The organism is Sphingobacterium sp. E70 (assembly GCF_019285695.1).
GTDB lineage: Bacteria > Bacteroidota > Bacteroidia > Sphingobacteriales > Sphingobacteriaceae > Sphingobacterium > Sphingobacterium detergens.
Genome location: NZ_CP079104.1, coordinates 1,163,908 through 1,217,961, shown reverse-complemented (window position 1 = coordinate 1,217,961; position 54,054 = coordinate 1,163,908). Strand labels below are relative to the sequence as shown.

The 54,054-nt window shown below is 44.1% G+C and carries 81 protein-coding genes and 5 pseudogenes (2 of these 86 cut by a window edge); 52 read left to right on the top strand and 34 right to left on the bottom strand.

Features of this window, described 5'->3' with window-relative positions; translation table 11 throughout:
- The 12 genes from KUH03_RS08900 to KUH03_RS08845 all read left to right on the top strand — a co-directional run.
- Positions 1 to 172, top strand: partial view of a hypothetical protein gene (locus tag KUH03_RS08900; protein ID WP_257092629.1) — the 3' portion only. The gene continues 110 nt to the left of window position 1, outside the view; 172 of the gene's 282 nt are visible here — the last part of the coding sequence; the start codon falls outside the window, past its left edge; it ends in the stop codon at positions 170 to 172.
- Between the two features lie 214 nt (positions 173 to 386).
- On the top strand, positions 387 to 569 hold the full coding sequence (locus tag KUH03_RS48385) for a FecR domain-containing protein (protein WP_373564799.1): 183 nt from the start codon (positions 387 to 389) through the stop codon (positions 567 to 569).
- Between the two features lie 88 nt (positions 570 to 657).
- Positions 658 to 1,020, top strand: coding sequence for a FecR family protein (locus KUH03_RS08890; protein ID WP_306429519.1), 363 nt, complete (start codon positions 658 to 660; stop codon positions 1,018 to 1,020).
- Between the two features lie 199 nt (positions 1,021 to 1,219).
- On the top strand, positions 1,220 to 1,453 hold the full coding sequence (locus tag KUH03_RS08885) for a hypothetical protein (protein WP_257092617.1): 234 nt from the start codon (positions 1,220 to 1,222) through the stop codon (positions 1,451 to 1,453).
- Between the two features lie 148 nt (positions 1,454 to 1,601).
- Positions 1,602 to 2,387, top strand: coding sequence for a TonB-dependent receptor plug domain-containing protein (locus KUH03_RS08880; RefSeq protein WP_257092615.1), 786 nt, complete (start codon positions 1,602 to 1,604; stop codon positions 2,385 to 2,387).
- A complete protein-coding gene (locus KUH03_RS08875; RefSeq protein ID WP_257092613.1) occupies positions 2,384 to 2,746 on the top strand; it encodes a hypothetical protein in 363 nt (120 codons plus the stop codon). Before KUH03_RS08880 ends, KUH03_RS08875 begins: the two co-directional genes overlap by 4 nt.
- Before the next feature lie 26 nt (positions 2,747 to 2,772).
- A complete protein-coding gene (locus KUH03_RS08870) occupies positions 2,773 to 4,776 on the top strand; it encodes a TonB-dependent receptor (RefSeq protein WP_257092611.1) in 2,004 nt (667 codons plus the stop codon).
- Positions 4,777 to 4,910: 134 nt separating this feature from the next.
- On the top strand, positions 4,911 to 5,135 hold the full coding sequence (locus KUH03_RS08865; protein WP_257092609.1) for a hypothetical protein: 225 nt from the start codon (positions 4,911 to 4,913) through the stop codon (positions 5,133 to 5,135).
- Positions 5,136 to 5,148: 13 nt separating this feature from the next.
- Entirely contained in the window at positions 5,149 to 5,382 is a 234-nt protein-coding gene (locus KUH03_RS08860) for a RagB/SusD family nutrient uptake outer membrane protein (RefSeq protein WP_257092607.1), read from the top strand.
- Between the two features lie 35 nt (positions 5,383 to 5,417).
- Positions 5,418 to 6,128 carry a RagB/SusD family nutrient uptake outer membrane protein gene (locus tag KUH03_RS08855; protein WP_257092606.1) on the top strand — a complete coding sequence of 237 codons (711 nt, stop codon included), beginning with the start codon at positions 5,418 to 5,420 and terminating at the stop codon, positions 6,126 to 6,128.
- Positions 6,129 to 6,276: 148 nt separating this feature from the next.
- The gene (locus tag KUH03_RS08850; RefSeq protein WP_257092604.1) at positions 6,277 to 6,978 is read left to right on the top strand and encodes a hypothetical protein; all 702 of its coding nucleotides are present in this window, start codon (positions 6,277 to 6,279) and stop codon (positions 6,976 to 6,978) included.
- A complete protein-coding gene (locus tag KUH03_RS08845) occupies positions 6,948 to 7,427 on the top strand; it encodes a TlpA disulfide reductase family protein (RefSeq protein ID WP_306429711.1) in 480 nt (159 codons plus the stop codon). Before KUH03_RS08850 ends, KUH03_RS08845 begins: the two co-directional genes overlap by 31 nt.
- Before the next feature lie 75 nt (positions 7,428 to 7,502).
- Here KUH03_RS08845 and KUH03_RS08840 read toward each other — a convergent pair whose 3' ends face one another.
- From KUH03_RS08840 to KUH03_RS08745, 20 genes are all read right to left on the bottom strand, one after another.
- On the bottom strand, positions 7,503 to 8,711 hold the full coding sequence (locus KUH03_RS08840) for an alpha-L-fucosidase (protein ID WP_257092603.1): 1,209 nt from the start codon (positions 8,709 to 8,711) through the stop codon (positions 7,503 to 7,505).
- Positions 8,600 to 8,860, bottom strand: coding sequence for an alpha-L-fucosidase (locus KUH03_RS08835; RefSeq protein ID WP_257092601.1), 261 nt, complete (start codon positions 8,858 to 8,860; stop codon positions 8,600 to 8,602). Before KUH03_RS08835 ends, KUH03_RS08840 begins: the two co-directional genes overlap by 112 nt.
- A 58-nt stretch (positions 8,861 to 8,918) precedes the next feature.
- On the bottom strand, positions 8,919 to 10,376 hold the full coding sequence (locus KUH03_RS08830) for a hypothetical protein (protein ID WP_257092599.1): 1,458 nt from the start codon (positions 10,374 to 10,376) through the stop codon (positions 8,919 to 8,921).
- A gap of 158 nt (positions 10,377 to 10,534) precedes the next feature.
- Positions 10,535 to 11,308, bottom strand: a complete 774-nt coding sequence (locus tag KUH03_RS08825; protein ID WP_257092598.1) for a substrate-binding domain-containing protein — start codon at positions 11,306 to 11,308, stop codon at positions 10,535 to 10,537.
- Positions 11,284 to 11,565 carry a LacI family DNA-binding transcriptional regulator gene (locus tag KUH03_RS08820; protein WP_257092596.1) on the bottom strand — a complete coding sequence of 94 codons (282 nt, stop codon included), beginning with the start codon at positions 11,563 to 11,565 and terminating at the stop codon, positions 11,284 to 11,286. The genes KUH03_RS08825 and KUH03_RS08820 overlap by 25 nt, the downstream gene beginning before the upstream one ends.
- Before the next feature lie 217 nt (positions 11,566 to 11,782).
- Positions 11,783 to 12,094, bottom strand: a complete 312-nt coding sequence (locus KUH03_RS08815) for a hypothetical protein (protein WP_257092594.1) — start codon at positions 12,092 to 12,094, stop codon at positions 11,783 to 11,785.
- A gap of 117 nt (positions 12,095 to 12,211) precedes the next feature.
- Positions 12,212 to 12,955, bottom strand: coding sequence for a RagB/SusD family nutrient uptake outer membrane protein (locus KUH03_RS08810; RefSeq protein WP_257096794.1), 744 nt, complete (start codon positions 12,953 to 12,955; stop codon positions 12,212 to 12,214).
- A gap of 8 nt (positions 12,956 to 12,963) precedes the next feature.
- Positions 12,964 to 14,112: a hypothetical protein gene (locus tag KUH03_RS08805; RefSeq protein ID WP_257092592.1), complete on the bottom strand. Its 1,149-nt coding sequence runs from the start codon at positions 14,110 to 14,112 to the stop codon at positions 12,964 to 12,966.
- Positions 14,113 to 14,122: 10 nt separating this feature from the next.
- A complete protein-coding gene (locus KUH03_RS08800) occupies positions 14,123 to 15,331 on the bottom strand; it encodes a TonB-dependent receptor (RefSeq protein ID WP_257092589.1) in 1,209 nt (402 codons plus the stop codon).
- A complete protein-coding gene (locus tag KUH03_RS08795) occupies positions 15,223 to 16,299 on the bottom strand; it encodes a hypothetical protein (RefSeq protein ID WP_257092587.1) in 1,077 nt (358 codons plus the stop codon). The genes KUH03_RS08800 and KUH03_RS08795 overlap by 109 nt, the downstream gene beginning before the upstream one ends.
- A 95-nt stretch (positions 16,300 to 16,394) precedes the next feature.
- Positions 16,395 to 17,225, bottom strand: a complete 831-nt coding sequence (locus tag KUH03_RS08790; protein ID WP_257092585.1) for a carboxypeptidase-like regulatory domain-containing protein — start codon at positions 17,223 to 17,225, stop codon at positions 16,395 to 16,397.
- Positions 17,222 to 17,647, bottom strand: coding sequence for an STN domain-containing protein (locus tag KUH03_RS08785; RefSeq protein WP_257092583.1), 426 nt, complete (start codon positions 17,645 to 17,647; stop codon positions 17,222 to 17,224). Before KUH03_RS08785 ends, KUH03_RS08790 begins: the two co-directional genes overlap by 4 nt.
- Before the next feature lie 146 nt (positions 17,648 to 17,793).
- The gene (locus KUH03_RS08780; protein WP_257092581.1) at positions 17,794 to 18,270 is read right to left on the bottom strand and encodes a FecR family protein; all 477 of its coding nucleotides are present in this window, start codon (positions 18,268 to 18,270) and stop codon (positions 17,794 to 17,796) included.
- A 1-nt stretch (position 18,271) separates the two neighbouring features.
- Positions 18,272 to 18,994, bottom strand: coding sequence for a FecR family protein (locus tag KUH03_RS08775; RefSeq protein WP_257092579.1), 723 nt, complete (start codon positions 18,992 to 18,994; stop codon positions 18,272 to 18,274).
- Between the two features lie 76 nt (positions 18,995 to 19,070).
- On the bottom strand, positions 19,071 to 19,418 hold the full coding sequence (locus KUH03_RS08770; RefSeq protein WP_257096792.1) for an RNA polymerase sigma factor: 348 nt from the start codon (positions 19,416 to 19,418) through the stop codon (positions 19,071 to 19,073).
- Positions 19,419 to 19,442: 24 nt separating this feature from the next.
- A complete protein-coding gene (locus tag KUH03_RS08765) occupies positions 19,443 to 19,607 on the bottom strand; it encodes a hypothetical protein (RefSeq protein WP_257092577.1) in 165 nt (54 codons plus the stop codon).
- Positions 19,608 to 19,883: 276 nt separating this feature from the next.
- Positions 19,884 to 20,048: a hypothetical protein gene (locus KUH03_RS08760; RefSeq protein ID WP_257092574.1), complete on the bottom strand. Its 165-nt coding sequence runs from the start codon at positions 20,046 to 20,048 to the stop codon at positions 19,884 to 19,886.
- Between the two features lie 35 nt (positions 20,049 to 20,083).
- A complete protein-coding gene (locus KUH03_RS08755; RefSeq protein WP_257092572.1) occupies positions 20,084 to 20,287 on the bottom strand; it encodes a hypothetical protein in 204 nt (67 codons plus the stop codon).
- A gap of 328 nt (positions 20,288 to 20,615) precedes the next feature.
- A complete protein-coding gene (locus KUH03_RS08750; protein ID WP_257092571.1) occupies positions 20,616 to 21,539 on the bottom strand; it encodes a leucine-rich repeat domain-containing protein in 924 nt (307 codons plus the stop codon).
- Between the two features lie 11 nt (positions 21,540 to 21,550).
- Positions 21,551 to 22,231 (bottom strand): hypothetical protein, encoded by a 681-nt coding sequence (locus tag KUH03_RS08745; RefSeq protein WP_257092570.1) that lies wholly within the window; start codon positions 22,229 to 22,231, stop codon positions 21,551 to 21,553.
- A gap of 551 nt (positions 22,232 to 22,782) precedes the next feature.
- On the opposite strand from KUH03_RS08745, the gene KUH03_RS08740 reads away from it, so the two are divergent.
- Positions 22,783 to 22,935, top strand: a complete 153-nt coding sequence (locus tag KUH03_RS08740) for a hypothetical protein (protein WP_257092569.1) — start codon at positions 22,783 to 22,785, stop codon at positions 22,933 to 22,935.
- A gap of 158 nt (positions 22,936 to 23,093) precedes the next feature.
- Positions 23,094 to 23,264 carry a hypothetical protein gene (locus KUH03_RS08735; protein ID WP_257092568.1) on the top strand — a complete coding sequence of 57 codons (171 nt, stop codon included), beginning with the start codon at positions 23,094 to 23,096 and terminating at the stop codon, positions 23,262 to 23,264.
- Positions 23,265 to 23,612: 348 nt separating this feature from the next.
- On the opposite strand, the gene KUH03_RS08730 is transcribed toward KUH03_RS08735, so the two are convergent.
- From KUH03_RS08730 to KUH03_RS08720, 3 genes are all read right to left on the bottom strand, one after another.
- Positions 23,613 to 23,834, bottom strand: coding sequence for a hypothetical protein (locus tag KUH03_RS08730; RefSeq protein ID WP_257092566.1), 222 nt, complete (start codon positions 23,832 to 23,834; stop codon positions 23,613 to 23,615).
- The gene (locus KUH03_RS08725) at positions 23,804 to 24,415 is read right to left on the bottom strand and encodes a hypothetical protein (RefSeq protein ID WP_257092564.1); all 612 of its coding nucleotides are present in this window, start codon (positions 24,413 to 24,415) and stop codon (positions 23,804 to 23,806) included. The genes KUH03_RS08730 and KUH03_RS08725 overlap by 31 nt, the downstream gene beginning before the upstream one ends.
- A 223-nt stretch (positions 24,416 to 24,638) precedes the next feature.
- Positions 24,639 to 25,160 (bottom strand): hypothetical protein, encoded by a 522-nt coding sequence (locus KUH03_RS08720; protein ID WP_257092562.1) that lies wholly within the window; start codon positions 25,158 to 25,160, stop codon positions 24,639 to 24,641.
- Positions 25,161 to 25,473: 313 nt separating this feature from the next.
- On the opposite strand from KUH03_RS08720, the gene KUH03_RS08715 reads away from it, so the two are divergent.
- The 18 genes and pseudogenes from KUH03_RS08715 to KUH03_RS08620 all read left to right on the top strand — a co-directional run bounded on the left by KUH03_RS08715 (position 25,474) and on the right by KUH03_RS08620 (position 35,452).
- Positions 25,474 to 25,815, top strand: a complete 342-nt coding sequence (locus KUH03_RS08715) for a DUF4870 domain-containing protein (RefSeq protein ID WP_257092560.1) — start codon at positions 25,474 to 25,476, stop codon at positions 25,813 to 25,815.
- 14 nt (positions 25,816 to 25,829) lie between these two features.
- Positions 25,830 to 26,216, top strand: coding sequence for a hypothetical protein (locus tag KUH03_RS08710; protein WP_257092558.1), 387 nt, complete (start codon positions 25,830 to 25,832; stop codon positions 26,214 to 26,216).
- On the top strand, positions 26,213 to 26,563 hold the full coding sequence (locus KUH03_RS08705) for a DKNYY domain-containing protein (RefSeq protein WP_257092556.1): 351 nt from the start codon (positions 26,213 to 26,215) through the stop codon (positions 26,561 to 26,563). Before KUH03_RS08710 ends, KUH03_RS08705 begins: the two co-directional genes overlap by 4 nt.
- Before the next feature lie 124 nt (positions 26,564 to 26,687).
- Entirely contained in the window at positions 26,688 to 27,245 is a 558-nt protein-coding gene (locus KUH03_RS08700; RefSeq protein WP_257092554.1) for a hypothetical protein, read from the top strand.
- 38 nt (positions 27,246 to 27,283) lie between these two features.
- A complete protein-coding gene (locus tag KUH03_RS08695; protein ID WP_257092552.1) occupies positions 27,284 to 27,466 on the top strand; it encodes a hypothetical protein in 183 nt (60 codons plus the stop codon).
- A gap of 321 nt (positions 27,467 to 27,787) precedes the next feature.
- Complete coding sequence (locus KUH03_RS08690; RefSeq protein ID WP_257092550.1) at positions 27,788 to 28,156, top strand: hypothetical protein; 369 nt, start codon at positions 27,788 to 27,790, stop codon at positions 28,154 to 28,156.
- 232 nt (positions 28,157 to 28,388) lie between these two features.
- On the top strand, positions 28,389 to 29,069 hold the full coding sequence (locus tag KUH03_RS08685) for a hypothetical protein (RefSeq protein WP_257092548.1): 681 nt from the start codon (positions 28,389 to 28,391) through the stop codon (positions 29,067 to 29,069).
- Positions 29,070 to 29,237: 168 nt separating this feature from the next.
- The gene (locus KUH03_RS08680; RefSeq protein WP_257092546.1) at positions 29,238 to 29,660 is read left to right on the top strand and encodes a hypothetical protein; all 423 of its coding nucleotides are present in this window, start codon (positions 29,238 to 29,240) and stop codon (positions 29,658 to 29,660) included.
- Positions 29,661 to 29,775: 115 nt separating this feature from the next.
- Positions 29,776 to 30,207, top strand: a complete 432-nt coding sequence (locus KUH03_RS08675; protein WP_257092544.1) for a biotin/lipoyl-binding protein — start codon at positions 29,776 to 29,778, stop codon at positions 30,205 to 30,207.
- A 79-nt stretch (positions 30,208 to 30,286) separates the two neighbouring features.
- Positions 30,287 to 30,853, top strand: a complete 567-nt coding sequence (locus tag KUH03_RS08670; RefSeq protein ID WP_257092542.1) for an efflux RND transporter periplasmic adaptor subunit — start codon at positions 30,287 to 30,289, stop codon at positions 30,851 to 30,853.
- 15 nt (positions 30,854 to 30,868) lie between these two features.
- Positions 30,869 to 31,756, top strand: a pseudogene (locus tag KUH03_RS08660) (efflux RND transporter permease subunit).
- Entirely contained in the window at positions 31,731 to 32,438 is a 708-nt protein-coding gene (locus KUH03_RS08655) for an efflux RND transporter permease subunit (RefSeq protein WP_306429710.1), read from the top strand. The pseudogene KUH03_RS08660 and the gene KUH03_RS08655 overlap by 26 nt, the downstream one beginning before the upstream one ends.
- A 17-nt stretch (positions 32,439 to 32,455) precedes the next feature.
- Complete coding sequence (locus KUH03_RS08650; RefSeq protein ID WP_257092539.1) at positions 32,456 to 32,716, top strand: efflux RND transporter permease subunit; 261 nt, start codon at positions 32,456 to 32,458, stop codon at positions 32,714 to 32,716.
- A complete protein-coding gene (locus tag KUH03_RS08645) occupies positions 32,713 to 32,844 on the top strand; it encodes a hypothetical protein (RefSeq protein WP_257092530.1) in 132 nt (43 codons plus the stop codon). The genes KUH03_RS08650 and KUH03_RS08645 overlap by 4 nt, the downstream gene beginning before the upstream one ends.
- Before the next feature lie 144 nt (positions 32,845 to 32,988).
- Positions 32,989 to 34,019 (top strand): annotated as a pseudogene (locus KUH03_RS08635) (efflux RND transporter permease subunit).
- On the top strand, positions 34,012 to 34,551 hold the full coding sequence (locus tag KUH03_RS08630) for a TolC family protein (RefSeq protein WP_257092527.1): 540 nt from the start codon (positions 34,012 to 34,014) through the stop codon (positions 34,549 to 34,551). The pseudogene KUH03_RS08635 and the gene KUH03_RS08630 overlap by 8 nt, the downstream one beginning before the upstream one ends.
- Positions 34,470 to 35,036 carry a TolC family protein gene (locus tag KUH03_RS08625; protein ID WP_257096788.1) on the top strand — a complete coding sequence of 189 codons (567 nt, stop codon included), beginning with the start codon at positions 34,470 to 34,472 and terminating at the stop codon, positions 35,034 to 35,036. The genes KUH03_RS08630 and KUH03_RS08625 overlap by 82 nt, the downstream gene beginning before the upstream one ends.
- A complete protein-coding gene (locus tag KUH03_RS08620; protein ID WP_257092526.1) occupies positions 35,003 to 35,452 on the top strand; it encodes a TolC family protein in 450 nt (149 codons plus the stop codon). The genes KUH03_RS08625 and KUH03_RS08620 overlap by 34 nt, the downstream gene beginning before the upstream one ends.
- A 67-nt stretch (positions 35,453 to 35,519) precedes the next feature.
- On the opposite strand, the gene KUH03_RS08615 is transcribed toward KUH03_RS08620, so the two are convergent.
- The gene (locus tag KUH03_RS08615; RefSeq protein WP_257092525.1) at positions 35,520 to 35,663 is read right to left on the bottom strand and encodes a hypothetical protein; all 144 of its coding nucleotides are present in this window, start codon (positions 35,661 to 35,663) and stop codon (positions 35,520 to 35,522) included.
- 90 nt (positions 35,664 to 35,753) lie between these two features.
- Here KUH03_RS08615 and KUH03_RS08610 point away from each other — a divergent pair, with 90 nt between their 5' ends.
- Complete coding sequence (locus KUH03_RS08610; protein WP_257092523.1) at positions 35,754 to 36,137, top strand: hypothetical protein; 384 nt, start codon at positions 35,754 to 35,756, stop codon at positions 36,135 to 36,137.
- Between the two features lie 25 nt (positions 36,138 to 36,162).
- Positions 36,163 to 36,579 (top strand): DinB family protein, encoded by a 417-nt coding sequence (locus KUH03_RS08605; protein ID WP_257092512.1) that lies wholly within the window; start codon positions 36,163 to 36,165, stop codon positions 36,577 to 36,579.
- An 8-nt stretch (positions 36,580 to 36,587) separates the two neighbouring features.
- Here the strand turns inward: KUH03_RS08605 and KUH03_RS08600 are convergent, their stop codons facing one another.
- Positions 36,588 to 36,773, bottom strand: coding sequence for a hypothetical protein (locus KUH03_RS08600; protein WP_257092511.1), 186 nt, complete (start codon positions 36,771 to 36,773; stop codon positions 36,588 to 36,590).
- A gap of 107 nt (positions 36,774 to 36,880) precedes the next feature.
- Here KUH03_RS08600 and KUH03_RS08595 point away from each other — a divergent pair.
- From KUH03_RS08595 to KUH03_RS48380, 13 genes and pseudogenes are all read left to right on the top strand, one after another.
- A pseudogene (locus KUH03_RS08595) lies at positions 36,881 to 37,158 on the top strand (response regulator transcription factor); the annotation flags it as partial.
- A gap of 63 nt (positions 37,159 to 37,221) precedes the next feature.
- Positions 37,222 to 37,680 carry a response regulator transcription factor gene (locus KUH03_RS08585; RefSeq protein WP_257092498.1) on the top strand — a complete coding sequence of 153 codons (459 nt, stop codon included), beginning with the start codon at positions 37,222 to 37,224 and terminating at the stop codon, positions 37,678 to 37,680.
- Positions 37,681 to 37,797: 117 nt separating this feature from the next.
- Positions 37,798 to 38,058, top strand: a complete 261-nt coding sequence (locus tag KUH03_RS08580) for a hypothetical protein (RefSeq protein WP_257092496.1) — start codon at positions 37,798 to 37,800, stop codon at positions 38,056 to 38,058.
- The gene (locus KUH03_RS08575) at positions 38,055 to 38,396 is read left to right on the top strand and encodes a histidine kinase dimerization/phospho-acceptor domain-containing protein (protein ID WP_257092494.1); all 342 of its coding nucleotides are present in this window, start codon (positions 38,055 to 38,057) and stop codon (positions 38,394 to 38,396) included. Before KUH03_RS08580 ends, KUH03_RS08575 begins: the two co-directional genes overlap by 4 nt.
- Before the next feature lie 32 nt (positions 38,397 to 38,428).
- Positions 38,429 to 39,022 (top strand): sensor histidine kinase KdpD, encoded by a 594-nt coding sequence (locus KUH03_RS08570; protein WP_257092492.1) that lies wholly within the window; start codon positions 38,429 to 38,431, stop codon positions 39,020 to 39,022.
- A 41-nt stretch (positions 39,023 to 39,063) separates the two neighbouring features.
- The gene (locus KUH03_RS08565; RefSeq protein ID WP_257092490.1) at positions 39,064 to 39,408 is read left to right on the top strand and encodes a hypothetical protein; all 345 of its coding nucleotides are present in this window, start codon (positions 39,064 to 39,066) and stop codon (positions 39,406 to 39,408) included.
- Complete coding sequence (locus tag KUH03_RS08560) at positions 39,318 to 39,809, top strand: TolC family protein (RefSeq protein ID WP_306429709.1); 492 nt, start codon at positions 39,318 to 39,320, stop codon at positions 39,807 to 39,809. The genes KUH03_RS08565 and KUH03_RS08560 overlap by 91 nt, the downstream gene beginning before the upstream one ends.
- Positions 39,740 to 40,267, top strand: coding sequence for a TolC family protein (locus tag KUH03_RS08555; RefSeq protein ID WP_257092488.1), 528 nt, complete (start codon positions 39,740 to 39,742; stop codon positions 40,265 to 40,267). The genes KUH03_RS08560 and KUH03_RS08555 overlap by 70 nt, the downstream gene beginning before the upstream one ends.
- Positions 40,268 to 40,283: 16 nt before the next feature.
- Positions 40,284 to 41,095 (top strand): annotated as a pseudogene (locus KUH03_RS08550) (efflux RND transporter periplasmic adaptor subunit).
- Positions 41,056 to 41,370 (top strand): hypothetical protein, encoded by a 315-nt coding sequence (locus KUH03_RS08540; protein ID WP_257092483.1) that lies wholly within the window; start codon positions 41,056 to 41,058, stop codon positions 41,368 to 41,370. The pseudogene KUH03_RS08550 and the gene KUH03_RS08540 overlap by 40 nt, the downstream one beginning before the upstream one ends.
- A 1-nt stretch (position 41,371) precedes the next feature.
- Complete coding sequence (locus tag KUH03_RS08535) at positions 41,372 to 41,911, top strand: efflux RND transporter permease subunit (RefSeq protein WP_257092481.1); 540 nt, start codon at positions 41,372 to 41,374, stop codon at positions 41,909 to 41,911.
- The gene (locus KUH03_RS08530) at positions 41,895 to 42,287 is read left to right on the top strand and encodes an efflux RND transporter permease subunit (RefSeq protein ID WP_257092471.1); all 393 of its coding nucleotides are present in this window, start codon (positions 41,895 to 41,897) and stop codon (positions 42,285 to 42,287) included. Before KUH03_RS08535 ends, KUH03_RS08530 begins: the two co-directional genes overlap by 17 nt.
- Positions 42,288 to 42,333: 46 nt before the next feature.
- Positions 42,334 to 44,465: pseudogene (locus KUH03_RS48380) on the top strand (efflux RND transporter permease subunit).
- 93 nt (positions 44,466 to 44,558) lie between these two features.
- On the opposite strand, the gene KUH03_RS08515 reads toward KUH03_RS48380, so the two are convergent.
- The 6 genes from KUH03_RS08515 to KUH03_RS08490 form a co-directional block, all read right to left on the bottom strand.
- On the bottom strand, positions 44,559 to 44,885 hold the full coding sequence (locus tag KUH03_RS08515; protein WP_257092467.1) for a hypothetical protein: 327 nt from the start codon (positions 44,883 to 44,885) through the stop codon (positions 44,559 to 44,561).
- A gap of 168 nt (positions 44,886 to 45,053) precedes the next feature.
- Complete coding sequence (locus KUH03_RS08510; RefSeq protein WP_257092465.1) at positions 45,054 to 45,548, bottom strand: ABC transporter permease; 495 nt, start codon at positions 45,546 to 45,548, stop codon at positions 45,054 to 45,056.
- The gene (locus tag KUH03_RS08505) at positions 45,511 to 46,512 is read right to left on the bottom strand and encodes an ABC transporter ATP-binding protein (RefSeq protein WP_257092464.1); all 1,002 of its coding nucleotides are present in this window, start codon (positions 46,510 to 46,512) and stop codon (positions 45,511 to 45,513) included. Before KUH03_RS08505 ends, KUH03_RS08510 begins: the two co-directional genes overlap by 38 nt.
- 123 nt (positions 46,513 to 46,635) lie before the next feature.
- Positions 46,636 to 47,280 (bottom strand): NEW3 domain-containing protein, encoded by a 645-nt coding sequence (locus KUH03_RS08500; RefSeq protein WP_257092463.1) that lies wholly within the window; start codon positions 47,278 to 47,280, stop codon positions 46,636 to 46,638.
- 318 nt (positions 47,281 to 47,598) lie between these two features.
- The gene (locus tag KUH03_RS08495; protein ID WP_257092461.1) at positions 47,599 to 47,889 is read right to left on the bottom strand and encodes a hypothetical protein; all 291 of its coding nucleotides are present in this window, start codon (positions 47,887 to 47,889) and stop codon (positions 47,599 to 47,601) included.
- Positions 47,890 to 47,975: 86 nt separating this feature from the next.
- Entirely contained in the window at positions 47,976 to 48,386 is a 411-nt protein-coding gene (locus tag KUH03_RS08490; protein ID WP_257092459.1) for an Hsp20/alpha crystallin family protein, read from the bottom strand.
- A 540-nt stretch (positions 48,387 to 48,926) separates the two neighbouring features.
- Between KUH03_RS08490 and KUH03_RS08485 the strand changes: the two genes are divergently transcribed.
- The 4 genes from KUH03_RS08485 to KUH03_RS08470 all read left to right on the top strand — a co-directional run bounded on the left by KUH03_RS08485 (position 48,927) and on the right by KUH03_RS08470 (position 50,593).
- Complete coding sequence (locus tag KUH03_RS08485) at positions 48,927 to 49,178, top strand: hypothetical protein (RefSeq protein WP_257092457.1); 252 nt, start codon at positions 48,927 to 48,929, stop codon at positions 49,176 to 49,178.
- On the top strand, positions 49,154 to 49,444 hold the full coding sequence (locus KUH03_RS08480; RefSeq protein ID WP_257092455.1) for a hypothetical protein: 291 nt from the start codon (positions 49,154 to 49,156) through the stop codon (positions 49,442 to 49,444). The genes KUH03_RS08485 and KUH03_RS08480 overlap by 25 nt, the downstream gene beginning before the upstream one ends.
- Positions 49,435 to 49,860, top strand: a complete 426-nt coding sequence (locus KUH03_RS08475) for a hypothetical protein (protein WP_257092452.1) — start codon at positions 49,435 to 49,437, stop codon at positions 49,858 to 49,860. The genes KUH03_RS08480 and KUH03_RS08475 overlap by 10 nt, the downstream gene beginning before the upstream one ends.
- Positions 49,861 to 50,284: 424 nt before the next feature.
- A complete protein-coding gene (locus tag KUH03_RS08470) occupies positions 50,285 to 50,593 on the top strand; it encodes a hypothetical protein (protein ID WP_257092450.1) in 309 nt (102 codons plus the stop codon).
- Between the two features lie 237 nt (positions 50,594 to 50,830).
- Here KUH03_RS08470 and KUH03_RS08465 read toward each other — a convergent pair whose 3' ends face one another.
- Together KUH03_RS08465 and KUH03_RS08460 are read right to left on the bottom strand one after the other, a co-directional pair.
- On the bottom strand, positions 50,831 to 52,036 hold the full coding sequence (locus KUH03_RS08465) for a serine hydrolase (RefSeq protein ID WP_257092448.1): 1,206 nt from the start codon (positions 52,034 to 52,036) through the stop codon (positions 50,831 to 50,833).
- Between the two features lie 101 nt (positions 52,037 to 52,137).
- Positions 52,138 to 52,767 carry a helix-turn-helix domain-containing protein gene (locus KUH03_RS08460; RefSeq protein WP_257092446.1) on the bottom strand — a complete coding sequence of 210 codons (630 nt, stop codon included), beginning with the start codon at positions 52,765 to 52,767 and terminating at the stop codon, positions 52,138 to 52,140.
- 478 nt (positions 52,768 to 53,245) lie between these two features.
- On the opposite strand from KUH03_RS08460, the gene KUH03_RS08455 reads away from it, so the two are divergent.
- Positions 53,246 to 53,788 carry a hypothetical protein gene (locus KUH03_RS08455; protein WP_257092444.1) on the top strand — a complete coding sequence of 181 codons (543 nt, stop codon included), beginning with the start codon at positions 53,246 to 53,248 and terminating at the stop codon, positions 53,786 to 53,788.
- Between the two features lie 43 nt (positions 53,789 to 53,831).
- Here the strand turns inward: KUH03_RS08455 and KUH03_RS45590 are convergent, their stop codons facing one another.
- Positions 53,832 to 54,054, bottom strand: the final stretch of a protein-coding gene (locus KUH03_RS45590) for an AraC family transcriptional regulator (protein WP_306429518.1). 416 nt of this gene lie beyond the right edge of the window; only the last 223 of its 639 coding nucleotides appear in the window; its start codon lies off the right edge, out of view; the stop codon is at positions 53,832 to 53,834.

The window sequence follows — 54,054 nt, the reverse complement described above, 5'->3', positions numbered from 1 at the left end:
CCGATATACAGCAGATCCGGAGGATATAACGCGTATTCAGGAAGAAGTCAAAACCAAAATAGACGCCGATATCCACTATACGATCAAGCGGATAAGAAGGAAGAATCAGATCCTCAAAATAAGTGCAGTGGCAGCATCCTTGGTCTTATTATTGGGGGCAGTTACTTCTTGAGGAGACAATCCGATAGGCCAGCTATAAACCAGCGTGCTTTGCAGCAGGCCGATATCCAGCCGGGGGCAACAAAGCTGTTTTACTGAGCAGTGACGGAAGTACCATCCAGTTAAGCGAGCATAGTAATACCATCCTCGTGGGCGCAAACATCAGCTATGCTGATGGTCCGACTTACGGCCGAATTTAGGTACCACCTCGATATCCGAAGCCCCATATTTCATACACTACAAACCCCAGGACCGGAGCATACAATATCGTCCTTGCAGACGGAACCAAGGTATGGCTTAATGCCTATTCCTCCTTAAAATTTCCATCCAGATTTGACAGCAAAGAACGCGTGGTAGAATTACTAGGTGAAGCTTACTTTGAAGTGGCCCCAATAAAAACAACCTTTTAAAGTACGCAGCCGGGAGCAAACCATAGAGGTACTGGGTACACATTTCAACATATCGGCTTACGAATCCGAATCCACCGTAACCACGCTATTGGAAGGCTCCGTCAAAGTGAATAGGATTGCCAATAACAGTTCGGTCTTGCTCAAACCCGGTCAACAAAGTACAATTAAGGAAGATACAAAACAGATACAGCTAGCCCATATCAATACCGAGCATGCTGTAGCCTGGAAGAACGGCTACTTTAATTTCGATAACGAGACCCTGCCCAGTATCCTAAGTAAGATAGAGCGCTGGTACGATGTCGAATTCACGTATGAAAAGACGCCTTCCGCGAAGACCTATATCGGGGCTGTATCCCGATCCCGCAACCTATCCGCTGTGCTACGTGCGCTGGAGGCGGCGGCTGATGTTAAATTTAAACGTACAGGACGAAAGATTGCCGTCATATCCTAACCAGATAAAATAAATACTAACCTTTATTAGAGCAGAAATCATGAAACAGCCACCTAATAAAAACTGAAATTGGGTCATAAAAAAACCGAATGTGCAGCGAACACATCCGGTAGATTTTTGGCCCCAATTATTAATTCCAACAAACTAACAATAGCATCTAACCCAAATTACTCAAATGTATGAATTTTTACCTTGAAAAATGGAGGGAGACGCCTGTCTATATCCTCCGCAAAACGCTCATCGTGATGAAACTAATCATTGTGCTACTGACATTCGGCCTTTGCCAGGTATATGCCAGTGGCTTTGCTCAAAAAATAACGCTAAGCGAAAAAATGCTTCTTTAGAGCTTATTATCAATAAAATCCGTAAACAAAGCGGCTATGATTTTATTGGCGATGCACAACTAATCAAAAAGTCAAAGGGCTCAACCTAACCGTAAAAGATGCTCCGCTAGTTGACGTCCTAAACCAGATCTTTAAAAATACCAATATCGCGTATCGTATAGATACGGATATTATCGCATTAAAACCAAAGACGGAAGCTGCTGCGGCTATGCAACAGTTGGTCATCCGGGGCGAGTCGTGAATGAACATTTGGAGAACCTATCGGGTGCTTCCATACGCGTGATTCAGAGCGATATGACGACTACAACAGGCAAAGACGGCACGTTCAGTCTACGGGTTCCCGATCGGGATGCGATGATTTTGGTATCCTACGTCGGTTATGAGCCGCTTACCCTCAAAGTCAAAGAATCCATGGGGCTGATCCAGCTGACGCCAAGTTTATCGACGCTGGAAGGTGTGGATGTCACGGTCAGTACAGGCTATCAGACGATTTCGAAAGAACGCGCGACGGGATCATTCAGTCAGGTCGGACAATCGGTATTGGGCAAACGTCCTACATCCAACCTTTCCAGTGCATTACAGGGTACTGTAGCCGGTATGCAGGCCAAGGAAAATGAAGACGGTAGCGTAAACTTTCTGATCCGGGGCAATAGCACCCTGTATGCCGATAGTAAACCGCTGATCGTGGTCGATGGCTTCCCGATATCCAGTAGCAACTTTTCGGATATCAACCCCAATGATGTCGAATCCGTCACCGTACTTAAAGATGCTGCTGCGGCATCCATCTGGGGTGCGCGTGCCGCCAATGGTGTGATTGTTATTGTCACCAAAAAAGCAAAAACCGACAACAGACTCACGATCCAGGGAGTGCATTCTCCAGAATATCGCGAAGACCGGATCTCAACTATATCCTTACCCAGGCCAATTCGGCCGATCAGGTTGCCTACGAACGTAAGGCTTATGAAAACAACTGGACTTTTTATCCCTATGCGAATTCGTTTGGAGATATTACCAACTCGTTGACATTAGCGCAAGAAGCGCTTTATGCCAATCAATATGGCACGATGTCTACAGCCGACATGAATGCCGAACTGGACAGATTGAGCAAAATAGACAATCGGGGGCAGCTCCGGGACCTGCTGACGCAAAGAGCCGTACTCAATCAGTACAATGTCAATCTGCAGGCCGGCAACGAGCGTATACGCAACTACACTTCCGTTCTCTATGAAAACAGTAAAGGTTCTTTTCAGAAAAACGGTTATGACCGTTTCAACCTGAATTTCAACAACGATTTCAACATTACTTCGTTCTTAAAGTTCAACCTGGGCGCCAACCTGCAGTACAAAAACAACAATACGGCGGTGCGACCATTGCTGAAATAGAGCAACTATCGCCTTATGAGCTGCTATTGAACCAAGATGGTAGTTACGGCGTCAATCTAAAAGACTATAACCGCGAGCAGCTGGGCCTGATCCCTACCGAAAAATTCACCTACTCGGATTGGTCATACAACCTGCTACGCGAAGTACGTGGTCGCGATTTTACCGACGAGCGCATCAATGCCCGCGTACAGACGGGACTTAATCTAAAGATTATTCCGGGGCTTACTTTCGATACCAAGTTTCAATATGAGCGCAACAAGATCGATCGCGAGCGTATCTATGATGAGAGTACCTTCTACGTACGTAGTCTGATCAATAGCAAGACACAATACGACGATGGCACCAAGACCGTAGGTAAGGCTTATATCCCTAAAGGCGGCATCCTGAGACGTGGAATGATCCAATACGAAGATGGCTTCAATGCGGAGGAACTAGGGCAGGAGGACATCCAGAGTTTTGTCTTCAGGAATCAATTGAATTTTGACAGGGTTTTCGGTGCTGATCATCATATCTCGGCTATCGGCGGGATGGAAGTGTCCCAGTACCTGACCAAGGGTACAATCAACCCTGCGGTATACGGCTACTATGGTGATAAGCTCCAGGCAACGACACCGCCTTACGGTTACGGCAGCTCGGTTGACCAGTTTACCGATTTTGAAGGATACCCAACCACCATTCCGGGAGGCAATACAACCTTCAGATGGCAGAAAAACAAGTTCATCTCCCTTTATGGAAATGCGGCCTATACCTATCTCAGCCGTTACACCCTATCGGGCAGCATACGGAGCGATGCATCCAATTTCATTACCGATGACCCCAAGCTGCGCTGGTCACCGCTGTGGTCTGTAGGTGCCAAGTGGAATCTCGCCAAAGAAAACTTTATGGCCGCGCAGGATTATGTAGACCGCTTGGAGATGCGCCTGACCTATGGTAAAAACGGCAACATGGAAAATTCGACTTCGACAGCGACCTTGCTCAATGTGGGCGGGAGCTTAAATCCCTCCACAGGAACCATTACAGCCACCATTGCCGATAATGGAAACCCAAGACTGCGCTGGGAAAAAACCGCTTCGAACAACTTCGGAATCGACTTCTCCTTTTTCAAGAGCAAGTTTTTCGGTTCAGTGGATCTATACCGCAAAAAAGGTTCGGGTATTATTGGACAGATTGCCCTGCCGGCAGCAACTGGAACCAGATCGCAGAAATTTAACAATGCCGAGATCACCAACAAAGGATTTGAGCTCGCGTTGGGTACCAATTTAGCGATAGCCAAAAATATTCAGTACAGCACAAATTTCAACTACGCGTACAATGCCAACAATATTGATGCGCTGTACAATCCGTCGCTCTACACCTATCAGTTGATCACTGGGGCTTTCGTCGAAGGCCGCCCCGTGGGTTCGGTTTACGCATTCGATTATATTGGCATGATCGACGGTGTACCGCATGTCGCCGGACCAAATAATAGCCCGCAGACATTTAATGATGTCTCTATTTACAATAGAGGTTTAGGACTTCCTTTTCTCCACTATATGGGTACCGACGTACCGCCACATACGTTGGGCTGGACCAATACGGTACAAGTAGGCAACTTCAACATCATGTTTATCCTATTGGGCAAGATGGGTGGAGTATACCGCAATCCAACCTTCAACTACGCTGCACTTGTAGGGTCTGACAAGACTTTTGTCAACAAGTATGTCAATGATGTGCTCGCAGGAAATCCGAATATTCCAGGATTTGCGCTGCCTGATGAGACCAATCTATACCTCTGGGACCGCTACAGCGAGGCTTTAAGCAGCCAGGTCGAAAAATCATCTTATATCGAGTTTAAAGAGCTTAGCTTAGGATACAAACTGTCCAACCGCTGGACAGAAGCCATCCGCTTGAACAATGTCAACCTATTCGTCCAGGCGCGTGACCTTGGCTTGATCTGGCGTGCCAACTCGAAAGGTTACAATCCGGATTGGTTACCGGGCACAATGCGCCCTGCACAGAGTTATACATTCGGTATCAATTTTCAATTTTAATAACAGACAGACATGAGAGTGTTCACATATATAGGGTTTGCCGCTGCGCTACTAATGACCGCAAGCTGCAAAAATACTTATCCGAAGAACCCAAAAAACAGGCCAGTATCAAAACCGTAGATCAGTTAGAGGCCTTGGTAGATAACGCGACTGCATTTTCCAGAGAGGAGAATTACGCTGCCACCTACGCTACCGATGATACCGAGATCAGCAAGGAGCTGTACAAAAACAATGTGACGGCTTTCACCGTCAATAATCTCCAACGCTATGTATCCTCTCCGGAGGGTATTGAAAACCTTGCTACAGACGAGCTGTGGAGCGGTGAATATAAAAGATCTTCACCGCAAATGTCATTTTAAAAACATAGACTTGGTGAGCGGTGATGAGGCCAGCCGCAGACGGGTAAAAGCAGATGCCCATTTTATCCGGGCGATGTCTTACTGGATCCTTGTCAACAACTACTGTGCGCCATACGCTGCGGCCAATATGAATAGCTTAGGACTGCCTTTAAAGCGTACCGTGGATTACGAGGAATCCTTAAAACGTGCCAGCTTGAAAGAAACCTACGATTTTATCCTGGCCGATATCGAAGAGGCAAAAAAGTAACCGAGGCCGATGTCGATCCTAGAAAGACCTGGCGTGTGAGCCAAAAAGCCATTTCCGCTTTCATGAGCCGCTATTATCTATTCACTGGCGACTATGATAAGAGTTTGGCCGAATCAAACAAGGCACTGGAGTCCGGCACCGTAAAGTTAGTAGACTATAATACCTTACTACCAGGCCGAAGCGTATCCTACAGCAATCCGGCTGCAACGCTCAAGTACAGTGAGTTAAACGACTGGAATGCCGCAAAATACCTCTATTGGGGCGAGCTCTATTACAGCCGCTATCAATACACAGGTGCGCAATGGTATAGTCCGAGCAGCGCATTGGTGGCCCTATACGATCAGGCCAACGACCTCCGTTACAAGCACCTGATGATCCCTAATGGCGGCCGACGTTTCAGTGTCGTGACACCAGCAGCGTATCGGTACACCATGTTTACCGATGGTAGTACCTTGGTTTCAGGTCCTACCCGGGCAGAGATGCTGCTCAACAAAGCCGAGGTGCTGGCCCGTAAAGGCGATGTTCCGAACGCCTTATCAGCCGTCAATACCCTACGTCAAAAACGCATGTCTACTTATAGTGCGCTTACGGCTTCTAACAAAGACGAAGCCATCAAACAGGTGCTCGCCGAGCGGCGCCGTGAGCTTCCGTTTGTGATGCGCTGGTACGATATACGCCGATTTAGTGTCAACGACTATGCTGCGGATGATATCACTGTAAAAGAGATTTCTACCAGGTCAGTATAACAGGTGTTGATCTCAATACGCCAAAAACCTACACCCTGGAAAGCAAGCATCTGCTCGTACCTATCAATGGTGTAGAGATCGATGCCAGCAAGGGACAGATACAACAGAATCCATACTAGAAAAAATTATTTAGCGAATCAATACAATCATGAAATTCAGAAAATTACTTGTCTTAACAGGCCTACTGGTAGCCAGCAACCTGCATAGCTTTGGGCAGAGCAAAACATTTACGGTGACCTCCCAGATCGCTGACTTTAAGGACAGCACCTACAACATGACCATCTGGAATGGTGTGACCGATGCCTATTACAAAAAAGGCAGCACTAAAAACGGGCAGATATTTTATCAGGACACGACCTCTATACCCTTAATCGTACGGCTCACCCTGCCGACCGAATCGCTTTTTAAGCGTGTCGACCGGGGTTATATCCCTGTCAAAAGCCAATCCATCTGGTTTGTCGCTATGCCGGGTGGCAAGGTATTACTCAAAGGAAAGCTATCCGACTTTGCCGAGGTATATCCTAGCGGAGATAAAGAGAATAATACGATTAGTGCATTAAATAAGGGGTATCACCCGCTGTTGAATAAATCGGCTAATATCGAGCTGAAACTGGCAAAAGACACTTCAGATGCGGCGCTAAACAAACGTCTTGCAGCTGAGCAAGAACAGATCGATGCCCAAGCCGCTAAATACATGAACGACTTTCTAAAGAAGAACGTTTCGTCTGTAGCCGGCCTCTATTACCTTGAAGATATGCTGGTCCGGGAGATTGTCACGATCGAGACAGTGGAGGCACTGTTACCTACCGTAGATAAGGCATATCGAAGCTCGCCTTTTATAGCTCTTTAAAGAATCGGGTAGAGGGCAGCAAATACGATGTAGGCAAATCCATCTTCCAGATAAACAGCAGCAATACCTATGATGGTAAGGCATTCGACTCAAACAGCTGGAAAGGTAAATTTTATCTCATCGATTTTTGGGGCTCATGGTGTGGTCCCTGTATGGCCGATGTGCCTGATCTGAAAAAACTGAGAGACAGCTATCCCGATCAGCTACGTGTACTGGGCATCGCGTCCGATAAAAATGAGAGCTGGCGCAAAGCCATCGAGCAGCACGAGCTCAACTGGGTGCAAATATTGAACGACAAAGGTAGCAACAATTTTGTCCTGCGTCTGAATATCACCGGATTTCCGACAAAGATCCTCGTGGATCCCAATGGCAAGATCGTCTACCGAAGTACGGGCGGCGGCGAAACCTCCTTTGATAAGATGAGCGAAATAATCAAAAACTGGAAATAAATCCAATAACACAAACGCCTGAGTCTAGAAACCTCAGGCGTTTACGTGTTACATTTTGGTTGTCAGGGATTTTAATTAATTATGCTTTGGCTGGATTTTATAAACGTATATTGGTATACGCTGATCTTTGACAGTCGGTAACGTCAGTGTTAGGGCTTCTTTGCCCTGTGTCCATGTGACCTTCGATGTGTTGCCAAGCAGACTGATCGAACGGATCGCAAGTTTGTTTTTGGCAAGCTCCGGAATGTCAACCCTCGCTGTTGCTGGGTTTCGGACAAAGAGGTAGACAACATTGCCTTTCTGGGTAAAGCGGTAGTCGGCGACAATCTCCTTGGATGTCGCATCATTGACGGCATCTTTCATACCTGCTTTTTCCTTTTCGGATTCTTTCTGTTCTGTTTGCGTTGCAGCAACTTCTTTATTCCCGGCCCAGACACTGCTACCATATAGTGCTTCGCCGTTGATCTTCATCCAGGCACCTATAGCGTGCAGGTTTTCCTGGCTCTCTACTGGCCAGCTACCGTCACCTTTGGGGCCGACATTGAGCAGGAGGTTACCGCCCTTGCTCACCACCTCAATGAGATTGCGCACCAGCAGTTCGGGGCTTTTCCATTTGTGATCGTGCCGGTTGTAGCCCCAATTTTCGCTCATCGTAATACAGGCTTCCCAATTCTTTCGTGCTGTCGAAACCAATGTTTGCTCAACGACGGCATAATCGCCGAGACCATTGCCGATCCGGCTGTTGATAATGCACTGGGGTTGGATGGAATGGATCAGATCACGGATCTCCTGGCTCTGTTTTTTGGTGATTAGCTCCGGCGTGTCAAACCAGATAATACCGATCGGACCGTACTGTGTCAGCAGTTCACGAAGCTGCGGTTTGACCTTGTTCTCGACATACTTGTTGAGGTCTTTGGCATCTTCATTGGGATAGTCCCAGGTATTGCTGCGACCGGCTTTTGTCGGCCAGTTGGTCGGTACATCGGGGTTTTCCCAATCGCGGCCCAGGGAATAATAGAAACAGAGCTTTAACCCGTATTTCTTGCAGGCTACCGCAAGCGCCAGCATCGGATCTTTGGCCCAGGGCGTCCTCTTGACAATATTATAATCACTGACGGCCGAATTGTACATCGAAAAGCCATCGTGATGCTTGGCGGTGATCACAATATACTTCATGCCGGCGTCATGGGCCATCTGCACCCAACGGTCGGCATCAAAGCCGGTGGGGTTAAACTGGTCGGCGATCTTCGCATAGGTTTTGACGGGGATCCGTTCGTAGAGCATAAAATGTTCACCCCTTTGGTGGGATGCCCATTCCAGTCGCCTGCCGTCTGGGAGTACAGACCCCAGTGCAGAAATAGACCAAATTTGCCATCGGTAAACCAAGTAGCGGGCTGGCCAGACAGGTTTAATCCTGCCAGAGCAAATAGCAAAAGCAGGATTGTTTTTATGTTTCTAAAAATGAATGTATATCGTTGCTCTCGGCCCTCGCTAGCGGTTTTGTACTTTCATGGATGAAACTTTATCGTTGAAAGTCGAGAGATAGGAAGACGAAGAGGTCACGACGAGGCTATCGCCAGTAAAATTATTCCCGTTGTATAAGGTGACTTTAACATTTGCTCCAACTTTAATGGAAGAGATGCTATTGTCGGTCACACCTTTTGCCAACAAATCCGATGTGGTATACTGCCCTTTACCAAAGCTTCCTTTTACACCGGCATAGGATGCATTGGAATAGGTATATACCGAATCTTGATTGGTCGTCATAAGCCCGTTGACATAGTTGAAGTCGTAAACATTGGAGGTTGTGTATCCATTTTGCAATAATAATTTTACTTTGAGTTCGTAAGGTGTATTGCCTTTGTAGTAGAGTTCATTGAGGTCTATGGTTCCTTGGATGTTACCGGAGGAAAGCGGCGTAAATTTCCATGTGACGGCGTTGTAATCTTTGTTGGCTCCAGTACCTTCGTTGTTCACATTGGGATCCATATAGACCAATATCTCGCTCACAGGTAAATTAGAGGTATAATTTCCTGTAATAAAGATTTTTTGCTGACTGTTGTCAATTGCAAATTGAGGTTGTATGGAATAACTGGGTGCCTGGTAAGGACTGGCCGTCGCCACCGCGGATTGAAAAACTTCATTTCTACTGAGAATTGCGGCATCGGAGCCGGTTAGGAAAGTAGGCTGTCCCTTGCTAAAGCTTACATTGCCGCTTCCCATCAGTGATGTACCCAATGTAGGTTCTTCACTGACATATTTCGCGCGGTTGTGGGGTAGGTTTAATCCATGTCCTAATTCATGTAGCATACCGCCGAGGTAGTTTGAACTTGGATTTGGAATTCCATTGACGGACATGGAGGAATTATCCACAGCAAAGCAGTATTTTCCATAGCCATAGAATGGCTGGCTACCATCTCCGTCTGTTCTTGCTGGCAAAAGTACTAAATAGTGATTGTTGGATGAAAATTGGCCCGGATGGCTGGTTTTGTATGCATTGATCTCATTTATAATTTTACCAGCTGAAATAGCTGAGCTGTAGGGGTAGTCCGCTTGAGCTCCCGCCGCCGGAATTTCAATAATATTGACCAGACCTGTAGAATCTTTTGCCAGGCCCAGATAATTGCTGTAGCCATAGCGTCCCATTTCATTATGTAGCCAGTCCTGGAAATGGACAAACAGCTGAGATAGCCGTGTTTTGTAGCCGGGTAAAGCTGGATTGTCTGTGGGTACAAACATAATGATATTGAGGTTTACGGGATTAGTTACAAATGTAAGATTGGCCAGGGAGGTATCGATAACACCGTTCGAGGACGCCTTTGTCCGTCGGATTTCTGTAGGATTCTGCTCGGGCAATGGCTTTGAACAGGCGAAAAAAAGTGACAGGACTGTGCCGGACAATGCAATTCCCTGAATGATTTGCATCCATTTTTTTGTTTGTTTTCTCATAATTTTTAAAATAAATAATCTATAATTGTTAATGGGTATTGGTTAGTAAGGGCCAACCAAAAGACATATCTATAGTAGAAAATATATTTTGATTTATAACAGTTTTCGTTTAAGTCAAACGTTTGCGTAATCTGCGAAAACGTTTCAATTGATATACTTTATTCAGAGGATTTGCGTGTCAGAATAGAAGCTTGTAACTCAATGTTTTGGTAGGCTGCTACAATCTCGTTATCCGAACTGTCCAAAATTTTACTGAGAATAGCGAAAGCCTGAGAGCCGATTTCATGCGAAGGCTGTACAATGCTTGATAATGACGGCTGAAAAATATTGGTGTACTGAAAATTAGCAAAACCGATCAGGGCCAAGTGATCTGGTACCGCTATTCCGATGGCATGTAAAGCCTCTAACGTTAAATAGGTAAGTTGATCTGAGGCGGTAAAAATTGCTTCGGGCGGGCTACTTGAATTAACGAGATGTATGAGCTTATTTTTTAATTGCTCCAGCACCTCCATTCTTCCGCCATTGGTTGCTATCGAAAGGAGATAATCTGAATTGTAAGTAATGTCAAAATCCCGCAGACATTGAATATAACCGCGCCGGCGCTCCATTGATGTTCCCGGCGACAGATTGGAAATAAACAGAATTTTCTTCTTGCCCCGATTGACCAACTGAGAAATACCTTGGTAAACCACTTTAAAATTGTCTATTCCGATTTTATAAGTATTTATAGCATAATTGGTCCGGTCAATAAGGACAATAGGGGTACCCTCATCTTTTAACCGCTGGAGATATCTTAACGAAAGATGATTTCCTGTAGCTGCAATGACGACAGCATCTGCACCCTTTTTAGATAACATCTCTAAATGTTTCAATTCAAGATTGGGGTCGTCCGCACTCTGCATAATGATCAGGTTATAAGTCGTTTCTGACATCTCTCTTTCAATGCCTTCGAGAATCTGTGAGAAAACGGATTGCCGATCGAAGGAACAATCATTCCGATAATATTTGTTCGCCCCTTACGCAATAGTTTAGCATATTGATTGGATTGATAGCCATGCTCATTGGCAAATTTTTGGATCTCAACTTTAGTTACCGGGCTTATTTCATGACTGTTTGAGAGCGCTTTGGATATGGTGCCTATGGAGTACCCCATGGCCTTGGCAATATCTTTTATCGTTATTTTTTTCATATTTTGGAATTGCTTTTTTGAAAAGTCCGAATTGAAAAACTTCAGGCGATCATTCTTGATCGCTTTGATACCTCCTATATACTATCGCTGGTTTCTGGCTGAGATATTTCCGGGTCAATAAAGAAGACTATCAGGCCATCCGGCCTGATAGTCAAACTAAACACGCTAAATTAACGCGATGGTCACCTCTACCATTTTTTTGACCGACTGTCGGCTATTAGTTCGTTACATTGACGATATACCAGACATTCAATTCGCCGGACTGTATAGTAACGGTATCTCTGCCAACGCTCAGGCCGGTAATCAGCCCTGTCGTACTATAGCTGGCAATTTCTGGATGTTTGTTGCTGTACGTGGCCGTGGTTACGGTACGGTTTCCAGGATTGACTGCCAGATTGATCTGCAGCGGTGTTCCGATTTTAACGGGAATCTGCATAAATCCTCCCGAAAGTATAGCTTCCCTTACGGTTAAATTGTCTTTGATGGGACCAAGGTCTTTTTGCAGGAATGTAAACCCAGGCTTCCGCACAGACAGACTATTAACAGGTATATATTTGATCTAATTTTCATAATGTTGTTTCTTTTTATCCTCATTATTTTGCGCCCAACCATCCCGGATTCTGAACCAGCTGATTGCCCTCCAGGGTCAGGTCGTATAAAGGTAAGGGCCAATAATAGCGGTAATCTGCCCATAGCGCAGTACCATTGCTGATGTTTGCACTTCTTGGATAGGCGATAATAAATCCATTGTTATCCAAAAGATATCTTTATTGACTTCTTCTTTTAAGGCAATAATCGGTTTGGCGGTATGTGTACCATCGTATAGTTTTCCTTTTTCCGCTGTAAATTTCATTCCACGTAGGGGAACGGTCATCAGATTGCCGGCTTTCCAGCGCATCAGGTCTTCGTAACGGCGGTCTTCCAAGACCATTTCTACACGACGTTCACGTCTGATTTCACGGATGATGGGGCTAACGGCGTAATCAAGTTTGGTGGCATAGATCTCATCCAGCCTAGGATCCGCAGGCGGGTTGCCAAGCTCTAATTTGCTGCCTGGATATTTTGCAAAGTCAAATCCTGCGCGCTGGCGCAACAGGTTGATCGTCCGGTCCAGATCATTCTGGGTCAGCGTACCTAAGATTGCTTTTGCTTCGGCCAACATCAGCAGCACTTCGCCGTAGCGGAATTCGATAGCCGTTTGCTGGCCGTTTGTTGTCGCCTCGTTTTCGGGCCGATCACCCATCCAGTGTTTAATGGGAAGGTAGCCCGTTACTGTCGTTCCGCCACCGACATTATAGGACAGTCGGGGATAGGTGATCCCATTTTTTTCGAGACTGGTGGTCCCATCCGTTCTGTTAAACAGGGAGCGGTTTTCACCGGGATAATTAATGGTTTGCTTCAGGCGTGGATCGCGGTTTTCAAGTTCGGACCATAGCCCGTCATAGCCTTTGAATAGGGGTTGGCGGTGTAGTTGCCGGCCGATCCCGAAGAATAAATCGGTTTACCGTCGATACATAAATACTCGTCTACGAGACCTCGTGTGGCCCCGCCTGCTGGCCGTGCACCCGAAAGACTGTTGTTCTGGTCCCAATAACGTTGGGTCGCATGGCCTACCACAGTACCATCGTATACCCGGGCCAGGATTGCTTCTTTGTTACCGTCCGAAGTTGGGTCTTTCTTGAAAGTAAACATTTTCCAATAGGGGCTGTCACCTGTGGCATAGAGCTGATAACGTCCGCTGGCGATGATTTTTTCGCAGGCATCCACAGACGCTTCAAGGAAAGATTTTGCTGTACTTTGTAAGGACAATTCGTTATGATACGTGCGGAAGGAGCCTTCGAACAGACCTATCCGCGCTTTTAAAAACAAAGCCATGTCCTGATTAATACGTCCATCCGGACGACCGTTAATGCCTTCTAGCCCGGCTATGGCCATATCGATAGTCTTCATCAGGGAGTCGGCAACCACGGTGCGCTTATCCCGGGGTTTGTACAATTCCTTGCTGTCGATATTGAGGTCACTGGAAAGCCAGGGCACATCCCCAAACAGCATAAGTTTGCGGTAATAATCCATGGATTTAAAGAAATAGGCTTCCCCAAGATATTTGTTTAGCCGGGTCATGTCGTTATTGACCGCGGGCAAAGCGTTTGTATAGTGTTGGATAAAATAATTGACCGAACGCAGGTTTTCCCATGTCCAATCGACCGAGGTGCCTGCATTTGGTGGAATAAAGGTGTTGTCCAGCATACGGTCGATATTGCCATAGCGGACCATATTGTCGGTCATAAAATCGCTGGCCAGCAAATGGCTGCCGCCGACAACATTGGGATTGACTTTGGCATCTGCCCAGCCTGTACCATGCCCTAGAATATAACTGGCATAAAGGTTATTCAGGTATAAAGTTAATTCCGTCTCAGTACGTAATGAGTTGTCCCGCGATAGATCGGTTTCGGGACTTAGTTGTAAAAATTTATCGTTACAGGATTGGGTCAACAACAGGGATGTTGCGGCAGCCATGACGATGAATCTGAATATGTTCTTTTTCATAATAGTTTAGTTAGAAGACAATTTGAGCACCAAAAGCAATAGACCGCTTTTGTGGATAATCGGCAGAGATCTGATCGACATCAAAAATTGTCGGTATTTTTGTGACTTCAAAGATATTGTAACCGGCAAGTGTGAAGCGTAATCGCTCGACGCCAAATCGTTTGGTCAGCTGATTGGGCAAGGTATAGCCCAATACCGCCTGTTTCAGTCTGAGGTAGGCGCCATTGATCAGGTACCGGTCCTGCACGTTTACAGAGTTTACAGATAAGCCATACATCGGAAACTCCGCATCGGTACGCTCAGGCGTCCAGGAACGTTCGTACATCCATTTTGACCCGGCGCCACCGCCCCAGTAGGATGATAAGCCGGCCCAGATATCACGCTTGAGTACACCCTGGAACAAGAAATCAAGATCGAAATTTTTGTACTGCACATTTCCGGTGATACCAAAGCGATAACGTGGTGTGGAATTTCCGATGACAACGCGGTCACCCGGGTTGGCCAGGGTATTCAATCCGGCATCTATTTTACCGTCCGGAATCCCTTCTGGTCCGCCAAGATCCTGATACCAGATATAACCCGGAAAAACGTTGCCCTGATTAGCGCCATTGTAGATCCAGTTGCCATTTGATTCGTTTCGTCCGGCAAAATCACTTTCCTGCAGTATGCCGCCGGTACGGTATCCCCATATTTCACCGATTGTTTTACCGTCATACATCACCTCCCTGTTCGAAGAATTGGTAATCATCATCGTGGTATTGGCAGCATAATGCTGTACTTTGGTCAGATAGTCAGATAGGTTAAGGCCTACACGATAGCGGAGGTCGCTGTTAATGGTCTGCTTCCAAAGAAAAGAAAGCTCGAAGCCTTTTGTCTCGAGTATCCCTGAATTTTCCAACGGTGCAGCAGTCCCCAATGTCGTCGGAAATGAAGCGCTGCCGTCCGTCAGGATATCGGTGGTCTTCCGGTTGTAATATTCAAAGGTAACATCCAAGCGATTTTTGAGAAATGTACCATCCAAGCCGATATTCCAGGTTCTGGCTTTCTCGAAGGTCAGGTAAGGTGATACCAGTCCCGGCGGGTTGATATAGACGATCTGTTGCCCATTGATTAGATAAGGAGCCTTTCCGTAGCCATTGTCGCCTGATATGGATAGATGGATGAGGGCTGATTGCCCAGTTTTCCCCAGCTTCCGCGCAGTTTTAGTTCGTTGAGCCAATTTTTTGTACTTTCCATAAAATTCTCCTGCGATATCCGCCATCCTGCCGAGAAGGAAGGGAATGTTACAAATCGGTCTTTTTCAGTAAACTTCGCACTGCCATCATAGCGGAGATTGCTCTCAAAAAAATACTTTTCGGCGAAGTTGTAGTTCACACGTCCGAACATGGCACGTCCAGCTAGTGTATATGCATTTCGGGATACGGTATGTAAAGATGGATCTTCGGCAGCATCAGGGTTCTGGATATCTGGAGAGATCAATTTTCGGAAGGTATTGGTGATCTGATTAAATTTTGTCTGATCCTGATTGTAACCAACTACAGTGGAAAAATTATGTTTCCCGGCCCAGGTTTTCTTATAATCAGCATAGATATTAATGAGGTATTTATTAGTGTTATTGTTGTCAAAATAGGCTCTATTTTCCGCAGCTTCGGCCTGTTGGGAGGTTAATTGCCAGGAGTCCACGACTTGGTTAAACTTGGGACTGTAGCGGTTCAGGCTGTAAGACTGCGGCTGATAGCTGAGGTCTGCCTTTAGTTTCAGGGCATTCGGTATCAAGGTAAATTCGGGCGAGATCAATAGCGATACCCTTCTATCCGTGGACTGGTTGTTGGCCCCATAGCTCAGCCAGGCCAGGATATTATCGGTATAGGTATTTGGCAGAGGATCATTCGGCCCGGTCTGGATGGGCATATTGATATTTTTGTTCGTTTCGCCCATCATGGCAGCCCATATACTTCCTTTACCACCAACGATGTAAGGGCTATTGAAATTAGTCTGATCAAAACCTATCTTTCCAAAAACACTGAACCAGCTGTTCACCTTGGCATTGATATTCATCAGGGCATTGTAGCGTTTCAGTTTATCAGTGTTGATCTTGTACATACCCGACTGATTCTGTAAGCCGCCGGAAATATAGTAGTTAATGGACTCGGCACCACCACTGAGATTGAGGGTATGTTTTTGCATCGGTGTCCATTTTTGACCGCTTCCTCAAAGGGGTTGACATTGGCTACCCAAATGATGCTGTTTCCTCCTGATACCAAGCATTTTCTGGCGTGGGATTATCCATGTACTTTTGGATCATCTCCAGTTTTTTTCATCTGCAGTACCGGGTTTGCCATTTGTCCATAATGTTCTGTCCATACCTGATTTTTGGATCTCATAGGCGTTGAGGATATCGGGGAGCCCGGATGGCGTATCGAAATTGAGTCGAAGTTGTACGCTATTTTGCCTTTTTGATTAAACTCTCCCCGTTTGGTACGGACCAAAATGACCCCATATGCCGCTTTGGTACCATAGATCGCAGCCGCAGATGCATCTTTGACAAAAGACATGTCCATGATGTCATTTGGATTGAGCTGATTCAGGGCACCGGTCGTACTTTCTACGCCGTCGATGATGATCAAAGGATCGCCATTGACGGATTCAAAGACCTGTGTATTTGCATTATAGTTCATGGAGGTACCGCCGCGCAGGTTAAATCCGGGCGTACTGTTTGGTGAACCGTTTCCAAAGGTAATGTTCAGGTTGGGGACAAGGCCCTGTAAAGCCTGACCGATATTGGCGACGGGCCGATTTTCAAAAGCCTCCTTACCGACATGCGCAATGGCCCCTGTTAAATTGACTTTCTTTTGTGTACCGAAGCCGACAACCACAACTTCCTCCAGTGCACTGTCGTTTTCTTCTAACGATATGGCTAAATCGCTTGCGGTCGTACTGTTGAATTTTATGGTCTGTGGTTTGAAGGAAAGGTGGGAAATTGTCAGTGTACCCTCTGCGGATGAAGATTTAAGTGAAAAGTTACCCTTGCTATCCGAAGATGTTCTGGTCGTCGTTCCATTTAAGCTTATCGTTGCATTTTCAATAGGGGCTCCGTCTTTTCTGGCAGTCAATCTGCCTCTAATGCTGTATTGTTGTTGCTGTTGTACCTGGACAGTATTTTTTGAGCACTTGGCAAGACAACAATATGTTTTTTGTGGATCTCAAACGTCACTGGCAGTTCGTCCGATAGTTCCTTAAGGACAGTTTCGAGCTCTTGATTGTTTGCATTGAGGCTCACCACCTTTAAGCCATTAAAGAGACTTTCGTCATAAAAGAAATGGTAGCCGGTCTGTTTCTTGATTTCTTGAAAGATAGTTTTCAGGTTCCCTTTGTTGACATGCATGGTGACCTGTTGTGCTTCTGTTTTACCATATACACCATAGGTAAATAGTAAACCCAGAAATAAGGTGGCTTTGACCTTTTTCGAAATAAGGGGTGAAAAACGATGATCGGTCGTTCCTTTCCCGAAAAAGTAATTTTTGAAATTATTCATATTTATCAGTAATAGGATTGGTTTTTGTGGTTTTAATTCAGGTACTTATGCACCCTTGGTCAGCACCGTATAACTCGGTAGTGCTAAGTTTGGTCGAGTAAATATTTAGATCATAGATTGGTCCTCCTTTAGTAATTGCTTGTCTTTTAATTCTTATTCTTTACGGTCACGGTTTTTTGGTCAATGACGAATTCAACTCCGGCACCACGTTTTATTAATTCCAAGGCTTCGGCCAGGCTGACGCTTCGGCTAATGCTTCCGCCAAAGGTTTTCTTGGTGATCTGACCCTGATAAATGACTTTAATATCATACCATCGCGCCAGTTGCTCCATAATATCCTGTATCTTGTCATGCTCGAAATAGAAGTAACCCTGCTGCCAAGCGGTTTCTTTTTCAATATTCGCTTGGGAGACGCGCATGTCGCTGCCATCAAATTCAGCTTTTTGCCCAGGGATTAGCTGTTTTGTAGTTTTGTTTTTATTGGTCAGCTGGATACTGCCATTGATTAGGGTGACCTTGGATGAACTACTGTTGTATGCCGTTAGATTGAAAGCTGTCCCTAGGACTTTGATATCACCATGGGCAGTACGGACAATAAATGGTCGATTTTTTTCGTGCGCCACCTCAAAGTAAGCTTCCCCGCAGTTCTACCTGTCGGATCGATTTGCCGAAGGCCAAAGGGTAGCTCAGCTCCGATGCGGAATTGACCCAGACTTTGGTGCCATCGGGCAGTACCATCCGGTAGAATCCGGAGGCCGGCACTGTCAAGGTATTTTTTAAGGAGGCGAGTTCCGCCTGTTCGTTGTTAGTTTTATAGTGAAGCTGTCCATCTGTAATTTGGAGCTGTTCGCCATTCTTTTCTTGCAGGGTGGCTGGTTCGTGCGATAGTGCGATGGTTTTACCATCGGAAAGTGTCAGTGTAGCTTTCTGCCCGCCAGGTAAAACATCATTTTTATAATGATACACCTGATCGGCAACAATCTGCTTGTCCTGATGTGTCGTATTCAGGAGCAGCGCGGCGCCAATAATGACGAGCAGACTGGCAGCTATACTCACATAGATTTTTAGGTTTCGGATGCTGCGAATGCCGACTGATCGGATTGCGGATTTGGCAGGTTCATAGGTTAAGATTTTAGTTCTTGCCTGATCGAGGTCAAGACTATTCCAAAACTGGGCATCGCTGGACTTGACACCTTGACTGGTATATTTCTCCCAATGATCGCGCAAGGTAGGATTATCTTCAAAGATCTTTTGAAGGGACTGGATATCTGTCTGACTTAGTGTTCCACTAAAGTGCTTTACTAAGTAATCTACTAGTATAAATTGCTGATCCTTCATGTTCTTCAATCGGTTGTTTGATTAAAAGAGCCACAAGGGATGTAAAAGGATGGAAGGAAAAATGAAGAAAAAGTATAAGGTATTGTTAATCAGGTAGTAAAAATAATAGGAGTGCTAGCATCCGGCTATCCAGACGCGTGCGTAAAAGCTGTATCGCTCTTTTTTTCTGGCTTTTGACGGTATTAATGGAAATGGTCAGGTTATTGGCAATTTCATCGTTGGAGAGCTTTTCAAAAATGGCCATATGCAGCACCTGCTTACAGCCTTGTGGCAATTGGTTGATCGCTTCCATCAGCTGGTTGATAACTTCAGCCTGCATCATGGCATCCATGATCGTCTGTTCTTCGATCATGTCCTTATCGAGCTGATCGAAGTACTTGCTTTTTACTTTTTCGCTTCGGATCTGTTTGAGGCAGTTGTTTCGGACAGCAATAAAAGATAGCCCTTGCGTGCCCCCTCATCTTCGGGCAAGGCATTCCGCCCTCACAGAGTCCAGCGAAAAGCTCTGGACAATATCTTCAGCCAACGCTTCGTCATGCAGTATATTGTTTGCAAACAGACAGAGCTGTTTGTAATACCGTTGAAAAAGCGATTCAATATCATAAGGTAGAGATGTCTGCAAATTTTCCAAGTGATTTAAGATGTATTAAGCAATTGACATAATAGGAGCTCTTGGAGCATGGCATAAATATAGGAAAATATGCTAAACTTTTGAATCGGGATCGTTTGAACTACATGGGGTGACAATTGCCGTTGGCCGGTTTTCATGCCGATTAAAGTGCATTTTGGGCCTGAAAGATGATTTTGCCGCCTTTGGGCAGATAGAAATCCTCGAATATTTTGCGGTTTACAGACGCAGCGTCAAAATCAGATGCGGAGAAAAGAATCAGAAACCGGTCTACTGTAATCGCGGAGAGGCAGTTGGTCTTTTTATGGCTTTTGCACAGGCTTCTGTTCTTTCGTCCAGATATTCCTTTGTGGGGAGCGTATAGATTCTGACTGCTGCTTCAAGCAGATCGTTGTCCGGATTAAGATAGCTCTTGAAATAGACACTTTGGACCATGTCCAGACCGGCATCATCAACAATACCGTCAGACTTTATGCCTTCTTTTTGATACTGCCTTCGAGTTCTTTTGGCAGATACTTAAATTTTACCTTGTCAAAATACAATTGGGAAAGCGTTACGGTATCTCGCTTTTCCGGGGCTTGCGGATTTTTTTGCGTCGTTTCCTGGCAGGCTAGCTGTGGTAAAAGGAATAGTAGGCTCATCCCAACAAGTAGATAACTTAAACTTTTGCTCATAATGCCGAATTAATGTGATGCAACGAATAGCGATTTAGTTTATAAGTATCCAAAATACAAAATTAATCGGAGAGTCACAGCAAATTTACCGATGCCAATGTCTTCTTCGATTTTCCTTGATGCATTCAGGTGCATATGCATAGATAAAGGAAGATTGCGACAGCCTGGCTTTTGACCGGACTGCCTAAATATATCGTTGGCGGATCTTATGAATTTTAATCATTCATGCCGTCATAATAGACATCTGTTTTGGTCAGGATATCCTGAATCTCTTCGTATTGTTTTTTGGTAAGACCTGTTTCCTCCAAGAAAAACAACCCACCGAATTTTATTTTTTTGACGGAAGCCAAAAACGGCTCCCATTGCAGGGGATTATTGGTAAAGGGATATAGGTCAGTTTGGGATTTGATGCCAGTACTTCGGGAAAGGAAGTAAATTTGTTGTAGGAAAAATTAGCTTTTTCTAATTTTTTAAGTGTAGCAATAGATTTTGGCAGGGCAGATAGTCCCGCATTTTCTATACCGAGCTCTTTCAATTCGGGTAGCTGCTGAAACAGATCAGGAAGCTCCGTCTGTTCCGGTTTACTTTTGTAATTGCGCGATAGATATAACACGGACAATTTATTGAGGCTAAAGATTTCCTTTGGAAAGGCCGTAAACATGTAGCTGTTGAGTCCGAGCTGCTGTAGATTTTTGAGCTGTGCAAATGATGCCGGTAATGCTGTCAACGGGTTGTTGCAATCGAAACCTTCAAGTGCGGTAAGATTGGAAATACTGGCCGGAAGTGTTTTTAACTGATTTTGCGTTAATGACAGCTTTTTCAACCGATGATTGGGCGTTTTGATTTCTGGAAAAACATCCAACGCGAAATTGTTGATTGTCAAAACTTCCAATTGTGTGCCCTCGTTCACGATCTTCTGTAGAAGACTGCTTTCAATCGTTTTTCCCGAGACCATGGTACTAAAAGACAGTTCTTTCAAGGTCGATAGATCTGCATTTTTAAATTCTTCGATACCCTGGAAGTGTATTTCCTTTCCGCCGGTTGTTGTAGCATGAATAGTAGGGGTACTCGTGGTAGGCATCGGCGCAGCAAAGACGGCAGGCTCAGAAGAGTCTTCTGTAACCGGGCTTGCTTCGATCACAGGGATTACCTCTACTCGCTTAGGTTCTGGAAATTTTGCTTTCTTTTTCTTCTGTGCAGATGCAGCCAAAGTAAGTAGGGTGAGACTGAAAACGATTATATACTTTTTCATATTTTAGTGTTTTATCCTTTGCTTGATGCTGAGATGTTTAATGTTAATCCTTGTTTGACAGCGTATTTTACGATTTCGACGTCAGGCCTATGTTGATCGTCACAATCCCAGGGTTGTGTTGTACTGATTTTCTCGGCCTGATAGGCTTGTGAAAAATACCTTTTGGATTCATCGTTAAGTGACTGGTAGTAATTATTCAGGCATTTTTCAGCCGGATGCTGGCCGAATTTTTCGAGTATATAACGCAGGGAAATGGTAAACCCAAATTCATTGTGTTCTGCTAGAAATTTACTTCCAGCCCAATAATGTTTGTGTGTGGTATAATCCAGATGTGGATAGCGATATAAATCATTCGGAATTTTTCCTAAAAACCCTTGCTCAATCCATTCACCCAAATGCGCATTGGCATGGTTTTCAAACACGTCGATAAATGGAATAAATAATACTTCGGCATGTCTGCAAATATCCGTATAAGCTTGCTCTAGGCTGTATATTTCACCAATCTCATAGTAGTAACCTAAATCCCATAACGAGATTGAAATCAAACCTGTGGCAGTATTCCAGTCGCTCTTTACCGTTTTGCAGCTTATCACGAATGTGGTGAAAAGGGCTATTTTCGTTTTGCTGTTTCCTTCGGCCGAATGAAAGCGTATACTATATTCATATTCATCCGTTGTTTTCTTTACCCCCATTTCTTGCTGTATTTAAAGCTTAATGCTTTATAATGTGTGGCGATTTGATGTCCAATCTGGTCAAAAATTTCTGCTGCTTTCATTTTTTGTTCCCTGTTTCAGTCCAAATAAGGCGAAACGTAGCGCACTGGTCTAAGCATTTTTATAACCATCATTGCTCGTTTGTCTTTTGCTTAAGCAAATATGCGCATTAAAACGGGGCATTTTTTTGTCTATTTATATCCGTGAGACTTTGTTTACGATTCGTTTTGCTTGTGGTGATATTTGCGCGGCATAATTCGAGGGACAATTTGATTTAATCGATGGGGAAGGTTGCTGATTTATGCTTGTTTATAACGACTTTTTTGAAATGCATTTTTGTATGCGTGATTTGTAGCTTATAAATTACAATTTTGCATTTTTTGCTATATGAATCTGGTTAAGAGCTGTATGTATGCTCATTAAGAAACAAAAAACCGCTACTTTTGTGCCATCTATCTATGTTATATTAAACACATGTTTTATGGTTACGGGTATTCTAGTTATTCTATTTATTTTTTTGGGAGCTTTTTTTGGAGAAAAAACAATTAGCACTACGGTTTAATGCAAATGTCAAGATTGCGGTCGATTATATGGTTCAGGAACACCCGGGGCAATATAGCGGCGATCGAAATGCAAAAGTGGCGTCTTTATTTTCAATGCCGAGCGTACAAACGATACATTGAAAAATGTTGTCATAAAAAAGGTAAAACCTTTACATTCAGCTTTGGATGTCAATCTCGAACATATGCTGCTGGTTTCATTTGAGGAGCTGCTGCTCCAAAAAATGTATCTGTCCGTTTTAAGGTCATAAAGAAAGGGGCAAAGATTGATCATCTAAAAGGTGTTCATATCCGCATATCCGGGGTGCTCAACTTTAAACACGGGGGCCAAAGATTTTACCGCTGTATTACCTATTGCGGGTCTGTATCAAGTGGCGCGTACAGCAAAAAGTGTTGATCTAACTGAGACCCAGGCATTGGGTAACATCGCGGAGCTTAATCTTTCGATTTAAGGCAGCGCGGCAGGCCAAAAAAACTGTGCAGGGAAAGACAGGACGGGACTATAGGTTTTGGACTGTCTCCCTCTGGCTTCGTTAAAGATCTATGGTTATGATGACCATTTTGTTTGATACTATGACTGATCTTGCAATTGGATGGGCAATGTTTTGGTATTTATGGAATAATTTAAGAGCAAGACCTTAAAAATTCTTCCAGATCAACATCCTTATTCAACCCAAATTTTTGCTTCAGCCGATATTTAAACATGCGCACGCTATGAGGTTCTACATGAAGGGCTTGCGCAATTTGTGTGGTATTCATTTGTAGATGCAGATAGGCACAGTATTTTAAATCAAGTGGTGTCAGTTTCTTAACTGCTTTGGCCGAGAGCTGACTAAAAAATCAGGATGCAGCTGCTGGATTTGCTTGGTGATAGCCTCAAAATCGGCACTTAACAGCATTCCTTCCTTCAGCAGTTTTTTTATAGGGTTAGCGTCGCTTTCATTCAACTGGGTTTTTATTTGCTGAAGCATATCGTTTTTATGTTCAATCATCAACGAGTTGGCGAGGGCCTCTTTTTCCAATTGCTTGCGTTTGAGCTCCAACAGTTCCTGTTCGGCCCGGAGGCGCGCCTGTTCTTCTCGATCCAGTTGCAGCTGAATGGCTGCCCTTTTTCGGTTTCTTCATGCTCCTGTTGTAGTTTTCGTTCGCGCTCGATAGAATAACGTAGTTTAAAGTGGTATGAACGGAACATAAAACACAGTCCTGCAAGCAAAGCCAATGCAATGCCGCCATACAGGTAATTCTGTTTTTGCGGAATTCCGCCTGCTGGCTCAGCAATTTCAACTGTTGGTTTTTTCTTTTCGCTTTCGTATTGTACTTCGAGTTTCTGGGTATTGAAAATCTGTTGTTGATCAAAGGTTTTCTTCAACAGCTGTTCGGCAGTCGTCTGGTAGCTGAATGCAGTTCGTAGATCATTCTTTTTGTTGGCGATATCCGAAAGCTGCTTGAATACCGTATATTCTGATTTGTAAAAGTTATTACCATCCTGTTTGATCTGGCTGATACACTGCAATAGGTACTGCTCGGCGAGAGACAGGTTGTTTTCCTGTAAGGCAAAGCCGCTTTTGATGCCAAATACATTGACCCAATATTCTGCAGGCATGATTCGTTTTAAGTTCTTTTTCGGCGAACCCGAGGTAATAGAATGCCTGCTTCCTGCGTTCAGCTAATGGATCTTTGGAAAACTCAAAGTAAAAGTTGGCCAGATTGATGCAGGTAATCACAAAACTGTTTGCGCTGATATGGCTGGGGTACTGTTGATGGAAATCAAATGATTTTTAAGATAGTTGAAACTGCTGTCAAGTAAGGTCCGCTGCTGCTGTTTCTCATATCTGGCTTGGAACATACTCGATAGGCCGTTGTTGACATTCACAAGTGCATTGTAATTGTGGTCTTGCAGCGCATACTGTTCGCACTTGCGAATATAATGATTCATTTTCCCGTGATCCCCCAACGGCTGTACACGCCATAAAGCAGGTAGTTGAGCGCGTATTTATTAGGGAGATCTTTATCGCTTTTTCCAATAGCTGCAATCCTTTCAGGGCGCTTTTGGTAACTTCATCAGGCAGCCCCAATTGCCGGTTTAACGCTGCCTCTGCACGATATGCGATGGCTTTGGCCTCGTTTGTCTTGGCTTCCTGGGCAAATCGTTGGCTATTGTCCAAGCTCCTTTTGCTTAAGAGCAAACTGTCTGTGTTGCCATAGGCTAAACTCTGATGGGCATAGAGATAGGCTAGCTCATCGGCTGTATTATCTTTTCTTTCGATTGACTTTTCGAGGAGATACAGTACATCCTTTGGTCGGTTCCTGATCCGTAGCGTTTCCAGTGAGTCAAGTGTTTGCTGCATTGCCGGACGTAATTGTGCCTGGATGGTACAACCAAGCGACAGTATCAAGATCAGGATAAGGAAGTTCTTAAAATACATTTTTGTTTATCTACAATTAGCCGTTCTAAAGATCAAATTTAAGATTTATATCCGTAATCGTTTTTATCCCAAGTTGAAATAAGTGATTTGTTAAATATGCTGGTTTTCAGCGTTGTATTGGATTTGTAGATATTTTGTATATATAGTTTTTTAGCTTGTATATGCTTTGTTATGGTTTTGGGAGAGGTTTTTGATCCAGATTCTGACATATTTGTCTAAACAAAAATATAAACTTATGAGCCCAAAAATGCAGTCTATTCTTAGCTATATTGGTATCCTATGGCTAGTCGCTTATTTCGGTGGAAAATCTGAACGAAATGATTTCAGTACCTATCACCTCAAACAGGGTTTAGGGCTTCTACTTTTTTCTTTTCTGTTTGGGGTGATGATCAACATCGTCGCTGTCGTTTCATCATCGCTGGCGGGTATCCTGAGCTATGCGGGCATTTTGTTTTTTATCGTGATGGTGTTAGGGATCATCAATGCCTCCAATGAGGTGAAAAAGCCGCTGCCATTGCTGGGTGAAATGTTTGACAAACAATTCCCATTTCTGGATAAAGAAAAAGATTTAAATTAAAAACAACCACGTCTATGGGCAGCAGAGCTATTGGAAATGGGTTTGTGGTCGTAGATGACAAATTTATCTTGCATTTCGACAATGAAGTGTACCGTAAATTTTATGGCATCATTGATTTTGCCAGCTTTGAGATCATACAGAGCAATGGATCTACGTTTCATTATTTTAGGGATCGGAACCATATTTATCTCGAAAGCTACATGAATGCGTTCTGCGTACTGACGGATGCTGATGTCACGGGTTTTCATATTATTGATTTTGAAAATGGCATGGCCTCATCCTTGGCGATGGACTATGTGTTTGACAAAAAGCTGAGCTATCGTCTGGCGGATAGCATTGCACTGCCGGGCTTATACCAGCAGGTGGGGATGCGATTTATTGCGCCTATGTCCAGCAAGTGAAAAATGCTGATGCTGCAACCTTCGAAGTATGCCATGGTGAAGACATCGGGAATGTCGCAAAAGATAAAAACCACGTTTATTTCCGGAATGAAATTGTGGCCGATGCGGATGCGGCGAGTTTTCGAATATTGGAGCAATGTGTTTCGGGAAATTATTACCGCGAATGCGATCATACGTTCTACGCAGTGGATAATCGGCTGGCATTTTATATTGACACGATTGCAAGATCCATAAAGCCGATCAGAACAAAAAGTTTGGAACAGTTCCGTTTTGAGGTACGGGATGAACTAGGCTATGCACTGGATAAGGAATATCGTTATCTGTATGGCAAAAGAAGCCGATTGTGAATGGGAAAATATGGTATCTCGTCGGTTCCTGCTGGTCTGTATACAGCATTAGAGCAGCAAGTCCATGAAGCGGAGCCGGGAGTAAATAACGTTTAAATAAAAAGGTATGTCCGTTAAAAAAACAATGGGAATAATCATAGGAATAGGAATCGTGGTCGTGCTTGTCTTTGGCTTTGTTCTGTATGCGACCATCAAAACAAAATCGACCGTTATCAGTCAATACAGTCCGTATAAAGAATGGATGGGCCGGACGGTAATACTGGATAAGGAAACGGTCTTATTGACGGAAAAGGTAAAACAATTCGATGATAAAAATATCCCTACCTGCTGCTGGACAGCTTGCACCCCGATTGGTCCTATCTGGCTGAACGTATTGAATTGGGCGACTATATCCTGGTGGAAAAGTTTCCGGCAGGTGCAAAATTTCATATCGAGAAAGCCATCCAGTTTACTGGTGGTGTGTCAGGAAATTCTACACCTTTTGTTTTTGGAACGATCAGCTACAACGGAAAAACTACAAAATAAGCTACCAATGGGGAACAATGGATATCGCCAAGTTTATGGACAAGGTGAACGCCTGCTGGCAGTTCCACCGAGCCCCTTGGCAGTCGCAGGCAGACACAGCTTATTACGAACTGCCAGAAGCGCAATGGTGGTAATATTTCTAGAAAATAAGGAATAACCCAAATAATAAATGTATGGAATCTCTTAACCTTAAAAATGAAAATGGCAATAGCAATACACCTCATCCTGCTCCTGATCGGGATTGCACTTTTGGTAACGGGTATACTATCCTTTATCGGTTCACGGAGGCTTAATGCCGGCGGTTATACGGTAGAAGCTACAGTCGTCGAAAATATTCCTTCGCGTGAAAGTGAGGGGGCACGATGTATACGCCACTGATGGAGTACCATATCGGAGATAAGAAAAGACTTTTTCACCCAGTACAAGATCAAATCCTCCGGCCTATAATATCGACGAAAAAGTAAGACTTATTTATGACCCGGATAATGCCGATGATGTGCGCATACAATCTTATTGGGGCTGTACCTGGGAAGCATTATCTTATTGGCTTTCGCCCTGCCGATGTCGCTGATCGGTGGTGGTTACTTTTTGTTTAAAGCGGGAATTATTTAAAAGAACGACAGATGGAACTAAATACACTTTATATTAACATTCAGATCAAAAAAGGGAAATTGAATGAGTTTTTTTGTTACGAAGCCGATGACTACGGGAATTGATGACAACTGGACGCAATGGTGGGACAGTTGTGAGATGTACAATAAAACAGGATTGAAAAATATTCCTACTTATACAAAAGAAAACAACCGTAATGTAGTCGATGATTTGTTGCGTGACAGTTTTTTCTGCTCGACAGAGCAATATGATGATAAAGAACAACAGTGGAACTTTACTTCGCTCAACTTCAGTGAAAACTATTACGAAATATTGCCTATGCTGGCATTTTTAAAACAGCTGGGTCTGTATACCGAAAGTGGTTATGCCCTGATCTATGACTGGATGTGGGGGATGAAACGGTTATGGCTTTTGTCGAATTCAGGGAGGGAAAGGCATGGCTTAAGCCTGTTATAACACATGCACAGGTAGCGCCGGAGATTCTCGAAGAAGCAAATAGTTATTTGCAGGAAGTATCAGAAAGCTTTTATAAAAAGGACAAGATTGAAGCGTCTTTCCGAAAGTGTTTCAATAGTTAATCGTATGAAGGAATAAAAAATCTTGACAATATGTTTTCTTAATTCAACAATACCAAGCAGCTCGCTTTTCAGCGTCTGAACTGCAAAATCCGCAAACACCTGGGCAGGGCATGGACCTTGTTTTTCTGCGTACCGAGATGCGCATGGCGGTCTGTACCGTGCATTCCCGAAAAGCGGCCGGTGAATTCAGGGATGTTAATACGGGGAAAGTCATACGACGGCGGCAGTGGACGGCTGATATGAAGGCCTTCTACACGCTGAAAAACAACGAAGTCCCAGCACCGCCCTCTGTTTTCAAGTTGACCATTATAGGGTGGGTCGCCCTGTTGCTGATCGTCACCTTTTTTGGGGTGCTTACGTATGATGCGGTAAAACCACCCTTACCGAAACCGGCTGCTAGCTTGGCCATGGAGCAAAAACCAGCGGTCGGAGATATTTATTTTGGACATTTTGAAGCTCCTCAGGGTACAGGCGACCGTTTGGGCTTTGGCTGGTTCCGGGTGACCAAAGTGGAAGGCGATACGTATTTTATTGCCAAATCGACCACAATGAGCAAAACCAGCAAGCCCAAAGAGCAATTGGAAAGCACTAGTTTTGAAACCGAAGGTACTCCCGTAAAAATTATGGAACAGGCAAGTTATCTGATCAATCTGAAATCGGAAGATGGGGAATGGAGATCTATTTTACGGATAAAAAGTAAGCTGATGCAGGTATCTGGCATGGAGTTAAAATGCGAATATTTTTGCCTGAGCCAGCTAGGGAGTCATGTGGAGGGGATAAAGCTTCACTGATCTGTTGCTCATGGGCTAAAATGTGCTATGTGAAGGTTTTTAAATATGATTATTTAAACTTTAAAGGTTTAATTTTAAATACTTTGTAACAATAGTATTTAATCTTTAACACTTCCATATCTAAATTGCTTGCATCCTTTTTAAAGTTTAATTACATTTGCTTTAACGATGCAAGGAAGATTCCGTCAATATCTGTTCGGCGTATGGTGCGCAATACTTGTCGGTTTAGGCTGGCATTATGCAGCAACAACAGAATCTTCTGCATTGACCAACCGACATGCTGTCGAACACTTCAATCGACAGGTAAAGGGCGCACAACAGGATAACGATATCATCCGTAAAAGTAAACATCGGCGCCACGAAAAACTTAGGGCTTATTTTGCTGAAAAAGACGGTGAAAATGATGATACCGGAAGCGACACTGACTCGCCAAATTTATTTGCGCTTTCCAAGAATAATTTTGGCAATCTGAATGCCAACATCCACCCCGATTTCCACAACACGCGCACCGCAGTCTCGTTGGCCAATGTCGAAAATCTTAACCCACAAAAAAACGCCCTTTATATCCATTACAGCGTCTTCAGGCTGTGATTTTTAAGTAATTTTTTTTAGAAAATATCAAAAATGGCTTTCAAGGTAATTTGGACGCCTGTCACACTATTGTTCAATTTTTCGAAAATTATTATAAAAATCTATGATCATGGTCATGAAAAATTTCATGTATATCAACCTGTGCCTTATTATGCTATCTACAAGCTGCCAGTCCGAGAAAAAGGAAAAAAAAGAAGCAGCAGTTTTCAACGTGACCACTCCGTTGGTGAAAGATACACTTGTCAATAAAGATTATGTCGCCCAGATCCGTTCGATCAATCATATCGAGCTACGCGCCCAAGAAAAAGGTTATATTCAATCTATTTTTGTGGACGAGGGTCAGTTTGTACAAAAAGGGCAACCACTCTTTAAAATTATGCCCAACCTCTATGAGTCCGATGTCAATCGGGCAAGAGCTGAGGTGAAATACGCGGAAATCGAATATCAAAATACCAAAAATCTCTCCGAAAAGATATTGTTGCCCCTCAGGAAACCGAAATGGCCAAAGCAAAATATGAAAAGGCCAAAGCCGAACTGGCATCCATGAATACGCACCTCAAATTTACGGACATCGTAGCCCCTTCTCCGGTATTGTCGGTAAACTGCATCTACGTAAAGGTAGCCTGGTGGATGAAGGGGAGTTGATTACGGAGCTATCTGATAATAGCAAAATGTGGGTTTACTTCAATGTGCCCGAAGTAGAATACCTCAATCAGATGGAGGCTAAAAAGGATAACAGTCCCATGCATGTCCGGTTGAACCTGGCCAACGGAAAGGAATTTGGCCAGGAAGGTATTGTCGAAACAATCGAATCGGATTTCAATAACGAAACCGGAAATATTGCCTACAGGGCGACCTTCCCAAATCCAAAAGGTTTATTGCGGTTTGGCGAGACCGGCAATATTGTGATCACCTCACCCTATACGAATGCTTTGATGATCCCGCAGAAAGCGACATTTGAGGAGCTCGAAAAGAAATATGTCTATGTCATCACAAAAGATAATAAAGTTAAAGCAAGAGAAATAAAGGTTGCTGCTGAACTGCCACATATCTATGTTGTCTCTTCGGGTTTGAGTAAAGACGAAAAGATTTTACTGAATGGACTTCGCATGGTACAGGAAAATCAGACCATTGAATCAAAGTACCAGACCCCGGAGAAAGTCATGTCAAACCTAGATTTATATGCAGAGTAATTAAAAAGCAGCATTATGTTTAAAAAAGTAATACATCGGCCGGTATTTGCTATTGTCATATCGGTTGTCATCTTATTTATCGGTGGTCTGGCTATCAAGCAGCTTCCTACCGAACAATTTCCAAAGATCGCCCCCACCACAGTGGCGGTTTCCATCGCCTACCCGGGGCAAGTGCAGATGTGCTTGTAAAATCTTCACTCATTACCTTAGAGAATGCCATTAATGGGGTACAGGGCATGCGTTATATCGCAACAGATGCGACCAGTGCCGGAGAGGCTACGGTAAACGTGGTCTTTGACCCGGGGACAGACCCCAATGATGCGGTCGTACTGGTCAAAACGAGTGGATCAGGTGATGCCGCTGTTGCCCGAGCTGGTGCAAAAGGAAGGGGTGATCGTCAATCCGATTCAGCCCAGTATGTTGATGTACGTGAACCTGTACAGTACCAGTAAAAGTATGGATGAAAAATTCCTGTACAACTATGCGACCGTAAACATTATTCCCGAAATCAACCGGATCCATGGTATTGCCAAATCCCAGATCTTGGGGAGCAGACGTTATGCTATGCGGATCTGGTTAAATCCCGACCGTATGCGTGCCTATAGCTTATCTGTCGATGAGGTGATGAAGGCTATCGGTGAGCAAAGTATTATTGGTAGACCGGGACGATTGGGGCAGAGCTCAGGTATTGCTGCCCAGTCGCTGGAGTATGTGTTGACCTATAAAGGCCAGTACAGTAAACCCGAGGAATATGAAAATATCATCGTTCGGGCAAATGGCGAAGGTGAAAATATCAAGTTAAAAGATGTTGCCAAAGTCGAATTGGGCAGTGAGTTTTTGATATTTACTCGAATCTGGATGGACATCCTCGGCTTCCATTGTACTCAAACAGAATTATGGTAGCAATGCCAATGATGTTATTAAGGATGTAAAAGCTAAGCTGGCGGAGATGAAAGGAAATTTCCCGCCGGGTGTGGACTATAAGATCAGCTATGACGTATCGCAGTTTTTGGATGCCTCGATCGAACAGGTAATGCATACCTTGCGTGATGCCTTTATCCTGGTAGCTATCGTTGTATTTATTTTCCTGGGCGACTGGCGCTCTACGCTGATCCCGATCATTGCGGTTCCAGTATCGCTGATAGGTACATTCTTTGTCATTCAGTGGTTCGGAATGTCGATCAACTTGGTTACACTTTTTGCACTTGTCCTGGCCATTGGTATTGTGGTGGACAATGCTATTGTCGTGATCGAAGCCGTCCACGCCAAGATGGAGGAGAGCGCAATCTCGCCTTACAATGCCGTCAAGGAAGTGATGGCTGAAATCGCTGGCGCGATCATCGCTATTACGGCGGTCATGGTTGCCGTGTTTATCCCGATTTCGTTTATGACAGGCCCTGTCGGGACGTTTTACCGTCAGTTTTCAATTACCATGGCGAGTTCCATTGTGATATCGGCCGTCGTAGCACTTACACTCACACCTGTACTTGCAGCGATGTTATTGAAAAATAATCATGGAAAACCCCAAAAACAAATCTATTTACCAAAGCTCTTGATACGTTTAACCGCACTTTCGATCGGGTAACGGGCTCTTATGCCTCCTTGCTGCGCAAGATCGCCAGCCGGAGGGTCATCACCTGGGGCATCCTCATCGTTTTCTGTGTGGGGACTTTCCTGATCAACAAAACGCTTCCGGGTGGTTTTATACCGAGCGAGGATCAGGGAACGATCTATGCCATCATTCAGACGCCACCGGGATCGACGCTGGAACAGACCAATAAGCTTTCCCGCGAACTGCAAAAGATCTGTCAGGGGTGGACGGTGTGGAGTCGGTCTCTTCGCTTGCCGGCTATGAGATCATGACGGAAGGTCGTGGTTCAAATGCGGGAACCTGTCTGATCAACCTCAAGACTTGGAGTGAGCGGGAGCATGGTGTGAAAGAGATCATGGAAGAACTTGAAGAAAAATCAAAAATCTGGGGGCGACTGTAGAGTTTTTCGAACCGCCGGCTGTTCCTGGTTTTGGATCCTCGGTGGTTTCTCGATGCGCTTACTTGATTTAAACCGGACAACAGATTACCAGGATTTCGATAAAGTAAACAAAGCTTTTATTGCTAATCTAAAAAACGCAAGGAGCTGACGGGAGTATTTACTTTCTTCGCCGCCAATTACCCGCAATATGAACTGGTATTTGACAATAATGCCGCCATGCAAAAAGGGGTTTCTATCGGTAAAGCCATGGATAACCTCAATATCCTGATCGGTAGTACTTACGAACAGGGTTTTATCCGTTTTGGTCAATTCTTTAAAGTCTATGTGCAGTCATCACCCGAATTCAGAAGATTGCCTTCGGATATTATGAATCTTTATGTCAAAAATGATCATGATCAGATGGTTCCGTATTCGGCATTTATGACCTTGAAAAAACACAGGGCCCCAACGAGATCACACGTTACAATATGTATAATTCTGCTGCGGTGCGCGGGCTTCCGGCAAATGGTTATACAACGGCCGACGCCATTCAGGCGATCAATGAGACAGCACTGGCAACATTGCCACACGGTTACAAAGTGGCCTGGGAGGGCTTGTCCTACGATGAAGCACAGCGTGGAAATGAAGCCATTTATGTCTTCTTGGTGGTCCTGGTATTCGTATACCTTGTGTTGGCAGCGCAATACGAAAGTTTTATTATCCCGTTTGCGGTTTTGTTGTCGCTACCGGTAGGTGTATTTGGTTCATTCTTCCTCTTGAAAGCGATGGGGCTCGAAAACGATATCTATGCACAGGTGGGACTGATCATGATCATCGGTCTGTTGGGTAAAAATGCCGTGCTGATCGTTGAATTCGCCGTCAAGCGCCGCCAGGCCGGAGATTCAATACTGGAAGCGGCCATAGAAGGATCAAGAGCTCGGTTCAGACCAATCCTGATGACCTCATTTGCCTTTATCGCCGGACTTGTTCCGCTGGTCTTTGCGAGTGGTGCCGGAGCGATCGGAAACCATACCATAGGTGCTTCTGCATTAGGTGGTATGCTCGTCGGGACAATCTTTGGCGTTATCGTCATTCCGGGACTCTATTACATTTTTGCAAAATTGGCGGATGGTAGAAAAATGATCCAGGCCGAAGACGAATCACCTTTAAGCGAAGACATGATACATTATGAATAGAAATAGATTATATCAATATACAGGTTTTGCACTTTTCTTACTGAGTTTCGTGGGCTGCAAACCTTTGGAAATACAACAACGTGCTGAAAATAGGGCTGTACCAGAGAAATATGGTACTGCCGAAAATGACTCTACAAATACTGGGAAAATCAAATGGAACAGTTATTTCAATGATCCCAATCTACAGGGACTGATCGGTCTGGCACTCGCAAATAATCAGGAGCTCCATATTGTGCTTCAGGAAATCGAGATGGCCAAAAATGAGGTCAGTGCCAAAAAAGGGGAATATTTACCTTCGGTAGGGCTTAAAGTAGGTGCCGGTGTTGACAAAGTGAGCCGTTACACCAATATCGGTGCGATGGAGAAAATACGGAAATCGAACCTGGCCGGGAGATGCCCGAACCGCTGTTTGATTTTGGTGTCGGTGTACAGGCGCAATGGGAAACGGATATCTGGGGTAAACTGCACAATGCCACCAAAGCGCAATTGCAGCGGTATTTTGCGAGTGTGGAAGGCAAAAACTTTATGGTGACGCATCTCATCTCCGAAATTGCAGATGCTTATTATGAGCTCCTGGCACTGGACAACGAACTGCTGGTGGTCAATGAAAACGTGAAGATCCAAAATGATGCGCTAACAGTGGTCAATGACTTGAAAAAGAACGCGCGGTCGAACAAGCTTGCCATCAAAAGATTCGAGGCACAGATCCTGAAAACCCAGGGGATGCAATATGATATCCAGCAACAGATAACGGAAACTGAAAATAGGATCAATTATCTGGTCGGTAGATTCCCGCAGCCAGTGCAGCGCAACCAGGATGCTTTTGAGCAGCTCGTGCCACAGACAGTCTACACGGGTATCCCGGCTGATCTGCTGGAAAATAGACCGGATATCAAGCAGGCAGAATATGAACTCGCTGCCTCCAAATTGATATTAAATCCGCGAAAGCGCGTTTCTATCCTTCCTTGGATATTGCTGCCGGAGTGGGCTTGCAGGCTTTTGATCCGACCTATCTGATTAAACCGGAATCCTTTTTGACTTCACTTGTCGGCGAGCTTACTGCTCCCCTGATCAATAAAAGAGCGATCAAAGCGGCCTATTATAATGCCAACGCAAGACAGGTGCAGGCGGTGTACCATTATGAGCAAACCCTATTAGCTGCTTATATCGAAGTCGCTAACCAGCTTTCAAAAATTAAAAATCTGGAAAATGGCCTTGTGATCAAGACCCGGGAGGTCGATGCCTTAAAGGAATCTATCGCTATCTCCAATGATTTATTTAAGTATGCCCGCGCGGATTATATGGAAGTGTTGCTGACGCAACGCGATGCATTGGAATCCAAATTTGAACTGGTTGAGAAGAAAGCGAATCAGCTCAAAGCGAGTGTAGCGATATATAGATCTCTTGGTGGCGGCTGGGATCGCCAGCAATAGTTTGTCAATGTTTGTTTTTTACTGGTTGGGACTTATCGCTTGATAAGTCCCTTTTTGATGCTTCGCCTTAGTCATCAAGACCGATGAAACTAGCATCGGCATTAAATTTTAAATCCAGATCATTGGACAAATCGATTTGGTAACCATAAGGTTCTTTGTCAATGCCTTCGATAAATAAAGGCGCTGGGTATTGCCTAACAATATAGCTCAATATAGGAGTGGGGGTAAGCGTTATTTTTCGAATCTTATTTGCCTTAGCAAACTATTTTCGCCCTGTACTGTCTTCTATTAAAAAGATAGTATGGAAAAATCTTGCCTTCAAAAGATTGCACGCTATGGCTTAGGTGCTTTCTTAATGGTAGCGGGAATCGGACATCTGACCTTTGCCCGGAAGGAATTTCAGGCACAGGTACCTGATTGGGTGCCAATCTCCAAAGATGATACAGTCCTGTATTCGGGATTTGCTGAAATTGCGCTGGGCAGTGCACTGCTATTGGCAAAGGGCAAACAGCGTGCTACCGTTGGAAAAATTGCCGCGCTGTTTTTTGTTGCGGTGTTCCCAGGCAATATCGCCCAATATAAAGAACATCGGGATGGTTTCGGATTGGACAGTGATGGGAAAAGGCTTGCCCGTTTATTTTTTTCAACCGATACTGGTGCTATGGGCATTGAAGAGCACCAGTAAACGAAAATAGCTTATTAAATCAGGTATGGACAATTTAGAAGTATGGATGCGGGGACCAATCAAGGGGATTCCAGATCTTTTGCAGCCGGTAGCACATGCGCTGCTGCAAGTGGAAGAGGATAGTGCAAAATATACAACCCAGCTGTCGTCAGAGCAGCTCTGGGCACGCCCCTGTGGCAACGCTAGCATCGGATTTCATCTGCTGCATATCCGCGGTGTGATTGATCGCATGTTTACCTATGCTGCAGGCAAATCCTTGTCTGCCGAGCAGTTTGATTATCTCCAAAAGGAAGGCATCGTGGATATGGAACTCAGCGTTGCTACGCTAGTCGGAAACCTACAGCTGCAGATCGGACGGGCTTTAGCTATCTTATCGGTGACTGACCCCTCAACGTTGACCGAAGAACGTTTTCTGGGAGAAAGCAGATTCCAACAACCCTGATCGGTCTCTTATTTCATGCGGCTGAACATGCACAGCGCCATGTCGGCCAGCTGCTGGTCACCGCCCGTTGTCTGAAATAAAGGTTGGCTACCACCTGATCCACTTTGGCGTTTTATTCCTGTTAAGATCTCAGCCAAGAATTGATCCCAGATCAGTGGTGCCTGAGATCTGGATAGACAGGTCGATATGGGCAATATGGGGCTGTGGCCTGTCTAAGGATTAATTTGTAAATTCGTATACTTGTAGATTCCATTAGGATATTCATAATTTTTATAATCCCGTATAAAAATAAAATCAGTTTATGCAGATACTTTTGGTAGAGGACGATCGTCGTATTAGTAGCTTTGTGGTGAAAGGGCTGGAAGAGTTGGGCCATCAGGTCATTTTGGCGGAATCCGCTGAAGCGGCAAGGGAATGGGTCAATGCTGATTCCCTGGATGTTGTGGTACTGGATATTATGCTGCCGGGAATCGATGGGATCCAGTTTACAAAACGCTGCGCTACCGCAAAAACCATATCCCCATTCTGATTCTCAGCGCACTTGGTGAAATTGAAGATAAAGTCGATGCCCTGGAAAGTGGTGCCGATGATTACCTGGTCAAACCTTTTTCGTTTAAGGAACTCGTCAGCCGCATCAAAGCCTTGGTACGTCGGGACAGCTATAAAAATACAAGCCATGTGAATGATAGCTGCATCGAAATTCGCGATCTCAAAGTGGATCTGGACCGTTATGAAGTCTATAAAGGTGGTGAAAATGTCGATCTTTCGCCTAAAGAATTTAAGCTGTTTAAGTATCTGATCGAAAACCGCAATAAGACCCTTTCACGTACCGCGATCCTACAGGCGGTCTGGGGTATTGATTTTGATAACAATACTAATGTCGTGGATGTGTACGTCTCCTATCTGCGGGGAAAGTGGATGATGGAAGTGATACATCCATTATCAGGACGGTCAAAGGGTAGGTTACATGCTCAAAACGGACTGACCATGAACCTCAAGATCAGACTGACACTTTTTCTTCCTTGGTCTTCACGATCATTTTTGGACTTGCGACGCTGGTCATTTACTGGATATTCTATAATTCTTCCGAACGGCATCTGATCAGTTCGCTGGAAAAAACGCAAAAATCGCCGGTATCTATTACCTGGAGGCGGATGAACAGAGCCCCTAAAACATCTGGAGTCCAAAAATCAATATGAAAGTCTGGTCAAGCGGGCCATGGTAGCGGTCTATAATGCCGAAGGCCAAGTGAGCTATGGTGGTCTGAAATATGATAATCAAATCAGTAAAAGCTTGTTGACACAGCTGAAATCCCAAAAAACTGTTTATTTTAAAACGGAAGACAGCTTTTATTTTGGCCTGTATTATCCCGATAATCAGGGTGATTTTTTTGTCTTTGTCAAAGAGTCTAATACGGACTTTAATCAGCAGCTAAATCGCCTGCTTTTTATTCTCGTGCTCGTTTTCTGGTTGCCTTGATCAGCATTGTCTTGTTATCGGTCTGGCTGAGTAAATATGCTTATCTGCCCATCCGGAATGTCATTCAGGAAATCCAACATAAGGATTTAAATACTATCCAGGAGCCGTTGACGGTTATCAAAACAAAAGATGAGCTGCAGGACCTGATCGAAAGCTACAATGCGCTCCTGCGCCGGATCAGTGAAAACATGATTATCCGAAAGAATTTTGTGAGCTATGTATCCCATGAGTTTCGTACACCTCTCGCCGGTATTTTGGGGTCCATGGAGGTTTTGGAACAAAAGCCCGTAGCCAGGAGGAATATCAGGAACTGGCAGCGACAATCACCGAGCATGTAAATTTTCTAAATCACCTGATCGGAAATTTTCTATTGCTGACAGAAGATCAGGCTTTGAAGCGGTCGATGGAGGTCTTTCGCATCGATGAAGTGGTCTGGGACTTGGTACCTAAGTTTAAGCGGACATTTGCCGTACCCCTGAAAATCGAGCTACAGGTGGATGAACCACATTATTTTAATTTCCGGGGTAATCGCATGCTTGTGGCCTTGTCGATCTCCAACCTGATCGAAAACGCTCTTAAATATGCCAATGGTCAGGAAGTTCTGGTGCGTATGTCGACCCTCGATGAGCGTCTATCGCTAGAAATTATTGACCAGGGTATCGGTATTCCACGGGCAGAACTGGAGGCGGTGAAGCAGACCTTTTACCGTGGGTCGAATGTCGGAACTGTCAAAGGTAGTGGCATCGGTCTTTCCTTTGCGCAGATCGTGTTTAAAGACCAGGGGTGGACTTTGCTATTCGTTCCAATGACCTGGGAACAACCGTATCGCTGCTGTTTCCAAAATTCTAATCATTTTCTAATCTCTTCTAATCAAACTTTAATTTACCTTAAAGTTGCCTGTAATCCCTGTCTCTTAGTTTTGTGGAAATACAAAATAGAGTGGGAAAAATACGCATTACATTAGTTCTTCTTCTTGGCCTGAACAGCAGACTATTTGCACAGGAAATGCCCGAAAATCATCTGCAAAAATCAGAGATTGAGCAGGTATTCCTAACACATAACCTGTCCTTGATGGCGCAGCGTTTTCAGATGAAACAGGCTGAAGCAGCGGTACTGCAGGCCAAGCTGTGGCCCAACCCCAAGATCTCCATCGGTGAGGTCAACCTCTGGAAAAACTCTTCCAGTGAGGAGCTGCCAGCATTGATGGGAAATTACGGACGATACCAACAGGTGGAAATGGAACTGGAGCAGACGATTGAATTGGCCGGCAAAAAAAAAAACGGGTACAGCTGCAACTCCTTGAAAAGGAGAATGCGCAACTTCAGTTTGAGGAATTACTCCGCAACCTGAAATATGACCTCCGTAGCCAATGTCTGGAATTGCAGGTGCTGCAGGAAAAGGAGCGTCTCTATAGCAATCAGGTCGGAATCTTCCAGAAGCTGGCGCAGTCTTATCAAAATCAGTGGAAAGAAGGCAATGTCAGCGAAATGGATTACCTCAGGATCCAGAGTGAATCCATGGCTTTTGGGAATAAGCTGAATGAAATACAGCAGGAGAAAATAGCAAAAATGAACGATGTCGCACGTTATCTTGGGGCAAAGGAACGGCGCTTTCCATCGCGGATACCATCGGTAACCCTGCCTTTATTGCGAATAGACAAAACGAATGGAAAATCATGGCCATGGATAATCGAAGCGATTATAAAATCATTCACAATGAATTTAAGAAAGGGCAGGCCCAACTGGAAATAGAGAAAGCCGAGCGTGTGCCAAATCTGGAAGTCTCCGTGAATTATGATCGGGGCGGAAATATTATGCGCGATTTTATTGGACTGGGGCTTTCTATGGATCTGCCCCTATTTAATAGAAACCAAGGGAATATCAAGATCGCAAAACTGGAACTGGAAAAAAATAAGGTTGAAATCGAACAGTTTCGTATTGATATCGAACGGGAGATCGATTTTCTTTCCGCACGGCTAAGCAACTTGGAATCTAGCCTAAAAACGATGGATAAAGGGTTTGACGGTAAACTGGATGTTGCCCTGGAACGCTATGTCCGAAATTTCCAGGAACGTAGGCTGACCATTGTTGAGTTTATAGACTTTATCAATAATTATATGGAAAACAAAGAATCAATATTGGAACGCAGGGCTAAATATCTTCAGTATCGTGAAGAACTGACCTATTTGGTCGGAAAGGATATTGTCTAATGAAGGGTAATTTTTAATGCCACTGACGCTTTTGTCTATTTGCCTCCTGTGGGGCTGTCAGTCGGAGCAAAAGGAGGAAAAGCATGTCGTAGAGACAAAAGGCTTTTGCTTAAGTGATGATTTCAAACGCCATATCAAAATTGATTCGATCCAAAAGCGGGATGTGTCTGAACAGATCGCCTTAAACGGCGCAATTCAATACAACCAGGATGAGCTCGCTGCGCTGAAGAGTCCTATTCAGGGAATGGTGCAATCTGTCGCTGTTAAAATGGGTGATTATGTGGAGAAAGGGCAGGTGCTGGTATCACTCAAAGGCACCTCGGTCAATGACCTAGGAAAGGAACTCCGCGAGCTGGAAAACAATAGACGCCTGGCCGAAAGTAAGGTGAATAGTTTACGTAGCTTGCTCAAAGATGGCATGGCTTCCCAGCGTGAGCTGGAAGAGATGGAAAGCGAACTGAAATCTGTGCAGATCGGGATCCAGAACGTGAAGGCGAATATGAAATTGCTGAACGGATCCTCCGAGAATGGTGTTTTTTATATCCGTGCACCCAAAACTGGGTATATCGTAGACAAAAAGTAAGTCCGGGGATGACCGTAGGTGACGATACGGATCTACTGTCTATCAGTAACCTGAATGAGGTCTGGGTGACCGTCAATATTTACGCGAATAACTTACCCTTTGTCAAAAATGGCGCTCATGTGAGGATCACAACCTTGGCCTATAAAGGCGAATATTTTGAAGGCTATATTGACCAGGTGGCCAACTTTTTGATCCCGAAGAGCGGGTGGTCAAAGCACGCGTCAAGCTGCTCAATAAGGATTTGAGGTTGAAACCGGGCATGAGCGTGGATGTGTTGGTCGAGAAGGGATCCGCAGGGCAACAGCAACACTTGCTGGCAATCCCCAAAAACGCCATTATCTTGCATAATAACAAGAATTATGTCGTGATCTACAAAAGCGACTGTGATCTATCCGTAAGGACTGTTGATATCGTGTCGGAAAACGAAACCTATGCCTTTATCGAAACGGGGTTGGAGGAAGGGGACCGTGTGCTGACAGAAAATGAATTGATTGTATTTGATGAATTGATGAATAGATAGGATGAAGAAGGTTGTACAAAATATCGTTTCATTTTCATTGAAACATTCCCTAGTGGTTCTATTTTTTACGCTGGCTTTATTGTTCGGTGGAATTTACGCTTACCTGCATACCCCGATCGAAGCATTTCCAGATGTGACCAATACCCGTGTTCGGATCATCACACAATGGCCGGGACGCAGTGCCGAAGAAATTGAAAAATTTGTCACACTGCCCGTCACCAAGGAAATGAACACCATCCCCAAAAAGACGAATGTGCGGTCGATTTCCCTGTTTGGGCTCTCTGTGGTGACAGTGCAGTTTGAGGATGAGGTAGAAGACTTCTATGCGCAGCAATATGCGGGTAATAAGATGCGCTCCATTGAGCTGCCGGAAGGGGCCGAAAGTTCTATTGAACCGCCTTCGGGAGCCACAGGGGAAATCTTTCGCTATGTGGTCAAAAGTAACCTGCCGATCAAGGAGGTATCTGCTATTCAGGACTGGGTGATCGAACGGGAGCTTGTGGGGTGCCGGGGTGGCAGATGTCGTGAGCTTTGGTGGTGAAGAAAAGATCTATGAGATAAAGATCAATCCAACGGAACTGGCCAACTACAACCTTTCACCGTTGGATGTGTATGAGGCGGTATCGCGCTCAAATATCAATGTGGGTGGTGATGTAATCCAAAAAGGAAATCAGGCCTATGTCGTGCGTGGCGTGGGGCTGCTGGATAAAATAGATGATATTGGCAATATTTTGATCAAGGTGGTAGGCAACACACCTATCCTGGTCAAGCATGTGGCTGAAATAGAATTGGGTGCCAAACCGCGGCTTGGACAGGTGGGGCTCAACGAGGAAGATGACCTGGTACAGGGTATTGTCATTATGCTCCGGGGTGAAAATCCATCGGCAGTAGTGACACGCCTGAAAGAAAAAAATTGAGGAATTGAACGGCCGTATCTTACCGGAAAATGTCAAGATTGAACCGGTGATTGACCGCACAAAATTGGTCAACAACACAGTGCATACGGTGTCGAAAAACCTGATCGAGGGTGTTATCCTGGTTTCGATTATTGTCTTTATCTTTTTGAACAACTGGAAGACAACCTTTATTGTGGCCTCGGTGATTCCATTGGCCTTCCTGTTTGCGATCATCTTATTGAAAATTCAGGGCTTGCCGGCGAATCTGATTTCCATGGGCGCATTGGACTTTGGCCTATTGCTCGAGGGAACACTGGTGATCGTGGAGACGGTTTTTGTCTCCCTGGAAAAGGAGGCACACCGGCTGGGGACGGCCCGTTTCAATAAGGTCTCCAAGCTGGGTATCATTAAAAAGAGTGCAGGCTCGGTGGCAGGATATATCTTTTTTGCCTTATTGATCTTAATTGTTGCCCTGACGCCGATTTTCTCTTTTCAAAAGGTGGAAGGAAAGATGTTTTCACCTTTGGCCTTTACGCTTGGCTACGCCCTGCTGGGTTCTTTGGTCCTGAGTCTGACCTATGTTCCTGCAATGTGTAAATATCTGCTGAAGAAGAACATCAAAGAGGATGAAAATAAAATAACGCGGGTAAGCCGAAGGGTAATTTTTAAAGGATTTAAGAAAGCTTTTGATCATCCCAAATGGACCTTGGGGATTTTTGTCTTGGCATTGGTTGTCTGTATGGTGCGGTTTAGCTATTACGGTTCAGAATTTCTGCCAAAACTCAATGAAGGCGCCATTTATGTCCGGGCGACATTGCCAAATAGTGTCAACCTGGAGGAATCTGTCAAGCTAACAAAAACGATGAAAACAAAATTGATCAAGCAGTTTGACGAGATTGATTTTATTATGACACAGACGGGTAGACCCAATGATGGAACTGATCCTACGGGTTTTTTCAATATCGAATTTAATATTGAACTGAAGCCGGAGGGAGAGTGGAAGCGGAAAATATCGAAGGAAACATTGATCGGGCAGATGCGCGATAGCCTACAGACTTTCCCCGGCATAAATTTTGGCTTTAGTCAACCCATTCAGGACAATGTGGAGGAGTATGTGGCTGGTGTGAAAAGTCCGTTGGTAATCAAAATTTTTGGTGAGAACCTCCAGGATCTGGAGAATAAAGCCAACAAGTTTGCCGAATCACTTCAAAAGGTCGAGGGGATCACGGATATAAACGTGTTTAAAAATATCGGCTTACCCGAATTGCGGATTCAGCTGCATGACTCCAAGATGGCGAAGTATGGGGTATCGACCAAGGATGTGCAGTCGGTTATTGAGATGACCATCGGGGGCAATCGGTGACGCATTTTTACGACAATGAGCGCATCTTTGATGTCCGTCTCCGCTTCCAGAAGCAGTATCGCGATAGCCCTGAAAAGATCGGGAACATCATTATCCCCACGATGAACGATCAGAAAGTACCGTTGCGGGAAATAGCAACCATAGACTATCATACAGGACCAGCCTTTATCTATCGCGACGGAAATTCCCGCTATATCGGGGTTGGATTTAACATCGAAGGTCGGGATCTAGGCAGCACCATTGCGGATGCAAAAAAACAGATCGCGGCTGACGTTAAATTGCCCAAATCCTATAAGGTTGTCTGGGCCGGTGAGTTTGAAAGTAAAGAGCGGGCCACCAAACAGTTGATGCAGGTGGTCCCGGTTTCACTGTTATTGATCTTGCTTTTGCTCTATGCTAATTTTGGAAATCTAAAAGATACACTGATCTCCTCCCTGACACTTGCTTTTGCATTTATCGGTGGGTTTGTATCCCTGTGGATAACGGGGACCACATTTGGGATCTCGGCCGGTATTGGTTTTATTATTCTCTTTGGTGTCGCTACGATCGACGGAATTGTTTTAATCGGTGTCATGAAAGAAAACCTGTTAAACAAAATGGGCTTGATACCTGCAATTTACGAAGCCGTAAAAAGTCGGATCAGGCCGATCTTAATGATTGCGCTCATGGGCGCAATGGGCTTATTACCAGCGGCACTGTCCAACGGAATGGGGTCCGAAATTCAGAAACCATTGGCCATTATGATTGTCGGTGGGTTGATTATCTGTATGATTCTTTCATTCTCCATTCTGCCGATTGTTTTTTACTATGCCTATAAAAAGGAAAATAAAGATTAAGCACCCATTTTTTATTCATTATATACTTGATAAAGGTTGCCTGCTAATAAAGCAGTGCAGCCTTTGTTGTTTTATTGTATTCAAGAGATGCAATCAACTCCGTATTTCTCTCCGCATAAAGATGTAATAGGACCAGGCAAAGCAGACCATCATGGCTGCTGTGAGCCCACTAATCTGTGGCCAGACCATCAGGAAACTTTCCCGGAAAGAGAGAGGTGCGGGGATAGCACCGATCATCTGTTCCATGGAAATAGGACCTAAGCTACGAACGGATGGCATCAGTAAAGTGGTTGTCGCATCGGTATAAAGCTGGCTTGGCGATAAGCGAAGCAGGTTTAAGATCAATTCATTATAACGAATGTACTCCTGCTCCGAAATATAATTGGGATTGGGTAAAAACGGTCGGATGGCCAAATTCACCAGGATTGGAAAAATACGGTAAAAATAACCAGATGCCGATAGCGGTAAGTGCCGAAGTGGCTGGTTGACGAAAGCGGATCGACAGTAGGACGGAAAGACTCAGCCAGAAGGCAACATACAGCACACTGGTCAAGGTGAATCCAAAAATACGTAGCAATTCCTGGGGCTCTATCCGCACTCCCATACCAATGAGTCCGCCCCCATCATCAACATCACCAGCGAGACAAATAATGTACCGACAACGGCCAGCGGTGCTAGAAATTTGGCAAACAGGAGATTGTCGCGGTAAATTGGTTGCGCCAGCAGACGGGTGAGTGTCCCATTGTTATGCTCTGCATTGACGGCGTCAAAACCAAGAGCTATGCCCAATAATGGTGCTAAGAAGTTTAAAAAAACATGAAATGGTGGAATGGAATTATCTGTCGTAGTCAATAGCTTGAGATATAGAAACGACTGATCGGGATCGCCCGTATTGTTGACGGCGTCTTTGAGTCCCATGGATGAAACATACATGGATGCAGCAAAGGTTAGTACAATAAGTAAGATAAGTATAATAAAACGCCAGCTGCGGATATGTGCCGCTATTTCTTTGCGGACCAGCACCTGCATCGGACCGGATGGTCGGTTATTGATATCTTTTGAAGAAACCGTTGGATTTTTCATAGACAGTATTTGTTGTTATGCTATTCTCAAAATATGTATTATAGATATCGTCAAGCTGGTAGTCATTACGGTTTACAGCAACAATATCAGCACCATTGTTTACCAAAATACGTACAGCCATTGCTGTAGTATCGCTGTCGGTCTTTAATTCGATTGAAAGCCCGTTTATAGTTAGATTACGGAGTCCGGGTAGGACTTTTAATGCTTCTTCAAACCGTTTTGTATCGCCTTGGGAATGCCCAAGGCTAATGACTGTGCTGATGCCTTTCTGCTGTTGTAGGTTATTGGCCAGGCTTTCGATAGATCCTTGGACCAGTAACTTTCCACCAACAAAAATACCGACCCGATCGCATACACGTTGTACCTGATGGAGATGGTGTGATGAGAGCAGTACAGTCAGCTTATGCTCCCTACTGAGCTTCTGGATAAGTTCAAGGAATTCATCGACGCCCTTGGGGTCTATGCCCAACGTAGGCTCATCGAGAATAGCGACCTCAGGGGCTTTGATCAGCACTTCGGCTAATCCTAGACGTTGTTTCATCCCGCGGGAAAAAGCACCCGTTTTTTTATGTATTTCCCGTTCGAGTCCTACGACATACAACATATCTTTGGCCGCAGCTTGTGCATAGGGTTTTGTAAGCCCATTTAATTCTGCAACGAAGCATAAGTTTTCCAAAGCTGTCATATCCGGGTAGAAACCTACATTGTCAGGCAGATAACCAACTTTGCGCTTCACGGCTATCGGATTGCGGGTGGCATCATGGCCACAGACGTAAGCTGTACCGGCTGTGGGTTCGGTCAGGCCTAGCATCATAAGAATGCTGGTTGTCTTTCCGGCACCATTGGGACCGAGTAGACCAAAAATCTCTCCGGGATAAATATGCAGGTCCAACTTGTCTACGGCGGTTAACTTGTCGTAGTTTTTGGTCAGACCTGTCAATTTAATGATAGGATCCTTCATCATGATAATCTTTTTTGTCCCGACTTTATCTGCGGCCGTATTTACGGATGAGATAATACACCAAACCAATTGCCAATAGGATGACCAGCATGCCGATCCAGCCAGAAAGTAAAGAAGTCTTGACGATCATACGGAATGAAATGTCGGCGTTGCTGTTGGGAGACTTGATCTCGAATTTGGCCGCATAGTCACCGGAGATAGTCTTGTCGGGAACTTTAAGATTGACTTTGACATCGAGGACTTTCCTGCTTCGAGCTGTTTGATATTCGCAGGATCGAAGGTAGCCTCCCAGCGGCTGGGCAACTGGGAACTCAAATCCAATGCATTGAGTGGGAGAGTTCCCGTGTTTTTGACTTTAAGCAGAATTTCCTTGCTGCTGCCGGACACGACTTCGTCGCTTAGTCTCCCACTGGGGGTGCTCAGCTCTAGCGCATAGGAGCCTTTGACGACGGCCTCAAGATCGAGTGTTAGCGTATCCCGCGCAGATATGGCCTTCAAAGGTATTTTATATTTATTAGGTTTAGTGGTAATCGGACAGCTGATTTCAATGCTGATCTCCTGTGCTTTATTGGGCTGCATCTGTAGGGAGGTCACTTGCGACCCTTCTACGCGGTAACTTATCTGCCATCCATCGGGTAGCAGTGCGTTAAAGTTGTAATTAACCAATTGAGCAGATCCATTGGTCAAGGTCGTCGTATAACGAAAAGGTTCATTGCTAGGCGCTTCAATATTAACCAACCTCGCTTCGAAGCTGGATTTGAGCGGTTTCATGGTTTGACCAGTTAGATAGAGACTGTTTGCCAACACAAGAAGTGCGATAAAAAATGGCCTGAAATAAAAACGTCGGTCTGTGTTTGTAATTAGTAATTCTGTTAACATGATCCAATAACTAAAATTTATATTTAAATAGAATATTAGCTTTTAAAAAATGTCGGTTCGGGTATCAGGTACCTTTTTGAAAAAACCGCTCCCAAATTAAAAATCAATTTGATAAAAATCAAGAGTGAAAGAAAAAACGATTGTAAAAAAAATGTGCTTAAATAGTATGTATGCTGATCGTTTGCACTGCATAGCGGAGCGGACTGTTCATCAGTCGAAGTTTACTGACCGGAAGGTCTTCTTAATGATAATCTTCGTGTTTTCTGCCAATTCATCCAACGTACAATGGATCGATCTCAGCTGTGTTTTTGAATTTTCGTTATCATTGAGGAGAAGGTTGATGCGCAGAAGCCGGAGATCGGAGGCCTGAGGGTCCCCACGTAGTTCATCAAATAGTTCATGAACAATCTTTTCGCAACTGCTTCGGTCAAAACTGGCGATGGTCATATAACGTCCGCGGCAGTACATCTGCAATTCTATATAATAATTTGAGCGTTCCATATCCTGCATAAATGAAAAAATAGGTTAGCCTCCCGTGGGAGACTAACCAAGTTAAAGTTGCTATTTGGATCTTTAGGATATTTCGATCAGCCGTGGTTCTTTTTGTTTGGCTTCTTCTTTTTTGGTATTGTCAATCGTAGTACACCGTTTTCATAGCGTGCCTGAATATTATCCTGATCGACAACCTCCTTCTGGAGCTCGAAGCTACGCTGGAAAGATTGGTAGCTGAACTCCCGACGTGTATAGTTGTCCTGATGCTCCTCATTTTGTTCCTGCTTAACCGAAGATATGGTCAATAGGTTGCCGTCTAGCGTCACTTTGAAATCATCTTTGGCCATGCCCGGGGCAGCAACCTCAACTTCGAAAGTGTCTCCGTTTTCCTTGATGTTGACCGCAGGAACGGTGGTACTTGTCGATGAGTAATTTTTGTTGTCCCAGTTTAAAAGCTCACGGTTAAAATTATCAAACATGGGCGAAAAAGTGAAAAATTGTTCCAATTTCTTTTTGCAAGTTTCATAGTAACCTCCTTTTAATGAAGTATAACAATAAATTAAATCTGTCAGTCGGCCGACTGTATAAAATATCCCGCAAAAAAATACCGAGCTTAAAATACTGAAATTTTTGCATCAAAACTGCCAAATTTTACATGATAAACTGACAGTAAAATAGAACCTTTAGAATAAATTGGACTAATTGAAGCTTTTTTAAACTATTTCAACCTGAATGTTGTCCTTATACTAATCCATTTGATGGATAACTTAGTTATAAAGGTCAGGATTCTTGTATGTTCCTGGCCTTTTATATTCATTTTTACCTTTAAGGTTTAAATCAACTTTTGGTATATTTTACAATGAACAGCGAATTGTAAGCGGCCCTGCACGGATATTAAAGGGGCTTGCCAGCATACAGACTATCCCTATCTTTACGCTCAAATAGATCATAAAGAAAAAATGAACAGAAAAATAGTTATGTTGCTGTGCCTCCTAATATTTGCATGTTGTATGGGTAATCGCTTATTTGCACAAAAATTCTATCCCATGAACTTCCTTCTCACATTTACCGATGAGGGGATTCCAGAAAATGAGGTTGCCATATTAAATCCGATCTATCTACCCTCTGCTGGATTTGAGCGGGTAGGTGATACGCTTTATATAAATAAGCAAAATAAAGAACAGGTCATGTTGTCCACCAAACAATATGACAACAGGAATGAAGTGTTGCTAACCTATCGTACTGTTGCTGATCTGAAAATTTTTAGGAGCGTTTGCAGGAGTATCAGCCTAAGCTAGATCAGACCGACGCGCATACTTACCAAGCGACGTTTAAAAGTCTATTAATTAAGTTTATGATCACTGCGGATACGATAATAGACAATAAGCGGTTTCATAACATAAAATTCCTACTGGTCTATGACAAGGGGCTAAAATTCCCATTTTCTTCAGACAATTGTACCTTTCCGATGACGGAGACCTATCCGTTCCAAAATACGACCTGGTATTTTTCGGCCAAATATGATCGGTCATTATCGAGCTCGAATCCAATACTATGCAACTGATACTTGGTAAGGAAAAGACAGCCTACAAGATTGAATTCCTAGATGACATACATTTTAAAGTAACCTATACTGATCCAAAGAAAAAGGCGCATGTTTACCAGAGTACGTATAACAGTTACAAATCCGAAATCAGCTTTTATGCGAATAGTTATGAATGGGCGGACAAAGATAAAATGGGCAGGGCACTTGAAACCATGCCGGAGAAATATGCGGGAGCAGATTCTTTCTTTTATGACCCGAAGAATTTTGCTCGAGCTGCAGGCACAGCAAGGTACTTCCGGTTTATTTTTTCAAAATCCTATCGTTGGCTTTACCACATTAATGGAGGTTTAATGGAATTGAATACACAGGAGTTCAAAGAACAGGGAGATACGAAGATGATGACTGAAAGTATGCCTAGGCGTGAAGATAAATAAAAATAGAACGTTTATCTGGAAAACTTTCCTCCTTGTGCACTTGTTTAATTAGAGCAGGGCAACGCCGCTATTAAATCTAAATCGAGCCGAGTCCTGGAGCGCGTATAGATTTTGAAGGATTTTAAAAAAGTAATACGATGAGAAGGGAACAAATAGAACAATGGATTGCTGAAGGATATAATGTCCTGGAACATAAGAAACCCAAAGTCGTCCAAGGCGATCTCTGGGAATATCTAAATAATCACGATGGACATGGTACGGACGTTTATGCCTTATCCGAATTGGCGAAATGTGCTGACCACGAATTGCACCAGATCGAGTTGCGGAAATATGCTCAGGAATACGGTCAATTGGGGAGAAGCAGTTTCTGCGCAATGAGGCCATTCGAACGAAATCATTTGATAAGTACGAAGCATTCTTACGCTTGTTTTACCCGAATAGTGTCGAAAAAGAAGTCGAGGAAGCGAAATTTCTGGCCGAACGTGTGCGACAGGTTAATAAAGAGGAAATGGAACAATGGGTCACAGCCAACCATATTAATGTGCTGTTGTCCGATTTAAATTGCCTTGATGAGGATGCGATCGTGACCGGAATGGTCATACCTTCCGAAGAAGTGGTTAGCTACACCGATGGGGGACTGCAGGACACCATGGATTGCCATTTGACACCCATGGAGTTTTTTAGCCATACAAACGCTGCGCTGTACTGGATTGATCCTAAAGTAAAAGCTTAGATCACTCCACTGCCCCAAAGATCTGAACACGATTGATGAGCACTGCGTAATACTTTTTTTTGAATGGTCTAAGGTAGGGAGATCGGGATGCTTATTTAAGTCAAACGTAAATTTTAAATGTTACATCCGCCCAGGGTTAATATCGGATTTCTGCTCCATGGTTAGACTGATACCAATCTCTTGCAACAGAATCGGAAACAGAAGTCTATATTGCTTAAAGACAGTTTCTTTTGGACTTTAATCCGCTTGGTAACCGATAGGATAATACTGCTCCCATTTCCAAGGGGTAAAAGTATCGCCGATCAGCTGCGCAAGCAGGTCTTTAAACAACATGCTGCCATTGACGCTATTACAGATCATTATAATGGAGATACCACGGTCAATAAAATTAATATTGTAATTTTTCCAGGCGTCGTCACCACCTTCTTTAAAGAAGGCCCGACCATAGGGCGTGTTGAGCAATCCCCAACCTAGACCATAGGCAAGTTGAACCACTTCGTTTTCGTCTGTTGTTTCGCTGCTGATCGGTGGAAACTGTGTTTTGGAATATATGCGGATCTGCGGACGGATCATTTCCTCGAATATGTTTTCCTTGATTCCTTTACCCTGGACAACATATTCGATAAATCGCGCATAATCACTAATGGTCGTGACCATGGAACCACCGGCTACAGCAACAGTCTTTTTGCTTTTTACATTCTGTTGTTCATGATCATTGTGGCCTATAGCCAGATCATCACCAAAGCTATCGTGCCAAACATAGCCTGACTTGTACATGCCGATGGGGTTAAAAATCAGCTCGCTGGCCAGGTCGTCAAAAGTCTTGCCGCTTAGTTCCTCCAGCGCCAATTGGAGCAATTTAAAGCCCTCTCCGGAATAGGCATAGCGTGAACCAGGCTCAAAATAGATCTTGACAACACCAAGCGAGTCATAATCAGGATTGGCTGCCGTTGGATCATACCATTTTAGATTGGGAAAGCCTGTAGTATGGCTGAGACACATGCGCGCAGTGATTTTTTTCCATCGTTGGTCCCCCTTTAGTCCGACGAAATTCGGGTATTCGGGGATAGGCTTCCGGAGGTATTGATAGAGTGGTTTGTCTAGATCCAATAGATTACGGTCCACCAATTTCATACAAAGAAATCCGCAGACAGCCTTGCTGAAGGATGCTGCGTAGACAATGGATGCGGTATCGAGGAGTTCTGCGCGAAGTTTGTTCTTGTAGCCATAGGTTTTGAGGTAGACAGATTTTTTGTTGTTGAGGATCGCGAGACCGATTCCCGGTACTTTAGCCTCATTCATCAATGCGTTTACAGTGCTATCAATGACTCGTCCAGAAATAGTTGAACCGTCCAATCGGGTGACAACGCGACTTTGACTGATCGCTTGTCGGTTGCTACATAACAAACCGATCAGGGATATAAAAAGATAGATATTTTTCATGGCTTTTTTATTTCAAATATCTGCATAAGCCCATTGAGATCAGGACGACAGCTACACGACAACTATGCGACATGTCTTATTAAAGACCTAAAAACCTAAGATTAGTGGGATGGAAGCTTCAAAAATGGAATAGCGAGGGGGTATCGAGGGAGCTTGTTGTCGAGTGTACGGATGCCGTTGACAATGCAGCTGACAATGGCATAGAGATATGCAATTGAGAGCAGTGCGAAACCTACAGGAAAATAGAATACAAGCAACACAATCAACAGCATCAGCAGGGCACTCATGGTCAACTGGAAGTTAATGGATATCCGACCATGATAGTCATATAAGCGATTCCGATCCCTGTAATTGATCCAAAGAAATAGTGGAAGTAATAGATTGCAAAATGGAAATATAACTCCAGCGAGTGGCATAAAATGAAAAAAGCTTAGAATTCTGGTTTCTGCAGTTGCCTTGGTTTCTGACCTGTTGTTATTTTCGATCGTTGTAGTGGTTTCGAAGGTATCCGCCGGCGCTATATTTGCGGAAGTGGAATAAAGTTCCGCTATGGAAAGCCCTAGTGCCTGCGCAAGCTTCCGGACAGAATCGCCGTAGGGAATCACTTCACCTTTCTCAATACGTTGAATGGTGCGGCTGGTAAGACCAGACTGATCTGCCAGTTCTTGTTGTGTCAGTCCTCGCTCTAGTCTTATACTAGCTAGATCAAAAGTTTGCTTTCCTTTATCCATACCTCATCCATAGCGCCTCGGCTGTTGCTAATGGTAGTTAAATATAATCATATTTAGCCTACTTTAAAAGATATAGGACTGCTCAATCCCACTTTTCTATTGCTGATCACTTTTTTAGAAGAAAATAATGCATTAATATGTTAATTATAACCTTAATTGGATTATTTGGCATAATATCTGTTGCAATAACGGCGTATATCGAGTTAAAACAAAAAACAGATGATATGCCAATGACAACCAGAGAAAAAACCACCAAATAATATATAATGAGAGAGCCTCCGGATGGGGGCTTTTTTCTTGGCTTTATTCCTGCAGATTGTTTTCTCCTCCTAAATCGATCGCCTATCTAAAGAAAATTCAGAGGTTTTACGAAGAGAAAAAATGAAACGAATCGTAATCTTGATTGTGTTTTGGCCTGTTCTTTACTTTTTCCCTAACTTTAGTATAACAATTTATATTCTATAGGGTATAAACACAAATGTGGTTAATAGTTATGAAAAAGATCGAACTGATCCCACTTGTGGGGATTGATATTGAGAATTTAGGGGCAGTGGCTTTGGGCATGGGTCAAATGGAAGTGCAAGCTATTCTTGGACCGCCTTCGGATGCACTGGATGGCCAGTATTATTATGATGACCTCGAACTGAGGCTAGATTTCAATGATCATGGGAAACTTGAATTTATCGAAAGCATTAACGGACCATTTCCGGAAAAAACGGAGATTAGCATCTATGGACTGAACCCGTTTAAGGTGGAGGCCGAGGAACTGCTCAATATCCTCAGTGAAAAGAACAGTGGTCCCGTTGATGATTCCGAAGCGGGATACTGTTATACCTTTCTGAATAGTTCGGTCGGTGTCTGGCGACAGATGACCGAAGAGGATATTCAGGAAGACATCGAAGCAATAAAGGCTGAAGGTGAGTATGAAGATAATGTGGATATGCTGCTCGAAGACCTGGAAAAATCCAAATTCTTCTGGACAATCGGAATCGGCGTGAAAGGATATTATTCGGGTCAATAGAACAGCGGTTAGTAGCATTTTTAGCTTAAGGATTTATGTATACTTAATGCTGAGAAAAAATGAAGCAAAGCTGGTAGATGCGGATGAACTCGTTTTTTTGAAGACGGAATTTATTGAAATAACTGCCTAAACTCACAGGACTTTGTTGGGTGGTTTTCTTGAAGACTTTACTGAAAGATTGCGGGTGCTCAAATCCAAGTTCGTAAGCGATTTCACTGATTGACAAGGAGCTGGTGCTCAGACGAACTTTGGCATACTCAATCATT

Excerpts from the sequence above, each read along its gene's own strand:
- KUH03_RS08885 (WP_257092617.1), top strand. The coding sequence starts at position 1,220 with ATGGAGGGAGACGCCTGTCTATATCCTCCGCAAAACGCTCATCGTGAT.
- KUH03_RS08850 (WP_257092604.1), top strand. The coding sequence starts at position 6,277 with ATGAAATTCAGAAAATTACTTGTCTTAACAGGCCTACTGGTAGCCAGC.
- KUH03_RS08840 (WP_257092603.1), bottom strand. The coding sequence starts at position 8,711 with ATGCTCTACGAACGGATCCCCGTCAAAACCTATGCGAAGATCGCCGAC.
- KUH03_RS08830 (WP_257092599.1), bottom strand. The coding sequence starts at position 10,376 with ATGAGAAAACAAACAAAAAAATGGATGCAAATCATTCAGGGAATTGCA.
- KUH03_RS08825 (WP_257092598.1), bottom strand. The coding sequence starts at position 11,308 with ATGTCAGAAACGACTTATAACCTGATCATTATGCAGAGTGCGGACGAC.
- KUH03_RS08820 (WP_257092596.1), bottom strand. The coding sequence starts at position 11,565 with ATGAAAAAAATAACGATAAAAGATATTGCCAAGGCCATGGGGTACTCC.
- KUH03_RS08805 (WP_257092592.1), bottom strand. The coding sequence starts at position 14,112 with ATGAAAAAGAACATATTCAGATTCATCGTCATGGCTGCCGCAACATCC.
- KUH03_RS08795 (WP_257092587.1), bottom strand. The coding sequence starts at position 16,299 with ATGCAAAAACATACCCTCAATCTCAGTGGTGGTGCCGAGTCCATTAAC.
- KUH03_RS08785 (WP_257092583.1), bottom strand. The coding sequence starts at position 17,647 with ATGAATAATTTCAAAAATTACTTTTTCGGGAAAGGAACGACCGATCAT.
- KUH03_RS08760 (WP_257092574.1), bottom strand. The coding sequence starts at position 20,048 with ATGGTCCAAAGTGTCTATTTCAAGAGCTATCTTAATCCGGACAACGAT.
- KUH03_RS08755 (WP_257092572.1), bottom strand. The coding sequence starts at position 20,287 with ATGAGCAAAAGTTTAAGTTATCTACTTGTTGGGATGAGCCTACTATTC.
- KUH03_RS08750 (WP_257092571.1), bottom strand. The coding sequence starts at position 21,539 with ATGAAAAAGTATATAATCGTTTTCAGTCTCACCCTACTTACTTTGGCT.
- KUH03_RS08745 (WP_257092570.1), bottom strand. The coding sequence starts at position 22,231 with ATGGGGGTAAAGAAAACAACGGATGAATATGAATATAGTATACGCTTT.
- KUH03_RS08725 (WP_257092564.1), bottom strand. The coding sequence starts at position 24,415 with ATGCCTGCAGAATATTGGGTCAATGTATTTGGCATCAAAAGCGGCTTT.
- KUH03_RS08720 (WP_257092562.1), bottom strand. The coding sequence starts at position 25,160 with ATGCAGCAAACACTTGACTCACTGGAAACGCTACGGATCAGGAACCGA.
- KUH03_RS08715 (WP_257092560.1), top strand. The coding sequence starts at position 25,474 with ATGAGCCCAAAAATGCAGTCTATTCTTAGCTATATTGGTATCCTATGG.
- KUH03_RS08710 (WP_257092558.1), top strand. The coding sequence starts at position 25,830 with ATGGGCAGCAGAGCTATTGGAAATGGGTTTGTGGTCGTAGATGACAAA.
- KUH03_RS08700 (WP_257092554.1), top strand. The coding sequence starts at position 26,688 with ATGGGAATAATCATAGGAATAGGAATCGTGGTCGTGCTTGTCTTTGGC.
- KUH03_RS08695 (WP_257092552.1), top strand. The coding sequence starts at position 27,284 with ATGAAAATGGCAATAGCAATACACCTCATCCTGCTCCTGATCGGGATT.
- KUH03_RS08690 (WP_257092550.1), top strand. The coding sequence starts at position 27,788 with ATGACTACGGGAATTGATGACAACTGGACGCAATGGTGGGACAGTTGT.
- KUH03_RS08685 (WP_257092548.1), top strand. The coding sequence starts at position 28,389 with ATGGACCTTGTTTTTCTGCGTACCGAGATGCGCATGGCGGTCTGTACC.
- KUH03_RS08680 (WP_257092546.1), top strand. The coding sequence starts at position 29,238 with ATGCAAGGAAGATTCCGTCAATATCTGTTCGGCGTATGGTGCGCAATA.
- KUH03_RS08675 (WP_257092544.1), top strand. The coding sequence starts at position 29,776 with ATGAAAAATTTCATGTATATCAACCTGTGCCTTATTATGCTATCTACA.
- KUH03_RS08645 (WP_257092530.1), top strand. The coding sequence starts at position 32,713 with ATGACGGAAGGTCGTGGTTCAAATGCGGGAACCTGTCTGATCAACCTC.
- KUH03_RS08630 (WP_257092527.1), top strand. The coding sequence starts at position 34,012 with ATGAATAGAAATAGATTATATCAATATACAGGTTTTGCACTTTTCTTA.
- KUH03_RS08610 (WP_257092523.1), top strand. The coding sequence starts at position 35,754 with ATGGAAAAATCTTGCCTTCAAAAGATTGCACGCTATGGCTTAGGTGCT.
- KUH03_RS08605 (WP_257092512.1), top strand. The coding sequence starts at position 36,163 with ATGGACAATTTAGAAGTATGGATGCGGGGACCAATCAAGGGGATTCCA.
- KUH03_RS08580 (WP_257092496.1), top strand. The coding sequence starts at position 37,798 with ATGGTAGCGGTCTATAATGCCGAAGGCCAAGTGAGCTATGGTGGTCTG.
- KUH03_RS08565 (WP_257092490.1), top strand. The coding sequence starts at position 39,064 with ATGCCCGAAAATCATCTGCAAAAATCAGAGATTGAGCAGGTATTCCTA.
- KUH03_RS08555 (WP_257092488.1), top strand. The coding sequence starts at position 39,740 with ATGGATAATCGAAGCGATTATAAAATCATTCACAATGAATTTAAGAAA.
- KUH03_RS08535 (WP_257092481.1), top strand. The coding sequence starts at position 41,372 with ATGAAGAAGGTTGTACAAAATATCGTTTCATTTTCATTGAAACATTCC.
- KUH03_RS08510 (WP_257092465.1), bottom strand. The coding sequence starts at position 45,548 with ATGAAAAATCCAACGGTTTCTTCAAAAGATATCAATAACCGACCATCC.
- KUH03_RS08505 (WP_257092464.1), bottom strand. The coding sequence starts at position 46,512 with ATGATGAAGGATCCTATCATTAAATTGACAGGTCTGACCAAAAACTAC.
- KUH03_RS08500 (WP_257092463.1), bottom strand. The coding sequence starts at position 47,280 with ATGAAACCGCTCAAATCCAGCTTCGAAGCGAGGTTGGTTAATATTGAA.
- KUH03_RS08495 (WP_257092461.1), bottom strand. The coding sequence starts at position 47,889 with ATGGAACGCTCAAATTATTATATAGAATTGCAGATGTACTGCCGCGGA.
- KUH03_RS08485 (WP_257092457.1), top strand. The coding sequence starts at position 48,927 with ATGAACTTCCTTCTCACATTTACCGATGAGGGGATTCCAGAAAATGAG.
- KUH03_RS08475 (WP_257092452.1), top strand. The coding sequence starts at position 49,435 with ATGCAACTGATACTTGGTAAGGAAAAGACAGCCTACAAGATTGAATTC.
- KUH03_RS08465 (WP_257092448.1), bottom strand. The coding sequence starts at position 52,036 with ATGAAAAATATCTATCTTTTTATATCCCTGATCGGTTTGTTATGTAGC.
- KUH03_RS08460 (WP_257092446.1), bottom strand. The coding sequence starts at position 52,767 with ATGGATAAAGGAAAGCAAACTTTTGATCTAGCTAGTATAAGACTAGAG.
- KUH03_RS08455 (WP_257092444.1), top strand. The coding sequence starts at position 53,246 with ATGTGGTTAATAGTTATGAAAAAGATCGAACTGATCCCACTTGTGGGG.